Annotated in this window: 56 protein-coding genes and 1 pseudogene (2 of these 57 running past the window's edge); 36 read left to right on the top strand and 21 right to left on the bottom strand. The window is 68.5% G+C overall.

The annotated features are described in order from the left end of the window. The 5 genes in view from LV780_RS08855 to LV780_RS08835 are tightly spaced (at most 10 nt apart) and all read left to right on the top strand, a layout consistent with a single transcriptional unit that may run on beyond the window. Positions 1–96, top strand: the 3' end of a protein-coding gene (locus LV780_RS08855; RefSeq protein WP_108220498.1) for an NADH-quinone oxidoreductase subunit M. 1,446 nt of this gene lie to the left of the window's left edge; 96 of the gene's 1,542 nt are visible here — the last part of the coding sequence; its start codon lies off the left edge, out of view; it ends in the stop codon at positions 94–96. A gap of 10 nt (positions 97–106) precedes the next feature. After that, positions 107–1,543 carry an NADH-quinone oxidoreductase subunit NuoN gene (gene nuoN / locus LV780_RS08850; protein ID WP_011909003.1) on the top strand — a complete coding sequence of 479 codons (1,437 nt, stop codon included), beginning with the start codon at positions 107–109 and terminating at the stop codon, positions 1,541–1,543. Continuing rightward, on the top strand, positions 1,533–2,288 hold the full coding sequence (locus tag LV780_RS08845) for a biotin--[acetyl-CoA-carboxylase] ligase (RefSeq protein ID WP_108220499.1): 756 nt from the start codon (positions 1,533–1,535) through the stop codon (positions 2,286–2,288). Before nuoN ends, LV780_RS08845 begins: the two co-directional genes overlap by 11 nt. 10 nt (positions 2,289–2,298) lie before the next feature. After that, on the top strand, positions 2,299–3,072 hold the full coding sequence (locus LV780_RS08840) for a type III pantothenate kinase (RefSeq protein ID WP_108220500.1): 774 nt from the start codon (positions 2,299–2,301) through the stop codon (positions 3,070–3,072). After that, positions 3,069–4,742: a ribonuclease J gene (locus LV780_RS08835; protein WP_011909000.1), complete on the top strand. Its 1,674-nt coding sequence runs from the start codon at positions 3,069–3,071 to the stop codon at positions 4,740–4,742. Before LV780_RS08840 ends, LV780_RS08835 begins: the two co-directional genes overlap by 4 nt. 91 nt (positions 4,743–4,833) lie before the next feature. Here the strand turns inward: LV780_RS08835 and LV780_RS08830 are convergent, their stop codons facing one another. From LV780_RS08830 to LV780_RS08820, 3 genes are all read right to left on the bottom strand, one after another. Beyond that, entirely contained in the window at positions 4,834–4,998 is a 165-nt protein-coding gene (locus tag LV780_RS08830) for a hypothetical protein (RefSeq protein WP_085996573.1), read from the bottom strand. 106 nt (positions 4,999–5,104) lie between these two features. Next, positions 5,105–6,628: a DEAD/DEAH box helicase gene (locus tag LV780_RS08825; protein WP_181318464.1), complete on the bottom strand. Its 1,524-nt coding sequence runs from the start codon at positions 6,626–6,628 to the stop codon at positions 5,105–5,107. A 252-nt stretch (positions 6,629–6,880) separates the two neighbouring features. Then, a complete protein-coding gene (locus tag LV780_RS08820; RefSeq protein WP_108220502.1) occupies positions 6,881–8,485 on the bottom strand; it encodes a peptide chain release factor 3 in 1,605 nt (534 codons plus the stop codon). 141 nt (positions 8,486–8,626) lie between these two features. Here LV780_RS08820 and LV780_RS08815 point away from each other — a divergent pair, with 141 nt between their 5' ends. From LV780_RS08815 to LV780_RS08790, 6 genes are all read left to right on the top strand, one after another. After that, entirely contained in the window at positions 8,627–9,406 is a 780-nt protein-coding gene (locus LV780_RS08815; protein WP_108220503.1) for an SDR family oxidoreductase, read from the top strand. Positions 9,407–9,493: 87 nt separating this feature from the next. Continuing rightward, positions 9,494–10,609, top strand: a complete 1,116-nt coding sequence (locus LV780_RS08810; protein WP_181318465.1) for an ABC transporter ATP-binding protein — start codon at positions 9,494–9,496, stop codon at positions 10,607–10,609. Positions 10,610–10,835: 226 nt separating this feature from the next. Then, on the top strand, positions 10,836–11,048 hold the full coding sequence (gene tatA / locus LV780_RS08805) for a twin-arginine translocase TatA/TatE family subunit (RefSeq protein WP_011908995.1): 213 nt from the start codon (positions 10,836–10,838) through the stop codon (positions 11,046–11,048). Positions 11,049–11,058: 10 nt separating this feature from the next. Continuing rightward, the gene (tatB, locus tag LV780_RS08800; protein WP_011908994.1) at positions 11,059–11,496 is read left to right on the top strand and encodes a Sec-independent protein translocase protein TatB; all 438 of its coding nucleotides are present in this window, start codon (positions 11,059–11,061) and stop codon (positions 11,494–11,496) included. After that, positions 11,493–12,356: a twin-arginine translocase subunit TatC gene (gene tatC / locus LV780_RS08795; protein WP_101340333.1), complete on the top strand. Its 864-nt coding sequence runs from the start codon at positions 11,493–11,495 to the stop codon at positions 12,354–12,356. The genes tatB and tatC overlap by 4 nt, the downstream gene beginning before the upstream one ends. Then, positions 12,353–13,189, top strand: a complete 837-nt coding sequence (locus LV780_RS08790; RefSeq protein ID WP_108220504.1) for an ATP-binding protein — start codon at positions 12,353–12,355, stop codon at positions 13,187–13,189. The genes tatC and LV780_RS08790 overlap by 4 nt, the downstream gene beginning before the upstream one ends. Positions 13,190–13,286: 97 nt before the next feature. On the opposite strand, the gene LV780_RS08785 is transcribed toward LV780_RS08790, so the two are convergent. From LV780_RS08785 to surE, 3 genes are all read right to left on the bottom strand, one after another. Next, entirely contained in the window at positions 13,287–14,516 is a 1,230-nt protein-coding gene (locus LV780_RS08785; RefSeq protein WP_011908991.1) for a M23 family metallopeptidase, read from the bottom strand. A 127-nt stretch (positions 14,517–14,643) separates the two neighbouring features. Further along, positions 14,644–15,303 (bottom strand): protein-L-isoaspartate(D-aspartate) O-methyltransferase, encoded by a 660-nt coding sequence (locus LV780_RS08780; RefSeq protein WP_011908990.1) that lies wholly within the window; start codon positions 15,301–15,303, stop codon positions 14,644–14,646. After that, positions 15,300–16,085 carry a 5'/3'-nucleotidase SurE gene (gene surE / locus LV780_RS08775; protein WP_011908989.1) on the bottom strand — a complete coding sequence of 262 codons (786 nt, stop codon included), beginning with the start codon at positions 16,083–16,085 and terminating at the stop codon, positions 15,300–15,302. Before surE ends, LV780_RS08780 begins: the two co-directional genes overlap by 4 nt. Positions 16,086–16,853: 768 nt before the next feature. Between surE and LV780_RS08770 the strand changes: the two genes are divergently transcribed. Together LV780_RS08770 and LV780_RS08765 are read left to right on the top strand one after the other, a co-directional pair. After that, on the top strand, positions 16,854–17,567 hold the full coding sequence (locus LV780_RS08770) for a sugar transferase (protein WP_011908987.1): 714 nt from the start codon (positions 16,854–16,856) through the stop codon (positions 17,565–17,567). Between the two features lie 78 nt (positions 17,568–17,645). Continuing rightward, entirely contained in the window at positions 17,646–18,881 is a 1,236-nt protein-coding gene (locus LV780_RS08765) for a polysaccharide biosynthesis/export family protein (protein ID WP_011908986.1), read from the top strand. 86 nt (positions 18,882–18,967) lie between these two features. Here the strand turns inward: LV780_RS08765 and LV780_RS08760 are convergent, their stop codons facing one another. Together LV780_RS08760 and LV780_RS08755 are read right to left on the bottom strand one after the other, a co-directional pair. Continuing rightward, complete coding sequence (locus LV780_RS08760; RefSeq protein ID WP_011908985.1) at positions 18,968–20,269, bottom strand: O-antigen ligase family protein; 1,302 nt, start codon at positions 20,267–20,269, stop codon at positions 18,968–18,970. A gap of 16 nt (positions 20,270–20,285) precedes the next feature. Continuing rightward, positions 20,286–21,068 (bottom strand): glycoside hydrolase family 16 protein, encoded by a 783-nt coding sequence (locus LV780_RS08755; protein ID WP_108220505.1) that lies wholly within the window; start codon positions 21,066–21,068, stop codon positions 20,286–20,288. Between the two features lie 202 nt (positions 21,069–21,270). On the opposite strand from LV780_RS08755, the gene LV780_RS08750 reads away from it, so the two are divergent. Next, positions 21,271–22,527 (top strand): glycosyltransferase family 2 protein, encoded by a 1,257-nt coding sequence (locus LV780_RS08750; protein ID WP_108220506.1) that lies wholly within the window; start codon positions 21,271–21,273, stop codon positions 22,525–22,527. Between the two features lie 9 nt (positions 22,528–22,536). Here LV780_RS08750 and LV780_RS08745 read toward each other — a convergent pair whose 3' ends face one another. Continuing rightward, positions 22,537–23,493: a glycosyltransferase family 2 protein gene (locus tag LV780_RS08745; RefSeq protein ID WP_108220507.1), complete on the bottom strand. Its 957-nt coding sequence runs from the start codon at positions 23,491–23,493 to the stop codon at positions 22,537–22,539. Beyond that, complete coding sequence (locus LV780_RS08740; RefSeq protein WP_108220508.1) at positions 23,490–24,626, bottom strand: nucleotidyltransferase family protein; 1,137 nt, start codon at positions 24,624–24,626, stop codon at positions 23,490–23,492. Before LV780_RS08740 ends, LV780_RS08745 begins: the two co-directional genes overlap by 4 nt. 344 nt (positions 24,627–24,970) lie before the next feature. Between LV780_RS08740 and LV780_RS08735 the strand changes: the two genes are divergently transcribed. The 6 genes from LV780_RS08735 (at position 24,971) to LV780_RS08710 (ending at position 30,590) form a co-directional block, all read left to right on the top strand. Continuing rightward, positions 24,971–25,123 (top strand): hypothetical protein, encoded by a 153-nt coding sequence (locus LV780_RS08735; RefSeq protein ID WP_085996571.1) that lies wholly within the window; start codon positions 24,971–24,973, stop codon positions 25,121–25,123. A gap of 84 nt (positions 25,124–25,207) precedes the next feature. After that, on the top strand, positions 25,208–25,468 hold the full coding sequence (locus LV780_RS08730) for a PqqD family protein (protein WP_011908979.1): 261 nt from the start codon (positions 25,208–25,210) through the stop codon (positions 25,466–25,468). A 10-nt stretch (positions 25,469–25,478) separates the two neighbouring features. After that, on the top strand, positions 25,479–25,952 hold the full coding sequence (locus LV780_RS08725) for a lasso peptide biosynthesis B2 protein (protein ID WP_011908978.1): 474 nt from the start codon (positions 25,479–25,481) through the stop codon (positions 25,950–25,952). Further along, a complete protein-coding gene (locus LV780_RS08720) occupies positions 25,949–27,823 on the top strand; it encodes an asparagine synthase-related protein (protein ID WP_108220509.1) in 1,875 nt (624 codons plus the stop codon). The genes LV780_RS08725 and LV780_RS08720 overlap by 4 nt, the downstream gene beginning before the upstream one ends. Beyond that, positions 27,820–28,743, top strand: a complete 924-nt coding sequence (locus LV780_RS08715) for a phosphoenolpyruvate carboxykinase (ATP) (RefSeq protein ID WP_011908976.1) — start codon at positions 27,820–27,822, stop codon at positions 28,741–28,743. Before LV780_RS08720 ends, LV780_RS08715 begins: the two co-directional genes overlap by 4 nt. 65 nt (positions 28,744–28,808) lie before the next feature. Next, the gene (locus LV780_RS08710; RefSeq protein ID WP_407647914.1) at positions 28,809–30,590 is read left to right on the top strand and encodes an ABC transporter ATP-binding protein; all 1,782 of its coding nucleotides are present in this window, start codon (positions 28,809–28,811) and stop codon (positions 30,588–30,590) included. Positions 30,591–30,677: 87 nt separating this feature from the next. On the opposite strand, the gene LV780_RS08705 is transcribed toward LV780_RS08710, so the two are convergent. From LV780_RS08705 to LV780_RS08660, 10 genes and pseudogenes are all read right to left on the bottom strand, one after another. Then, the gene (locus LV780_RS08705; RefSeq protein ID WP_101341984.1) at positions 30,678–30,935 is read right to left on the bottom strand and encodes a hypothetical protein; all 258 of its coding nucleotides are present in this window, start codon (positions 30,933–30,935) and stop codon (positions 30,678–30,680) included. A 171-nt stretch (positions 30,936–31,106) separates the two neighbouring features. After that, a complete protein-coding gene (locus tag LV780_RS08700; RefSeq protein WP_108220510.1) occupies positions 31,107–33,476 on the bottom strand; it encodes a GNVR domain-containing protein in 2,370 nt (789 codons plus the stop codon). Beyond that, positions 33,473–34,453: a glycosyltransferase gene (locus tag LV780_RS08695; RefSeq protein WP_011908972.1), complete on the bottom strand. Its 981-nt coding sequence runs from the start codon at positions 34,451–34,453 to the stop codon at positions 33,473–33,475. Before LV780_RS08695 ends, LV780_RS08700 begins: the two co-directional genes overlap by 4 nt. Next, positions 34,450–35,439 (bottom strand): glycosyltransferase family 2 protein, encoded by a 990-nt coding sequence (locus LV780_RS08690; RefSeq protein WP_108220511.1) that lies wholly within the window; start codon positions 35,437–35,439, stop codon positions 34,450–34,452. The genes LV780_RS08695 and LV780_RS08690 overlap by 4 nt, the downstream gene beginning before the upstream one ends. Beyond that, entirely contained in the window at positions 35,436–36,605 is a 1,170-nt protein-coding gene (locus tag LV780_RS08685; RefSeq protein ID WP_108220512.1) for a glycosyltransferase, read from the bottom strand. Before LV780_RS08685 ends, LV780_RS08690 begins: the two co-directional genes overlap by 4 nt. Positions 36,606–36,628: 23 nt before the next feature. Next, positions 36,629–37,558, bottom strand: coding sequence for a UTP--glucose-1-phosphate uridylyltransferase (locus LV780_RS08680; RefSeq protein ID WP_108220513.1), 930 nt, complete (start codon positions 37,556–37,558; stop codon positions 36,629–36,631). A 323-nt stretch (positions 37,559–37,881) separates the two neighbouring features. After that, a complete protein-coding gene (locus LV780_RS08675; protein WP_117344993.1) occupies positions 37,882–38,697 on the bottom strand; it encodes an NAD-dependent epimerase/dehydratase family protein in 816 nt (271 codons plus the stop codon). Next, complete coding sequence (locus tag LV780_RS08670) at positions 38,682–39,518, bottom strand: glycosyltransferase (RefSeq protein ID WP_117344992.1); 837 nt, start codon at positions 39,516–39,518, stop codon at positions 38,682–38,684. Before LV780_RS08670 ends, LV780_RS08675 begins: the two co-directional genes overlap by 16 nt. Further along, the gene (locus LV780_RS08665) at positions 39,519–40,733 is read right to left on the bottom strand and encodes an NAD-dependent epimerase/dehydratase family protein (RefSeq protein ID WP_117344991.1); all 1,215 of its coding nucleotides are present in this window, start codon (positions 40,731–40,733) and stop codon (positions 39,519–39,521) included. 134 nt (positions 40,734–40,867) lie between these two features. Beyond that, positions 40,868–41,436, bottom strand: a pseudogene (locus tag LV780_RS08660) (type 1 glutamine amidotransferase domain-containing protein). A gap of 185 nt (positions 41,437–41,621) precedes the next feature. On the opposite strand from LV780_RS08660, the gene LV780_RS08655 reads away from it, so the two are divergent. From LV780_RS08655 to LV780_RS08645, 3 genes are all read left to right on the top strand, one after another. After that, positions 41,622–42,653 (top strand): LLM class flavin-dependent oxidoreductase, encoded by a 1,032-nt coding sequence (locus LV780_RS08655; protein ID WP_181318466.1) that lies wholly within the window; start codon positions 41,622–41,624, stop codon positions 42,651–42,653. 124 nt (positions 42,654–42,777) lie between these two features. Beyond that, the gene (locus LV780_RS08650; protein WP_011908963.1) at positions 42,778–43,569 is read left to right on the top strand and encodes a Crp/Fnr family transcriptional regulator; all 792 of its coding nucleotides are present in this window, start codon (positions 42,778–42,780) and stop codon (positions 43,567–43,569) included. A gap of 156 nt (positions 43,570–43,725) precedes the next feature. Then, positions 43,726–44,484: a Crp/Fnr family transcriptional regulator gene (locus LV780_RS08645; RefSeq protein ID WP_108220517.1), complete on the top strand. Its 759-nt coding sequence runs from the start codon at positions 43,726–43,728 to the stop codon at positions 44,482–44,484. A gap of 45 nt (positions 44,485–44,529) precedes the next feature. On the opposite strand, the gene LV780_RS08640 is transcribed toward LV780_RS08645, so the two are convergent. Beyond that, on the bottom strand, positions 44,530–45,024 hold the full coding sequence (locus LV780_RS08640) for a DUF3280 domain-containing protein (protein ID WP_108220518.1): 495 nt from the start codon (positions 45,022–45,024) through the stop codon (positions 44,530–44,532). A 224-nt stretch (positions 45,025–45,248) separates the two neighbouring features. Between LV780_RS08640 and gfa the strand changes: the two genes are divergently transcribed. The 13 genes from gfa to LV780_RS08575 all read left to right on the top strand — a co-directional run. Continuing rightward, complete coding sequence (gfa, locus tag LV780_RS08635) at positions 45,249–45,830, top strand: S-(hydroxymethyl)glutathione synthase (RefSeq protein ID WP_108220519.1); 582 nt, start codon at positions 45,249–45,251, stop codon at positions 45,828–45,830. A gap of 200 nt (positions 45,831–46,030) precedes the next feature. Further along, on the top strand, positions 46,031–47,161 hold the full coding sequence (locus LV780_RS08630; protein ID WP_011908959.1) for an S-(hydroxymethyl)glutathione dehydrogenase/class III alcohol dehydrogenase: 1,131 nt from the start codon (positions 46,031–46,033) through the stop codon (positions 47,159–47,161). Positions 47,162–47,287: 126 nt separating this feature from the next. Then, positions 47,288–47,719, top strand: coding sequence for a c-type cytochrome (locus LV780_RS08625; RefSeq protein ID WP_108220520.1), 432 nt, complete (start codon positions 47,288–47,290; stop codon positions 47,717–47,719). A gap of 211 nt (positions 47,720–47,930) precedes the next feature. Further along, on the top strand, positions 47,931–49,733 hold the full coding sequence (locus tag LV780_RS08620; RefSeq protein WP_011908957.1) for a methanol/ethanol family PQQ-dependent dehydrogenase: 1,803 nt from the start codon (positions 47,931–47,933) through the stop codon (positions 49,731–49,733). Positions 49,734–49,883: 150 nt separating this feature from the next. Continuing rightward, positions 49,884–50,414, top strand: a complete 531-nt coding sequence (locus tag LV780_RS08615; RefSeq protein ID WP_011908956.1) for a c-type cytochrome, methanol metabolism-related — start codon at positions 49,884–49,886, stop codon at positions 50,412–50,414. Further along, complete coding sequence (locus LV780_RS08610) at positions 50,411–51,223, top strand: substrate-binding domain-containing protein (protein ID WP_181318467.1); 813 nt, start codon at positions 50,411–50,413, stop codon at positions 51,221–51,223. The genes LV780_RS08615 and LV780_RS08610 overlap by 4 nt, the downstream gene beginning before the upstream one ends. Further along, the gene (locus LV780_RS08605) at positions 51,220–51,747 is read left to right on the top strand and encodes a PQQ-dependent catabolism-associated CXXCW motif protein (RefSeq protein ID WP_117344990.1); all 528 of its coding nucleotides are present in this window, start codon (positions 51,220–51,222) and stop codon (positions 51,745–51,747) included. Before LV780_RS08610 ends, LV780_RS08605 begins: the two co-directional genes overlap by 4 nt. Positions 51,748–51,775: 28 nt before the next feature. After that, the gene (locus tag LV780_RS08600; protein ID WP_108220523.1) at positions 51,776–52,957 is read left to right on the top strand and encodes an ABC transporter substrate-binding protein; all 1,182 of its coding nucleotides are present in this window, start codon (positions 51,776–51,778) and stop codon (positions 52,955–52,957) included. A gap of 24 nt (positions 52,958–52,981) precedes the next feature. Beyond that, positions 52,982–53,944: a YVTN family beta-propeller repeat protein gene (locus tag LV780_RS08595; RefSeq protein ID WP_101341969.1), complete on the top strand. Its 963-nt coding sequence runs from the start codon at positions 52,982–52,984 to the stop codon at positions 53,942–53,944. A gap of 24 nt (positions 53,945–53,968) precedes the next feature. Then, complete coding sequence (locus tag LV780_RS08590; RefSeq protein WP_011908951.1) at positions 53,969–54,412, top strand: cupredoxin domain-containing protein; 444 nt, start codon at positions 53,969–53,971, stop codon at positions 54,410–54,412. Between the two features lie 15 nt (positions 54,413–54,427). Continuing rightward, positions 54,428–54,670: a PepSY domain-containing protein gene (locus LV780_RS08585; RefSeq protein WP_011908950.1), complete on the top strand. Its 243-nt coding sequence runs from the start codon at positions 54,428–54,430 to the stop codon at positions 54,668–54,670. Beyond that, positions 54,667–55,395: an ATP-binding cassette domain-containing protein gene (locus tag LV780_RS08580; RefSeq protein WP_101341968.1), complete on the top strand. Its 729-nt coding sequence runs from the start codon at positions 54,667–54,669 to the stop codon at positions 55,393–55,395. The genes LV780_RS08585 and LV780_RS08580 overlap by 4 nt, the downstream gene beginning before the upstream one ends. Further along, on the top strand, positions 55,392–55,814 hold the 5' end (the start) of the coding sequence (locus tag LV780_RS08575) for an ABC transporter permease (protein ID WP_108220524.1). 438 nt of this gene lie beyond the right edge of the window; the window shows 423 of its 861 coding nt (coding positions 1–423); it begins with the start codon at positions 55,392–55,394; its stop codon lies off the right edge, out of view. The genes LV780_RS08580 and LV780_RS08575 overlap by 4 nt, the downstream gene beginning before the upstream one ends.

Below are 55,814 nucleotides of genomic sequence, written 5' to 3'. Positions count from 1 at the left end.
ACCGACATCATCGGGCCCTCGGTGGCCCGCCTGACGAGCGACTACCAGTCCGCGGCCGCCCTGTTCGAGGCGGGCTCGCGGCTGGCCATGGAATGAGGGACGTACGATGACCTCCGCTGACTTCTCGACCGTCCTTCCCGAAGTGGTGCTCGCCACCGCCGCCATGATCGGCCTGATGGCCGGGGTCTATGGCGGCAAGGACCGGACGACCCCCGTCATGACCTGGGCCATCTCGGGCCTGATGCTGCTCCTGGCGGTCTGGATCGGCTTTGGCGGTTCGGGCTCGCGCCTGGCCTTTGGCGGCATGTTCATCGAGGATCCGTTCTCGCGCTTTGCCAAGGTCACGATCCTCGTTTCGGCGGCGGCGGTGCTGCTGCTCGGGCAGGATTACATGCAGCGCCGCGACCTCGGCCGGTTCGAGTTTCCGATCCTCGTCGCGCTCTCGGTGACCGGCATGATGATGATGGTCTCGGCCGGCGACCTGATCGCGCTCTACATGGGGCTCGAGCTGCAGAGCCTCGCGCTCTATGTCGTGGCCTCGCTGCGGCGCGACTCGGTGAAATCCACCGAAGCGGGCATGAAATATTTCGTGCTGGGCGCCCTGTCGTCGGGCCTCCTGCTCTACGGCGCGTCGCTCGTCTATGGCTATGCCGGCACGACGCTCTTCTCGGGCATCATGCTGACGCTGAACGAGGGGGTTCCGCTAGGCCTGTTGTTCGGGCTGGTGTTCATGCTGTCGGGCCTCGCCTTCAAGGTCTCGGCCGCGCCGTTCCACATGTGGACGCCGGACGTCTATGAGGGATCGCCGACCCCGGTCACCGCCTTCTTCTCGACCGCGCCCAAGGTGGCGGCGATCGCCCTGATCGCGCGGACGGTGCATGACGCCTTCGGTGGCATCCCGATGGATTGGCGGCAGGTGCTGGCGGCGCTGGCGGTGGCCTCGATGTTCCTCGGCTCGATCGCGGCGATCGGACAGCGCGACATTAAGCGGCTGATGGCCTATTCCTCGATCGGCCACATGGGCTATGCGCTGGTCGGTCTGGCCGCAGGCACGGCCGAGGGCGTGCAGGCCATGCTGCTCTACATGGCGATCTACACGACCATGAACATCGGCACCTTCGCCTTCATCCTGTCGATGGAGAAGGACGGCCGGCCGGTCACCAGCATCGACAGCCTGAACATGTTCGCCAAGCGCGAGCCGCTGAAGGCGCTGGCGGTGCTGATCCTGATGTTCAGCCTGGCCGGGGTGCCTCCCTTCATCGGCTTCTTCGCCAAGTTCTACGTCCTGAAGGCCGCGGTGAGCGCGGGGATGGCCTGGCTTGCGATCCTCACGGTTCTGGCCGCGGTGATCGGCGCCTACTACTACATGCGCATCGTCTATTACATGTATTTCGGCAAGGAGACCGATCCGGTCGAAAGCCGGATGGACGGGGTGCAATGGTCCATGCTGATGGGCGCGGCCGCGATCAACGTGCTGGGCGTGATCAACATGTTCGGGCTCGAACCCCTCGCGGCGGTGGCGGCCGAGACGCTTGTCCGCTGATCCCTGGCCGGAGGGTGTGGCGCGCCACGCCCTCGAGACGGTTGACAGCACCAACGCGATGGCCGCCCGCCTCGCGCCCAGCCTGAGCGGGCCGGCCTGGATCCAGGCCGGCGAGCAGACGGCGGGGCGGGGGCGGCGCGGGCGCCATTGGACCTCGCCGCGCGGCAATTTCTACGCGACCTACCTCATGCATCCGACCGAGACGCCCGAGGTGGTGGCGCTGCGGTCCTTCGTGGCGGCGCTGGCGCTGCGCGATGCTTGCGTGGCGCTGACCGGCCTTCCGCAAGCCTTCGCGCTGAAATGGCCGAACGACGTGCTGCTGAACGGCGGCAAGCTCGCCGGCATCCTGCTGGAGAGCATCGGGCAGGGGGCGCGCGTGCAGCATCTGGCCATCGGCATCGGGGTGAACCTGATCGGCGCCCCCGCGGTGGCCGAGGTCGAGCCGGGCGCGGTGCCGCCCGTGAGCCTTCTGGCCGAAACCGGCCTGCGTGTCGATCCGGTGGCCTTCCTCGACCGCCTCGCCCCCGCCTATGCCCGGCGCGAGGAGAGCTTTGCCCGCTATGGTTTCGGCCCCACGCGCGAGGCGTGGCTGGCCCATGCCGCCCGTCTGGGTGAGCCCATCCGGGCACGCACCGGCCACGACCTGCGCGAGGGCATCTTCGAGACGGTGGACGCTTCCGGCGCTTTGGTGTTGAAGACACGCGACGGCCGCGTGGCGATCCCGGCGGCCGAGGTGTTTTTCTGAAGGTGACGGAATGCTTCTGGCGATCGACTGCGGCAACACGAACACGGTCTTCTCGATCTGGGACGGCACGCAGTTCCTGGCCACCTGGCGCATCGCCACCGATCACAAGCGCACGGCCGACGAATACCATGTCTGGCTCTCCACTCTCCTGAGCCTGACGAGGATCGAGGCGCGGATCACCGAAGCCGTGATCTCCTCGACCGTGCCGCGGGTGGTGTTCAACCTGCGCGTCCTCTGCAACCGCTATTACGACTGCCGCCCGCTGGTGGTGGGCAAGCCGGAATGCCGGCTGCCGGTCGCGCCCCGCGTCGATCAGGGCACCACGGTCGGGCCGGACCGGCTGGTGAACACGGTCGCGGGCTATCACCTGCACGGCGGCAACCTGATCGTGGTGGACTTCGGCACCGCCACCACCTTCGACGTGGTGGACGCCGACGGCGCCTACATCGGCGGCGTGATCGCGCCCGGCGTCAACCTCAGCCTCGAGGCGCTGCACATGGCGGCCGCAGCCCTGCCGCATGTCGACGTGACCAAGCCCCCGCACGCCATCGGAACGAATACGGTGGCCTGCATCCAGTCGGGGGTGTATTGGGGCTACATCGGCCTCGTCGAGGGCATCGTTCGCCAGATCCGGCTCGAGCGGTACGCCCCGATGAAGGTCATCGCCACAGGGGGCCTGGCACCCTTATTCGACCAGGGATTCGATCTGTTCGACAAGGTGGAGGACGATCTGACCATGCAGGGTCTCGTCCTGATCCACCAATACAACAAGGAACTGGAATGAGTGCGAACCGGCTGATCTACCTGCCGCTCGGCGGAGCGGGCGAGATCGGAATGAACTGCTATGTCTATGGCTATGGCCCCGAGGGGCGCGAGCGGCTGATCATCGTCGATCTGGGCGTGACCTTTCCCGACATGGAGACGACGCCGGGCGTCGATCTCATCATGCCGGACATCTCCTGGCTGGAAGAGCGTCAGGACCGGATCGAGGCCATCTTCATCACCCACGCGCACGAGGACCACATCGGCGCGCTCGGCCATCTCTGGCCGCGGCTCAAGGCGCCGGTCTATGCCCGCCGCTTCACCGGCACCATCGGGCGGTTGAAGTTCGAGGAACACGGGCTGCCCGTTGACCGCATCAACATCGTGGGCGCGCGCCCCGAGGTGGTCGAGGCGGGCCCCTTCGAGGTGCAGTTCGTGCCGGTCTCGCACTCGATCCCCGAAAGCTCGGCGCTGGTGATCGACACGCCCGCGGGCCGCATCGTCCATTCGGGGGATTTCAAGCTCGACCGTTCGCCCGTGGTGGGCGAGCCCTGGGCCGATGAGACCTTCCGGGCGATCGCGGCGGAACGTCCCGTCAAGGCGCTGATGTGCGACTCGACCAACGTCTTCTCGCTGCATCCCGGCCGGTCCGAGGCGACGCTCGCCGATCCGCTGCGGGCGCTGATCGCGGGCGCGCGTGGCATGGTGGTGGCGACCACCTTCGCCTCGAACGTGGCGCGGCTCAAGACGCTGGCCGAGGCCGCGGCGGCGTCCAATCGCTCGATCTGCCTTCTCGGGCGCGCCATGCGGCGCATGGTGCAGGCGGCGCAGGAAAGCGGCGTGCTGTCCGGCTTTCCCCAGGTGGTGAGCCCCGAGGAAGCGGCCGAGATCCCGCGGCAGAACCTGATGCTGATCGTGACCGGCAGCCAGGGCGAGCGGCGCGCGGCCTCGGCCCAGCTTGCGCGGGGGAAATATCTCGGGCTCGAGATGAAGGAGGGCGACCTCTTCCTCTTCTCCTCCAAGACCATCCCCGGCAACGAGCGCGGCGTGCTGCGCGTCGTCAACGCCTTCTCCGAGATGGGCGTCGATGTCATGGATGATGCGGGCGGGCTCTACCATGTCTCGGGCCACGCGAACCGGCCGGATCTCGAGCAGGTGCATACGCTGCTCTGGCCGGAGGTGCTGGTGCCGATGCATGGCGAGCACCGGCACCTGCGCGAGCATTCCCGCATCGCGGCGGCCAAGGGGATCACCTCGGACGTGATCACCAACGGGATGCTGATCGACCTGACGCGCGGGTTGCAGGTGGCGGAATATATCGACACCGGCCGGACCTACCTCGACGGCAACGTGCTGATCGGCGCACGCGACGGCGTGGTGCGCGACCGGATCCGCATGGCCCTGAACGGCCATGTGCTGACGACCGTGATCCTCGACGAGCAGGACGAGCCGCTGGGCGAGGCCTGGGTGGAACTCATGGGCCTGCCCGAGCGGGGTCGGACCGGAAAGGCGCTGTCCGAGACGATGGAGGAGGAACTCTCCGACTATCTCGGCCGGGCGGGTGCCAAGGTCATGCGCGACGACGACAAGCTCGACGAGGCGATCCGGCGGATCGTTCGGCAGGTGTCGATGGAAGAGATCGGCAAGAAGCCCGAGGTGACGGTGGTGGTCAGCCGCCTGATGGAGGGCTGAGGAGGCGAGGGGGGCTCAGGCTGTCCCCCTGTCGTCCGATGGTCCGGACGCAGGCTTGAGCTGCCCCCGGACCGCTCGACCGGCCTGAGGATCAATCCACAAGCGTTCCGGCCGCACCACCCACGAGGGCGCCGGGGGGGCCGGCGACGACGGCGCCTCCCAGTGCGCCCGTGGCGGCACGTTCGGTGTCGTTGCTGCCGCAGGCGGCAAGGGCGAGCAGGCCCGCCAGCGGCAGGGCGATGGAGAGGCGGTTCATGGCAGCACCTTTCGTTGCGTGAGGATGCCCCTCAACGCTCAGGTCGCCAATTCGTTTCCCATGAATGAGGGCATGGCAGCGCCGCGCGGGCGCTGCCGGAGCGGGCTCAGTCCTCGCCCTGACCGGCGAGAACCTCGTCCGCGCTGTCCGCGGCCGGCTCTTCCTCGTCCAGCGCCGTGAGGCTCGCGATGCGGAAGCTGCGCAGCAGGAAATCCGGCACATGGTCGCCCATGCCAACCACGCGCTCGTCGCGGCGGTCGCGGTCCCGACGGCCACGGTCCTCGCGGCGCTCGTCCCGCTTGGGAGCACGCTCCTCGCGCACCGGCACCTCGGGCACCTCTGCAACGGCGGGCTCGACGGCCTCCGCGCGCGGCTCCTCGCGGCGGTCCCGCTCGCGGTCACGGCCGCGGCGGCTGCGGCCGGGCCGCTCGCCACGCGCACTTTCCCGCTCGGGCCGGTCGGGACGGTCCTCGAGGCTGAAGCCCTCGGGCAACTCGCCGCGCGGGATCGCCTGCTTGACGAGGCTCTCGATGGCGGCAAGGTGCTTGTCGTCCGACGGCACCGCGATGCTGAAGGCCTTGCCCTTGCGGCCCGCGCGTCCCGTCCGCCCGATGCGGTGGACGTAATCCTCGGGGTGCGTCGGCACGTCGAAGTTGAAGACATGGCTCACGGCCGGGATGTCGAGACCCCGCGCCGCCACGTCGGAGGCGACCAGCAGGTGCAGCGTCCCGTCGCGGAAGCCGTCGAGCGTCTTCGTGCGCTGCGACTGGTCGAGGTCACCATGGATCGGAGACGCGTTGAAGCCGTGCTGCTTCAGCGACTTGGCCACCACATCCACGTCCATCTTGCGGTTGCAGAAGATGATCGCGTTGGTGCAGGCCTCGCCCTCGGCGCGGATCAACGCGCGCAGGACGGCCCGCTTGTCGGCAAAGCTGCGCTCTTTCCGGGTGGGGGTGATCTGGATGAGCTTCTGCTCGATCGTCTCGGAGGTGGTGGCCTGGCGCGCCACCTCGATCTTCACCGCGCCGGTGAGGAAGGTGTTGGTGATCCGCTCGATCTCGGGCGCCATGGTGGCCGAGTAGAAGAGCGTCTGGCGCGTGAAGGGGGTCAGCGAGAAGATGCGCTCGATGTCCGGGATGAAGCCCATGTCGAGCATCCGGTCGGCCTCGTCCACCACCATGATCTGCACGCCGGTCAGGAGAAGCTTGCCGCGCTCGAAATGGTCCAGCAGGCGGCCGGGGGTGGCGATCAGAACGTCCACGCCGCGATCGATCAGCTTGTCCTGCTCGGTGAAGGAGACGCCGCCGATCAGCAGCGCCTTCGAGAGCTTGGAATGCTTGGCGTAGATGTCGAAATTCTCGGCCACCTGGGCGGCCAGTTCGCGGGTCGGGCAGAGCACGAGGCTGCGCGGCATCCGCGCGCGGGCGCGACCCTTGCCGAGAATGGTGATCATCGGCAGCGTGAAGCTCGCGGTCTTGCCGGTGCCGGTCTGGGCGATGCCCAGCACATCCTTGCCTTCCAGCGCATGCGGGATGGCCTGCGCCTGAATCGGGGTGGGCGTTTCGTAGCCGGCTTCCTGCACGGCCTTCAGCACGCGGGGATCCAGCGCGAGGTCGGAGAACTTGGTCATTAGCATCCTGTCAATGCGGTATCGGACCGCATGGTACTCAAGGGGACGCTGATGGTCCGGGCGTCCCGGCGTCTTTCGGCCCTCATGGCCTGCGGGCGCCTTAGCCCAAATTGTCCCGAGGGTCAAGGTTCGGGCTGCATTTGCCGCCTCGCCGCCGTCTTTTGTCCCTTCCGGGCCGCGGTTCACGGGCCCGCGCGCCCTGGAGGCGCGCGAAGAGCAGGGGCCAGGGGCCGCACCCCGGCACGTCCTGCCTCAGACCATCATCTCCTTGGTCGCGGTCAGCCTGACCTCGGGGTGGTCGCGGCTGACGCGGTCGATGTCCCACTGCAGGCGGGTGAGATAGACAAGATCGCCGTCGCTGTCATGGGCGATATGGCCCTTGTTGACGTTGACGAAGGCCTCGACCGCGGCTTTCGGCCCCATGACCCAGCGCGCCGAAGTGAATTGCGAGCCCTCGAAGCGGACGGGAAGCGAATATTCCAGCTCGATCCGGCTGGCGAGAACGTCGAACTGCAGCGCGCCCACCACACCCACGATGAAGCCCGATCCGATCATCGGCTTGAAGACCTTGGCCGCGCCTTCCTCGGCAAACTGCATCAGCGCCTTTTCGAGGTGCTTGGCCTTCATCGGATCGCCGGCGCGCACGCCCTGCAGAAGCTCGGGCGCGAAGGAGGGGATGCCGGTGAAGCGCAGGCTTTCACCCTCGGTCAGCGCATCGCCGATCCGCAGCTGTCCGTGGTTCGGGATGCCGATGATGTCGCCGGCCCAGGCTTCCTCGGCCAGTTCGCGGTCGGCGGCCAGGAACAGTACCGGGTTCGTCACCGCCATCGGCTTCTTCGACCGCACATGCAGCAGCTTCATCCCGCGCTCGAAATGCCCCGAGGCGAGGCGCACGAAGGCCACGCGGTCGCGGTGCTTGGGGTCCATGTTGGCCTGCACCTTGAAGACGAAGCCGGTCACCGGGGTTTCCTCGGGGGCGATGCCGCGCTCGGCCGCCTTCTGCACCTGCGGCTCGGGGCCGAATTCGCCCATGCCGGTCATCAGCTCCTTCACGCCGAAGGAGTTGATGGCCGAACCGAACCAGATCGGAGTCAGGTGACCTTCGAGGAAGCTCTGCCGGTCGAAGCGGGGCATCAGCTCGGCCACCATCTCCAGATCCTCGCGCAGCTTGGCCAGCAGGTCCGCGGGGATATGCTCGGCGAGCTTCGGATCGTCCAGCCCCTCGATCTTGATCGATTCCGCCACGCGGTTGCGGTCGGCGCGGTCCATCAGCTCGAGCCGGTCGTGCAGGATGTCGTAGCAGCCGAGGAACTCGCGCCCCATCCCGATCGGCCAGGAGGCCGGCGCCACGTCGATGGCGAGGTTCTGCTGGATCTCGTCGATGATCTCGAACGTGTCGCGGCTTTCGCGGTCCATCTTGTTGCAGAAGGTCAGGATCGGCAGGTCGCGCAGGCGGCACACCTCGAAGAGCTTGCGGGTCTGGCTTTCCACGCCCTTCGCGCCGTCGATCACCATGATCGCGGCATCGACGGCGGTCAGGGTGCGATAGGTGTCCTCGGAGAAGTCCGAGTGGCCGGGGGTGTCCACCAGATTGAAGCGCCACGGACCGAAGTCGAAGCTCATGGCCGAGGCAGAGACCGAGATCCCGCGCTCCTTCTCCAGCGCCATGAAGTCCGAGCGCGTGCGCCGTGCCTCGCCCTTGGCGCGCACCTGACCCGCCATCTGGATCGCGCCGCCGAACAGCAGGAACTTTTCGGTCAGCGTCGTCTTGCCGGCGTCGGGGTGCGAGATGATCGCAAAGGTCCGGCGGCGGGCAATTTCGGCAGGGAGGGCGGGGCGGTTCGACTGGTCCAGCATGGGGCGCGATATAGCCGCTGGCCTGCGGCTTGGGAAGCGCGTCCTGAGCCTCCGCTGTCGCATGCGGCCGCCCGTTCCGGGTTTCGCGGCCGGGGAAGGGCTGCTAAGCCGGGTGCGGAAAGATGAATGGGAGAGATGACAATGGATCTGGGCATTCGCGGCCGCCGCGCGCTGGTCTGCGCCTCGTCGAAGGGTCTGGGGCTGGGCTGCGCGCGGGCGCTGGCCGAGGCTGGGGTCGATCTGGTGATGAACGCCCGAGGCGCCGAGGCGCTCGAGGCGGCGGCCGAGGATCTGCGCGCCCGCCACGGCGTCTCCATCACCACCATCGCCGCCGACATCGTCTCCGACGAGGGCCGGGCGCGGGTGCTGGAGGCGGCCGGATCGGTGGACATCCTCGTGACCAACGCCGGGGGGCCGCCGCCCGGCAATTGGGCCGACTGGACGCGCGACGACTTCATCCGCGCGCTCGACGCCAACATGCTGACGCCCATCGCGCTGATGACGGCGCTTCTGCCCGGCATGATCCACAAGGGCTGGGGTCGGGTGGTCAACATCACCTCGCAGTCGGTGCGGGCGCCCATTCCGGCGCTCGGGCTGTCGAACTCGGCGCGGGCGGGGCTGACGGGCTATGTCGCGGGCACCTCGCGGCAGGTCGCGCAGCACGGCGTCTGCATCAACAACCTCCTGCCGGGGATCCACGACACGGACCGGGCCGAGGCGCTCGATCGCAATGTGATGAAGGCGCAGGGCATCAGCTTTGACGAGGCCCGGGCGCAGCGGGCGGCCGCGATCCCGACCCGGCGCTACGGGCAGGCCGAGGATTTCGGCGCGGCCTGCGCCTTCCTCTGCTCGGAGCAGGCGCGCTTCATCGTGGGGCAGAACCTGCTGGTGGACGGCGGCGGCACCAACCTGACCGTCTGAGGCGTGCCGGCGGAGCCGCCCCAGGGGCGGGCGGCCCCGCGTGGCTAAGGGTTGAAATGGTCGCTGAAAGCGGCCAGAACCGTCCCGATGGAAATGGTCGGACAGAGCGTGCGTCAACTCCCTCCCAGCCCCCCGCGCCTGAAGGTCGAGCATCTGACGCGCGCCTTCGGCGGCAGCCCCGTCGTCGAGGACGTGTCGCTCGAGGTGGCTGCGGGGCAGGTGGCCTGCCTCCTCGGCCCTTCGGGCTGCGGCAAGTCCACGACCCTGCGGATGATCGCGGGGGTCGAGCAGCCCGACAGCGGCCGCATCTGGTTCGACGGGCAGCCGGTGTCGGACGGCGGGCTCTTCCTGCCGCCCGAGGCGCGCTCGGTCGGCCTGATGTTTCAGGATTTCGCGCTCTTCCCGCACCTGACGGTCGCGCAGAACGTGGCCTTCGGCCTCCGCGGCGGTCGCGAGGAGAAGGACCGGCGGGTTGCCGAACTGCTCGAGAGGGTGAACCTCGCCGGATACGGGCGCAAGCACCCGCACCAGCTGTCGGGCGGTGAGCAGCAACGGGTGGCGCTGGCGCGGGCGCTGGCGCCAAGGCCCAAGGTCATGCTGATGGACGAGCCCTTTTCGGGTCTCGACAACCGGCTGCGCGACGGGATCCGCGACACGACGCTCGAGATCCTGAAGGAGGAGGGGGCGGCGGTCCTGCTCGTGACGCACGAGCCCGACGAGGCCCTGCGGATGGCCGACGAGATCCTGCTCATGCGGGCCGGGCGGATCGTGCAGCGCGGCTCGCCCTACAACGTCTACAACGCGCCGGTGGATCGGGCGGCGGCGGCCTTCTTCTCGGACATCAACGTGATCCACGGGATCTCGCGCGGGGCGCTGACCGAGACGCCCTTCGGCGAGTTCCTGACGCCGGGACATGCCGACGGGGCCGAGGTCGAGATCATCATCCGGCCCCAGCATCTCAGGATCGACTTCGACCGGAACGGGCGCGGGCCGAACCCGACGCCCGCCGAGGGCACGGCCGCACGGGGACGGGTGCTGCGGGCGCGTTTCCTCGGCCGCGAGAGCCTTGTCGAGTTCGAGATGGACAGCGACGGCTCGCGTCTGACGGCCTCGGTGCCGAACGTGTTCCTGCCCAGGCCCGGGACGCCGCTCTGGCTGATGATCCGGCGCGACCGCTGCTTCGTCTTCCCGGCGCGCCGCTGACTGATATGCTGCCCGATCATTGCGTTGCGCGGGGAACTTCATGCGATGAGCGAAGCCGCGGGCCGGTTCGGCGGCGCTTGCGGTCGCTCTGGGAACCTTGTGCGGGCGCAAGCACGGATACAAAAAAGACGGAGCCGCAGCGAAAGGGTCTTTGATCCGGGGGCGCGAACCAATAAATGGGGGCAGTGACGAAGCGAGGCCGCATGTCGGCCGCAGGAGACGCGAGATGCTCAACAATATCGGTTTGCCCGGCCTGCTCCTCATCGCGGTGGTGGTGCTCGTGCTGTTCGGACGCGGCAAGGTGAGCTCGCTCATGGGCGAGGTTGGCAAGGGGATCAATGCCTTCAAGAAAGGCGTCAAGGAAGAGACCGCCGAGATCGAGAACCGCCCCGAGACGACGCGTGACGTGACGCCCGCCTCCGAGCGCGACAAGGTCTGATCGGCGCCCGATGTTCGACATCGGCTGGAGCGAACTGCTCGTCATCGGCGTCGTGGCGCTGATCGTGGTGGGTCCCAAGGATCTTCCCGAAATGTTCCGCACGCTCGGCCGGATGACGGCCAAGGCCCGCAACATGGCGCGCGAGTTCCAGCGCGCGATGGAGGCGGCGGCGGACGAGACCGGCGTCAAGGACGTGGTGAAGGACGTCAAGAACGCGACCTCGCCGCGCAGCATGGGTCTCGACGCGATCAAGGACGCGGCCGAACGGTTCGAGAAGTGGGACCCGATGAAGCCGCAGCCGTCCACGCCGAAGCCTCCGGCGCAGGCGGGCACGATCCCGGCGGCGCAGGCTCAGCAGGGGCCCGGGGCTGCAGCCGTGACGGCTCCGGCGGCCGCCGCACCCGCCGCGCAGGCGTCCGCGCCGGCCGATCGCAAGAGTGACGAATGAGCCGCGACACAAAAGACGACATCGACAGTTCCAGTGCTCCGCTGATCGAGCATCTGGCCGAACTCAGAACCCGGATCCTGATCTCGCTGGGCGCCTTCGTGGTGGCGATGCTGGTCGCCTTCACGGTCTGGAATCCGATCTTCAACTTCCTGACCCACCCGATCTGCGATGCGCTGGCCGCGCGCGGGCAGGATTGCGGGCTTGTCCTGATCAAGCTGCAGGAAGGCTTCTTCGTCGCCATCCGCATCTCGGTGATGGGCGGCATCATGCTCTCCTTCCCGGTGATCGCCTGGCAGATGTGGCGGTTCGTGGCGCCGGGGCTCTACCGGAACGAGAAGGCCGCCTTCCTGCCGTTCCTGATCGCGTCGCCGATCATGTTCGTGCTGGGGGGGCTCTTTGCCTTCTATGTGGTGCTGCCGATCGCCTTCGACTTCTTCCTCGGCTTCCAGCAGTTCATGACCGAACAGCCGGGTGCCGAGGGCGAGGAGGGCCGCCTGCCGCTCGCCGGCGTGGTGTTCCAGGGCTCGATGGAGCAGTATCTGGCGCTGACCTCGAACTTCATCCTGGCCTTCGGCCTCTGCTTCCAGCTCCCTGTGTTGCTGACGCTGATGGGCAAGGCGGGGCTGGTCACCTCGCGCGGGCTGGGCTCGATGCGCAAATATGCGGTCGTGCTGATCCTTGCGGTGGCCGCCCTGGTCACGCCGCCGGACATGATGTCCCAGATGATCCTGTTCGGCGCGGTCTATCCGCTCTACGAGATCTCGATCTTCCTGATCAAGCGGATGGAGCGCAAGCGCGAGGCCGAGCTGCGGGCGCAGGGCCTCTGGTTCGACGATGAGGAAGGGGACGGCGCGGCATGACGGACCCGCTGGAGCGGATCGCGGCGGCGCTCGAACGGATGAGCCCGCCGCCGATGCCGGCCCCCGATTTCGCCTCGGCCGACGCCTTTGCGTGGCACACCGCGCCGGACCGGCTCGAGCCGGTCGAGCGGGTGGCGCGGGTGGACCTTTCGCTTCTGGTGGGGGTCAACCGGGCGCGCGACATCCTGTTTGCGAACACCGAGCATTTCGCCCGCGGCCTGCCGGCCAACAACGCGCTGCTCTGGGGCGCGCGTGGGATGGGAAAGTCCAGCCTTGTCAAGGCGATCCATGCCGCGGTTGTGGCGCGGGGCCTGCCGCTCAAGATCGTGGAGCTCAGCCGCGAGGATCTGCCCTCGGTCCAGCGGCTGCTCAAGCATCTGCGCTCGGCACCCTTCCGCTTCATCCTCTTCTGCGACGACCTGTCGTTCAGCCACGATGACCAGCATTACAAATCGCTCAAGGCGGTGCTGGACGGCGGGATCGAGGGGCGGCCCGAGAATGTGATCCTCTATGCGACCTCGAACCGCCGGCACCTCATGCCGCGCGACATGATCGAGAACGAGCGATCGACCGCGATCAGCCCCTCCGAAGCGGTGGAAGAGAAAGTGTCGCTCTCGGACCGCTTCGGGCTGTGGCTGGGCTTCCATCCGTGCTCGCAGGACGAATATCTCGAGATGATCCGCGGCTATTGCGCGGCGCACGGGCTGTGCGTCGCCGAGGAGGAACTGCGGGCCGAGGCGATCGAATGGCAGGCCACACGCGGCTCGCGTTCGGGGCGGGTGGCCTGGCAGTTCTTCACCGATCTCGCCGCGCGCCACGGCGTCGCGCTCTAGGGCAGCCGTGGGCTGAACCGACCGAGGAAAGACAAGGCGGCCGCGGAACATGACGTTCCGCGGCCGCCTTGTCTTTCAAGGGTCTGATCCGGCGCGACTATTGCAGGTAGGGCATCGGGTCCACGCTTTCAAAGCCCTTGCGGACCTCGAAATGGACGAAGGGCGGATCGGCCGCGCGGACCACGGCGATCTGCTGGCCCCGCTTGACCGTTGCGCCCTTGGCGACCTTGATGCCGTCGATGTTGGCATAGACCGTGAGCAGATTGTCCGGGTGCCGGATCACGAGGATCGGCACCTGATCGGTGTCCTGCGTGATGGCGGCGACCGTCCCGTCGGCCGCGGCGGCGACGGGGGTGCCGACGGCGGCCGAAATGTCGATGCCGTCGTTCTTCTTCTTCACATAGCCGCGGATGATCTTGCCTTGCACCGGGAAACCGAGCCTCGAGGCCGAGGCCGACGTCCGCTGCGCCCCGAGGTCGGGCGAGGCGGGCTGGTTGGCGGGCTTCGAGGCCGGGGTGGTCGACTCGGCCGGCAACGGCTTGGCGGCCGAGGGCGGTGTGGGCGTGGGCGAACCGACCCCCGGCACCGTGACAGGCGTCACGTTCGGCGCAGGCGCAGGCGCGGGCGGGGCCGCCGCGGCTGTCGGGATGATGAGATACTGGCCCTCCCGCACCCCCAGATCGGCGCCGAGACCGTTCCAGTCCGCCAGCGCCTTGGCCGAGACATTGTAGCTCCGCGCGATGGAATAGGCGGTCTCACCGCGCACGACCCGATGGCGCACGGGCTCGTCCGCCGTGCGCGGGGTCGCCGCAACAGGGGCGGGGGCGGCTGCGGAGGCCGGCGCTGCGGCCGGCACGGGCGCGCCGCTTCCGGCGCGGTCGAGGGCCGTGGTGGCGATGGCCGTCACATCGACGCTCGACGGGCTTGCCGTGGCCACGGGCGCGGCCATCACCGGGGCGGGCGCCATGGCCGGGGCGGCCGCAACCCGCTGCGGCAGGGCCACGACCTCGCCCGCCCGGAGCGGGTTCTGCGGGGCCAGCGCGTTGTAGCTGGCGACCTGCACCGGATCGAGCCCGAGGCGCCCGGACAGGGAAGCCACCGTATCGCCTTGCCGCGCCACGGCGACCTGATAGTTCGGATAGGAGATCACGCCCCGATCGTCGGGGCGTGGCCGCGGTGCGGTGGCCGCGCGGGCGGCCTCGGAGGTGTTGAGCGCGCCGGGGCGACTGCGGAGGTCCCAGTCAAGCTCGGAGGTGTTGCAGGCGGCAAGGATGGTCAGCGTCGCCGTCATGCAGAGGGCACGCGCGAGCGGGGGTCGGTGGAACATGCTCTGCCTCTCGTCTTGCAGTCCGGGTTGGTCCCGGAGCTTGTCATGCCTCCGGGTTGGTTCCCGAAGCCGTGTCGGACGCCGCCGGCGCCGGTGATGCGATCCGGGCAGCAGGCCGGAGCGCCCGTCAGTCGGTCCCGATCCCTTCGATCAGCGGCACGAAGCGCACCGGGCGAAGTTCCTCGTAGTCGTAGCCCTGCTCGAGCCGCGTCACCTTGATCAGGTTCTGCACGGCGTCGGTCTGCCCGACCGGGACCACCATGATACCGCCGATCTTGAGCTGTGCCAACAGGGGCCCCGGCGGATCCTCGGCGGCGGCGGTGACGAGGATGCGGTCGAAGGGCGCCTGTTCCGGCAGGCCGAAACTGCCGTCGGCGGCCAGGGCGGTGATGTTGGTCAGCCCCAGCCGATGGAACAGCTCGGTCGCTTCCCGCACCAGCCGCCGGTGGCGATCGACGGTGTAGACGCGGCGCGCAAGCTGGCTCAGGATCGCGGCCTGATAGCCCGATCCGGTTCCGATCTCGAGCACCTTGTCGCGCGGATTGATCGCCAGCGCCTGGCTCATCAGCCCCACGACCGAGGGCTGGCTGATGGTCTGGCCGCAGGCGATGGGAAGCGGCATGTCCTCGTAGGCGCGGTCGGCGAAGATGCCCCGGACGAAGGCGCCGCGGTCGATCCGCTCCATCGCGGCGAGCACGCGGGCATCGGTGACGCCGCGCGAGCGGACGGCGAACAGGAACCGCATCTTGCGCTCTGCCGGATCCTCCTCGTCCGGGCCTGCAGTCATCCGATCAGCGCCTCCAGCTCCGCAAGCCGGTCGTGCGCGGTCAGGTCCGCACGCATCGGGGTGATCGAGATGTAGCCGTCGAGGTTCACGGCGGCGTCGGTGCCGGGCAGGGTGGGGCTGTGCTGCGCGCCGCCCCGGATCCAGAGGAAGCGGCGTCCCGAGGGGGACATGTGCGGCTCCACCCCGAAGGAGGTGTCGCGCCGGAAACCCTGCGCCGCGACGCGCTGGCCACGCACGCCGGCCGCAGGCTTGGGCGGGAAATTCACGTTGTAGAAAAGGCGATAGTCGCCGTCGTCCCAGAGCCCCTTTTCCAGAAGCAGCCGCACGATCCGCGCGCCATGGGTGCGGGCGCCTTCGAACGGATCGGCCAGCCCCTCGGTCTCGGGCCCGAGGAACTGCGACAGGGCGATGGCGGGCAGACCCTGCAGCGCGGCCTCGAGCGCGCCGCCGACCGTGCCGGAATAGAGGACATTCTCGGCCGAGTTGTTGCCCCGGTTCACGCCGGACAGCACGAGGTCCGGGCGGGCGCCCTGCAGCACGTCATAGAGCGCGGCGAGCACGCAGTCGGCCGGGCTGCCCTCCGCCGCATAGCGGCGCGGTGCCAGCTTGGCGATCATCATCGGATGGGTGTAGCTGATCGCGTGAGAGACGCCCGACTGCTCGAAGGCGGGGGCAACCGTCCAGACCTCACCGTCAGGCCCGGCGAGGTCCCGCGCGATCCCCTCGAGCACCTCGAGCCCCGGAGCATTGATGCCGTCGTCGTTGGTGATCAGGATGCGCATTGGGTTCTCTCTTTGCCGATCATCTGCTTAGACGAGCGGTGCGCGAGCGTAAAGCCGTGCACGACGGCCAGGCCGGCGCTGTGTCTTCAGGGCCCGCAAGATTGTCGGGAACCGTTCGACATGTGCGGTGTTGATCGCACGCTGCCTCACCGGACCTTCGGGTCCGGCGGGTGGCCTCATGCCCAAACCTTGATCGTCAACCGGAGATGCCGACTTGCTGCAGTGCGGGAAGAAACTGAATGCGGCCGCAGAAGCGAGGATCCGCCTGTGTGGTCTGCCGGATCTTGATCTTTCCGCGGCTTTCGCGGCGGCTGCGCCGAGGCGGGCCGCGGCGATGCCGCTCACCATCGCGTGCGGCGCGGTTCCTCTACCGAGGGGTGTCCGCAATACTTCCTTGGGTTGCGGTGGGTTGCAGGATTTCGACGGTGATGATCCACCATTCTACAGCTTGAAAAATGCGCGGAATCATTGAGGATGGGAGGCACTTGGGGCGTGGCCGGGAATCGCATCCACCTAAAGGGGCAGCCCCGTAATCGTATTGCTTACAGGTCTCTCTTTTTCGCAGGTGCAGCAAGAATCCGCAGATGCACGATCGAGAAACCGCCCTCAAAATGGGCACGCCTTGACATATCGGCTGAAGCGAGGAAAATTGTTGTTCTAATTTGTACAATATTCGACCCGGAAGACTTGGCACGACATGACTCAGCATTTTCTGGATTAAAGTCGGTCCGTGCCTGAGTGGCGACGCTCGAAAGCAACAGGTGTTTCATGGAATTCAATCCGCAATCCTCTTTGGCGCCAGACAACGTCAGTTCCGACCACATCTACCTGTCGTCCCTGGCGCCCGTTGCCGGCGCGGAATCGGGACCGGTCGGGGGGCTGGCCAAACGCATTATCGACATCCTGATCGCGGTGACCGCGCTGATCGCGCTGGCGCCGCTGATGATCGGCGTGGCGCTGATCATCTGGCTCAGCAGCAACGGGCCGATCCTCTACGGGCATCAACGCGTGGGCTTCGGTGGCCGGACCTTCCGCTGCTGGAAGTTCCGCTCGATGGTGGTGGACGGCGACGTGGTGCTCGAGCGGCACCTGCGCGCCAATCCCGAGGCGCAACGCGAATGGGAGCGTGACCGCAAGCTCCGTCAGGATCCGCGGGTGACGCCGATCGGGGCCGTGATCCGCATGCTCTCGATCGACGAGCTGCCGCAGCTCTTCAACATCCTGTCCGGCGAGATGAGCGTCGTCGGGCCGCGCCCGGTGGTGGCGGCCGAGCTGCGCCGCTACCGCGGCTCTGCCGGCCATTACCTGCGGACCCGCCCCGGCCTGACCGGCATGTGGCAGGTCAGCGGCCGGAGCGATCTGAGCTATCGGCAGCGCGTGCTCCTCGACCGCTACTACGTGATGCGCTGGAACGTTCTTGCGGACGCGGCGATCATCCTGCGGACGGTGCCGGCGGTTCTGCGCTCGCGCGGCTCCTGCTGAGCCGTCAGTCAAGGTCTGGCCAGCGGCCGCGGCGGAGTGTCCGCCGCGCCTTCATGTCATAGAGAGAAAGGTACCCGAATGGCCGTGTTCCGTCGCCATCTCCTCCCGCTCGTCGCGTTGGCGATGCTGCCCGGAGGGGCCGTGCTGGCCGAAGGTTACAAGATCAGCGCCAGCGACCTCCTGCGTCTGCGGGTCCTCGAATGGCAGCCGGTGGACGGGACGATGCGCGTGTGGGACGCGATGACGGGCGAATACCGGGTCAATTCGGACGGCACGATTTCCGTTCCGTTCCTCGGGCCGGTCGAGGCGGCGGGGCACACGCCCTCCCAGCTCGGCACCCTGATCGCCGACGGCCTGATGGAGCGTCTGGCGCTGCCCGACATGCCCGACGCCACCGTCGAGATCGCCGAATATCGCCCGGTCATCGTGGCGGGTCATGTGCGCAATCCGGGCGAGGTGGTCTATCGTCCCGGCATCACCGCGCGGCAGGCCATCGCCATGGCGGGCGGGCCGAGCGACGAGATCCGCAGCACCCCGGCCATCGTGCGCGACCTGATCTCGCAGGAAGGCGCGCTGCGCATCCTGCTCGACAGCCGCGAGGGTATGCTCGCCCGCCGCGCGCGCCTGATGGCCGAGCGCGCCAACGAGAGCGAACTGGGCGCCGTCCCGGACCTCGACAGCGCGCGGGGCCGGGCGCTGCTGGCCGAAGAGAAGTCGTTCATGGATCTGCGCCGCGATCAGGTCGAGCGCAATCTGGCGGCCATCGACGCGCAGAGCGAACTGCTGACCGCAGAGATCGAGGCGCTGCAGGCCAAGACGGTCCAGCTCGAGACACAGCTCGAACTGGCCGAGAAAGAGGCTGCAAACGCCCGGAACCTGTCGGAACGCGGGCTCGTGGCCAGCGGGCGGCTGTTCGAGACGCAGCGGACGCTGTCGGCCATCGAGAGCCAGCGGCTCGACACCTCGACGGCGATCCTGCGGGCCCGTCAGGGCATCACGACGGCCGAGCGCGACCGGATCGCGCTGCTGGACGGACGCTCGTCGGAGATCGCGGCCCAGCTTCAGGAGGTCGAGGCCCAGATCCTCGAGATCGACCGCAAGATCGACACGCAGCGGGGGCTCTCGGTGTCGCTTCTGGGGCAGGCGGGCGGCAAGGATCTGGCGGCCGACCCGGACGCCATCGCCGCCATGAGCAGCGTCATCGTGATGCGCATCGACGACGACGAGCTGCGCCAGATCCCCGACGCGATGGACCTGCGGCTGGAGCCGGGCGACATGGTCCAGATGACGCTGAGGCCGCCCTCGACCAACTGAGAGGGTCCGCTTGGAACGACAGGAAGGGAAGCCGACGCGGGTCGGCTTCCCTTTTTCCTTGGCCGCGTGGCGGTGGGCACGGCCGGCTAGACCGGATGCGGCGGGGACGGATCGGCCGCGTCGTTCACTGGCCGAACGGCGCCGCGTTGGCGCAGGGGCATCCGCTGCTGCCGACGCTCGCGCTGGTTGCGAAGCACATAGACGAGGGCCGCGACCAGCATCAGGGTCGCGAGGTCGAACTGCAGGTAGCCCACGACCTCGGACATGCTGAGCACGGTGCTCCGCATCATCAGGGCGGTCAGGAAGATGGACTCCGCCCGCGGCTCCTTGAAGGCCCAGATCGTGGCCAGCGCCAGCGCCCCGAAGATCGCGACCGCCTGCATGGCGACCCCGATGATCCCGATCTCGACCGCGTTCGAGATGAAGGTGTTGTGGAAGTGGAAGCCGCGCTTGCCGCTGATGCCGAACTCTTTCCACATGGCCTCGGCGCCCGGGTTCCCGGGCACCCAGTAGGCCTGATAGCCGACCCCGAGGAAGGGCTGCTGCGCGATTTCGCGGAAGGCCAGCGCCCACAGTTCGGTGCGGCCGGTGAGGGTCGCGTCCTTGCCGGTGGTCTCGAGGATCAGCGCCATGACCTCTTCCTGCATGGCGACGAGCAGGATGGCCACCACGATCCCCAGCCCGACGGTGAAGCCCGCGAGCAGGATGCGCTGGGCAAAGCTGAGCCAGCGCCCAAGGAAGAAGGGCAGCGCAAAGGCCAGAGCCGCGCCGGTGGCCAGCAGCTGACCGGCCGACTGGGCCTGGATCAGCAGGAAGGTCCCGATCAGGAAGCCGCCCGCGGCCAGCAGCCGCCACATCCGTGACTGGTTGCGATCGAGCATGATGGCGAAGGCGCAGAGCATCAGGGTGGACATCGGCAGCGAGAAGGCGTTCTTCGAGCCGAAGATGCCCAGCCAGCCGAGCCCGTCCGCCCGGACCTTTCCGAACACGAGGCTCAGCACGGCCGCGATGAGATGCGCGCTGAAGAGGATGCGCAGGAAGACGATCGGCGAGAGCCGGCTGGCGATCGCCACGGCGATGGCGAAGGTCACGCAGAGCTGGATGCCGTAGCGCAGGCTGAGCGAGGCATATTGCGACCAGAGCACCGTGAAGAGGCACCAGGCGGCGATGGCGAAGATCATCCAGTAGCGCCGCAGCTCCATCAGCGTGGTCTGCGGCCGTCGCACCACAAGCAGGCAGCCCGAGGCCAGGAAGCCCGCCGCCGCCATGGATCCGATCCACTGCACCAGCAGGAGGCACAGGATGGTCAGGAAGGCCAGCACCGTGGTCGGGCAGACGTCGATGATCATGCCGTCATGGCGGTGCGGGCGCAGGGGGGCGGCGGTCATCTCGTGCGGCGTCTCCTCAGTCTTCCAGCCGACATAGCACGGATTCCTCGAACTGGCACGCCTCTCCGGGTGCGGTCCACGAGACCCAGTCCACCTCGAGCGCGACCGGCTCCTCGGGTTGCTCGTAGGCTCCCATCCATTCCGTCAGCACGTCGGTGCTCCAGTGGCTGAAGAAGATCTTCTGCGGCGCCACCGGCAGGGTCTCGGTGGCTTCGTGGACCAGCTCGCCATCCACGAACCAGCGCAGCCGCTCGGGCTCCCAGATGAACGAGAAGGTGTGCCAACCCTCGTCCGAGGGCGGGTCGAGCGGCACGACATGGCGGTTCTTCGGCTCGCCGGACACATAGGTGTTCACGTCCACCGAGGCGGTGTTGCGGGTGAGGATCTCGAAGTCGATCTCGTCATGGGGCTGGTCATGCACCGGCCCGATGTAGGTGAAGAAGGCGGCGTTGAGGCCGGACTTGCGGTGATCGGTCCGCATCCGGGTCTCGAAGGTCCCGTGCAGGTAGCGTTGCTCGGTCTGCACCTCCCCGCAACGGTGCTGGCCCTCGCCGGACGTGTCGGGCAGATACAGGAGCCGGAGGATGCCGTCCTCGGCGCGGACGGCGTTGGAGGACCAGGTGCAGTTCTGGTGCTCGCCGTTGGTCCAGCCGTCCGAAATGTACCAGCGTTCTCCGTCGATCTCGTCGAAGGTCTCGCGGAACGAGGCCGGCGGCTCGTCCGCCGCGGCCGGAGCGGCCACGAGGAGGGGCAGAAGGGTCTGCGCGGCAAGGCGCGCAAGCGGCAGACGGGGTCTCATGAAGGGCTCCGTGGCTGTTTCAGGAAGAAGGTTAGGCCCGGGCTTCTCCGATGGCGACCGTTCTCCGATCACATTGGCAACAGCTTGCCGCAGTGCCGCGAAAACCGGCAGTTCCGGCGGTCGGACGGCGGCGGACATGGTGCCGGGTTACGCGGCGGGTCGAGGAAAGCTACACAGGGACGATTCGGAGGACGGAGGGACGATGCGGATTTCGGTGCTGATGGCGAACTATCGCGGCGCGGCCTTCCTGCCAGAGGCGATCGAGTCCGTTCTCCGCCAAAGTCACGCGGATCTCGAACTGATCGTGGTCGATGATGCCTCGGGCGACGAGAGCGCGGACCTCGTGCGTGAGATGGCCGAGGGGGACTCCCGCGTCACGCTGATCGAGATGGAGCGGAACGGCGGACCCTCGGCGGCGCGCAACCGCGCGCTGGAGGCGGCGACCGGGGACTGGCTTGCCGTGATGGACTCGGATGATGTGCTCCATCCCGACCGTCTTGCGCGCCTTCTCGCTGCCGCCGAGGCGCTCGGGGTCGATGCGGTCGCCGACGACATGCTCCATTTCGGCGAAGCGCCGGATGCCGGCGGGCGGACGCTGCTCCAGTCCCTGCATCTGGTCGCGCCGATGCCGGTGGATGCCACCCTGTTCGTCGCGGCCAACGGAGGTTCGGACGATCTGCCGCCGCTGGGCTATCTCAAGCCGCTCGTCCGCCGCTCGGCCTGGGGCGGACTGCGCTATGACGAGACGCTGAGGGTGGGCGAGGATTACGACCTGTATCTGCGTCTGCTTCTGGACGGCGCGCGGCTCGTGCTGCTGCCCGAGGCGCTCTATCTCTACCGGCGCCACTCGGGCTCGATCTCGCACAGGCTGTCGGTTGCGGCGCTCGAGCCGCTGATCGCGGCGCATGACCGGACGGCGCGGGATGTCACCGATCCCGCACTTGCGGGCATGATGCGCCGCCGCCGCGCGGGGCTCGAGCGGCTTCTGGCCTTTGAACATCTGGTGGCGGCGATCAAGCGGCGCAGGCCGCTGCCGGCGCTGGGTCAGCTTGTGCGGCGGCCGGATCTGGTGGCCGAACTCCTGCGCAGCGTGCGCGAGCGGCTTCAGCGCCGGGCCGCGGAAGAGGTCGAGATCCGCCCGCTCTCGCTGGTGCTGTCGGCCGATCCGCGGCCCGTGGGTGACGGCCAGCGCCTCGTGGCGGTGCCGCCGCTGCTTGCCCCGGACCTGCCGCATCCCTGGCCGCCCGCACAGCAGGCCGCGCTTCTGTCGGATCTTGCGGCGCGCCATGATCTCGACATCTGTGCCGACGGCGAGGAGGGGCTGTTCTGGCTCTGGCTCGTGCCGCGCTGGAGCCGCGCCGAGGTGGTGCTGCCTGAAGGCATGGAGGCGCGGCTTCCTCCGGGCGCCGAGCGCCGCGGCGCGGCGCCCGAGGACGAGGACGAGGATCCGGGCGACTGAGGCCCGGCCTCAGACGGGCAGCAGCAGCCGCTCCGGTCGGGGCGGGGCGGGCGGGCGCAGGGCGGCCAGCTTGTCACGGGCGACCCCGCGCGCGATCGGCAGGAAGCGCGCCGGCGGGCTCAGCGCGAAGCCGAGCGCGGCGGCAATCCCGGCCTCTGCCTTCCGGTCGAGAAACTGCCGGAGGAGGAGCTTGGCCCGCACCTGCTGCAGGTGCCGGCGCATGGCCGCCCTCGCGGAGGGGGACGCCGGCAGGTCCAGATGCGCGCGGCACGCGCTCTCCAGCGCCGCGAGATCCGCCGTCCGGTGCCGCCCCGAGAGCGAGGCGCCCCGTTCCACCGCCACATAGCCGACGGACCGGATGAGGCCGAAGCGCGCGCCCAGAAGCAGCATCCGCATGTAGAGGTCGAAATCCTCGCCCAGCCACATGCGTTCGTCGTAGCGCAGCCCGTGCCGCGCCAGAAAGGCCCGCGACATGACCGGCTTGAGAAAGCCGAGTTCGCCCCGCCGGACACCCTGCGCCAGATTGCCGAGCGCGAAGGCTTCGGCATCCAGCATCTCCACCCCGGTCGGGGCGTCAGGCAGGCTCGAGGGCACGAAATCGGCGGCATGGTCAGGTGTGACGAAGACGATGTTGTCGGCGGCCAGATCGAGCGTCGGGTCGAGCCTCGCAAAGCGGCCCGGCAGCAGGAAATCATCGGCGTCGAGGATGGCGATCCGTGCCGCGCGTGACAGGGCGATGGCGCGGTTGCGCGCGGCCGAGGGACCGCCGTTCTGCGCCTGCCGCTCGACGATCAGCCGGCCGCTGCCGTCGTCGGCGCCCCGCGCGGCCTCGGTGGTTGCGTCGGTCGAGGCATCGTCCACCACCACAACCTCGGCCACCTCCGCCTCGGCCAGAGCCGAGCGCACGGCCTTGGCGATGGTCGCCTGGGCATTGTGTGCGGCGATGATCACGCAGATGTCCGTCATGCGGCGGTTCCTTCGCGGCGGGAGAGCAGGCCGGAGCGGACGAGCCCCTTGAGCCAGATCCTGTGGATCTCGGAGGATTTGGCGGCAAGTTCCTCGCGCAGATAGCGCGCGGGCTGCCGGCCCGAGAGCGCCCAGAGGATGCGGCTCCGGCGCGGCCAGTCAAGGGCAGGATCCCACGGGGCGATCAGCATCCGGCGCAGGATGGCGGGCGACAGGTCTGCCAGCGGGTGCGCCCCGGTCGCATGGCGGCGCGGAGCGAGCCCGTCAAACAGCGCGTCCACGCCCCGGCTCGCCAGCGCCAGCGTCTCGGACAGGCCCTGCTCGGCAGCAAGGCCGGGCAACATGGCCGCTTCGGCGGCCGACAGGTGGTCGAGGCTTGCGCGCAGGTCGCACAGGTGGCCCGCGCAGGGCTCGTGCGCAACGAAGGCCTTGACCACGCCGATGGCCGCCACGAGGCATCGGTCGGGGCCCGAGATCATCGGCACCGTGCCGCCCTCGTGCGGCATGAGCGTCGCCCGGGCCAGGAAGTCGGCCGTCCGGCGCGGCCGCGGCGCGCCCGGCTGCTGAAGGCGATGGTGCAGGTCCACCACCGGGCCACCCGTTGGACGGCGGTAATGCTGCTCGCCCAGGTGCTTCGTCCACCAGTCGGCAAGCTCGGCCTCCTGCGGGACGAAGCCCGCCTCCCGCAGCACCGCGCCCGCTCGGGGCAGGTCCGCCTCGGCCACCAGAAGGTCCACGTCTCCGGTCGGCTTCCAGCAGGGCCCGCCATAGAGGGCGATCTGCTGCAGCGGACCCTTGAACTGCACATGCGCGATGCCCGCCGCCTGCATGAGCCGGGCGACCTCTCCGCTGACGCGAAGGCTGTGGCCATTGCGCGCGGCGGTGTAAAGTCGCATTGACTCGATCTGCGGGGCGATGGCGGCCCAGGCCGGGGGAAGGTCGGCCGGGCGCGGGGCGAGGAACAGCCCGACCTTGTTCAGCCGCGCCATGTCGAAAAGCACCTGCGGCAGAACCTGCCCGGGCAGCGGTGCCGCGTCGCCGAAGGCGCGGGCGAGGGCCGCACGCAGCGCTTCGGCCTCCGAAAGGCAGTCGTGGCCGCGCACGGCGGCGAAATGTGCGGCGGTGAAGGTCATGCCCCTTGTCCTGTCCGCAGGAGGCCGCTCCTGTCGAATCGAAGTGTGTCCGACGCGAGGAGAGTGAACCTTCGGCCAAGGCGTTGTCGCCCCGAGGTAGCGCATTTTCCCCTTTTGGTTGTGAATTGCGATGAAAATTTGAGCAGCAACTTTGTCCCGTAAGGGTTGTGGCAAATGGCGGGCTCAACCTTCAATTGCATTTACAATTCCTTTTGATAAATATATTCCGTGCGGGCGGCATCCGATCGGAGAGCGGCGGCGTCCGCATTGACACCTCGGGCATCTTTCAACAGGCTTGGATCCGGTCCTTTGGGCCATCTTACCTTATGCTGAGGATATTTGACGTGGCAAACAACATCCAAACTCTTGCTTATCAGGCCCCGGTGCTGCGCGCTCACGGCACGCTGGAAGCCATGACCCACGGTGCAAGCACGGGGCATGTGACCGATGCGGCCTTCCCGTCGGGCACTGCGATCGCCGACATGACCTTCTCCTGATCTTCGGGACGAAGCACAGCCCCGGTCCGAGGCGGTCAATGACTGCCTCGGTCACAAAACGTGTTTGATCAAGGAATTTTCGACGTGACCATCAGGGCGGCACCCGGCTGCATTCCCTGCCCATTCGGGGACGGGATTGCGATCTTCGACACGAACAGCAACTCCTACTTCAGCATGAATGCGGTGGGCGAATTCGTCTGGTCGCAGCTCGATCAGCCCGTCGAGATCGAGGTTCTCGTGGGGCGCGTCGCGGACCGCTACCGGATCGAGCCCTCGGTCTGCGAGGGCGACATCCGCAAGCTGGTGGATGACCTCGCGGCGAACCGGCTCGTCACCCTGGCCTGAGGGAGGTTCCATGCGGCGCGTGCGGCGTCTCCTGACCCTGAGGCCTGCCGAGGCGCTGGCGCTGTGGCGGGCGCTGGCGGAGGTGGCACGGATCCGCCTCGCGATCGCGCGCCGGCGGACAGATGCGGTGCGGGCCGCCACCGCGGCCTTCGCCGCCGCGGGCGCGGCCCCGGCCTCGGAGCAGCGCGTCGTTGCCTGGTCGGTGACCGCGGCCGCGCGGCTCGTCCCGGGCGCCACCTGCCTCACGCAGGCGCTGGCCGGCCAGCGCCTTCTTGCGCGGAAAGGCTACGCCTCCACCGTTCGCATCTCGTTGCCGAACGGGCGCGACAGCGCCTTCCGCCCGCATGCCTGGCTTCTGTCCGGCAATGTCATCGTGCTCGGGGGATCTTCCATGGACTACAGCCAGCATCGCGCGCTCGTGGATTACGAAAGCTCGGGCCGCACCGATCCGGTGGCCGAACAGGCGGCAGGAGCGGCCCTGTGAGCGCGCTCGCCGCCTTCGTCACGCTGGGCGGAGATCCGTCGGAAGCCGAGGGCCGGGTAAAGGCCATGCTCGCGGCCATGCCGAGCCGCGGGCCTGAGGCGCGGTCGGTGCTGCTGCCCGGCGGGGTCGCGCTGGGCCATCGGGCGCGGCACGCGGCCATGGGCCCGTGGCGGCTGCGGCCGGGCGGTCCGGTGCTGACCGGCAGCCTGAGGCTCGACAACGCCGCCGAGTTGCAGTCCGCGCTTGGACTGGCCGAGGCAGCCGATGCCGCCCTTGTGCTGGCGGCCTATGACCGCTGGGGGCTGGATCTGCCGCTTCACCTCGAGGGCGATTTCGCCCTCGTGCTGTGGGATCCGGCCGCGGGACGGCTGGTCGGGCTGCGCGACCGGTTCGGCGTCTGCCCCTTCCTTTATCGCGCCACGCCTCAGGCGGTCGCCGTCGCGTCGGATGTCGAGGCGGTGCTGGGCGCCTTTCCCGCCTGTCCCCCCGCGCTCGACGAGATCTGGATCGCCGAGTTCCTTTCGGGCCAGCCCACGTCGGCGCAGCGCACCATCCACCGGGGGATCAACCGTCTGGAACCGGCGCACATGCTGCTGGTCGAGAAGGGCCGGACCGAGATCCGCCGCTACTGGCGGCTGGAGGTCGAGCCCCGCCACCGGCCCGACCCGCCCGAGGCGCTGCTCGAGCTGCTCGAGCGGTCGGTGGCGGCGCGGATGCGGGGCGGCACAGTGGGCGCGATGCTGAGCGGCGGGCTCGATTCCAGCACGCTCGCCGTTCTGGCCTCGCGGATGTCCGAGGCGCCGCTTCCTGTGGTGTCGATGAAGTTCGACGCCTGCCCCGAGATCGACGAGCGCGCATGGATCGGCAAGGTTCACGAGGCCGGCCGCTTCCGGCAGCTCTGGCTTGATGGCAGCGAAGCTCTCGGGGGCACCGTCGAAGAGCTTCTGGCCGAGCAGGGCGCACCGTACCTTGCGCCGAACCTGCCCACCTCGCGCTGGCTCTACCGTCGGGCGGCCGAGGCGGGGATCGAGATCCTGCTCGACGGGCACGGCGGCGACGAGGTGATCTCGTTCGGGACCTCGCGCCTGACCGAACTGGCCGCCGAGGCGCAGTGGCGGAGCCTCTGGCGGTCCACCGCCGCCGTCTCGGCGCTGTTCGGCAGCCCCCGGCGCGAGCTTTTTCTGGCATCGGCCTCGGTGGGTGCCTCGTCGCGTTGGGTCCGGGCGCTGGCCCGCCGGCTGGGGCCCAGAGCCACCCGCGATGCGACGGCCTGGAGGCGGGCGGTTCATCCCGATCTGGTGGCGCGGACCGGCCTCGTCCAGCGCGTGCGCGAGGCGAACGGCGTGACGGTGAAGGGTGCGACGGACGACATCCGGCGCCACATCGCGCAACTGACGACACCGGGCTATCCCACCGCGCTCGAGGTGCTCGACCGTTCCGCAGCCCCGTGCGGGATTTCGCCGCGCTATCCGTTCCTCGAGCGGCGGGTGGTCGAGCATTGCGTGGCGCAGCCCGCCTCGGCCAAGTTCCGCGACGGCATGACCCGAGCCCTGCTGCGCGACGCGATGCGCGGCCTGCTGCCCGACGAGATCCGCCTGCGGAGCAGCAAGACCGACTTCAGCCCCAACGTGCGCGAGCGTGTGCTGAGGGACTGGACCGAGAGCCTTGACCGGCTGTCCCGGCGCGATCCCGGCCAGATCGCCGATTTCGTGGATCTTGGCGTCATCCGCGGCGTCATCGACGGGCTTCGCGCGGGCGAGGCCGATACCCCCGCGCTCTTCCAGACCCTGCGCGCGATTGTGCTGGACGAATGGCTTCGGGCCCGGGAGTTCCCCGCCGCCGCCCGACTCGACAGAAGGACACCTGCATGATCGTCGAGACGTCCTCTCTCCGGCCTGCGCTGCGGACCGCCTACGGGCTCGCGTGGCGCTCGGACGTGGATCTGCCCGAGCTGGAGCCGCTGGAAGGCGACAGGGCGGCCGACCTCACGGTGCACCGTGCACCGCTCGATGATCTGCCGGGCGAGGGGGGCTTCCGCACCCGCTTTGCGCCCGATCGGGCCGAGCTCTGGTGGCAGACGGTGGGCGGCTTCCGGGTCGAGCCGGGCCGGATCACGGCCAGCCCGCACCCCGGCGTATCGGAGGATCTCGTGGCCTATCCGCTGCTGGGCTCGGTGCTGGCGCTGGCTCTGGAGCAGTTGGGTCTCTTCACGCTCCATGCGAGCGCGGTGTCGGTGGGCGGCCGCGGCGTGGTGATGATGGGCGACAAGGGGGCGGGCAAATCCACGACCGCGACGGCGATGATCCGCGCGGGCCATCCGCTCATCGCGGACGACATCGTGGCGGTGGACGAGACCCTGTCGCTCCGCCCCGGCTTTCCCCAGGTCAAGCTGTCACCAGCGGCGGCCGCGGCCTTCGATGCGCCGGATGCGGTCCATCGCCCGGTGGTGCCCGAGGTGCCCGAGAAGAGCCGCGTGCTGTTGCCCGGCCGGTTCGCCCGCGGTGTCACGCCGCTCCGGCGGATCTACCGGCTTGAACGCGGTCCGGCCGAGGCCGAGCCTGCCGTGATCGCCGTGCCGCCGTTCGAGGCGCTGCCGCTGGCCCTGCGCTTTGCCTATGTCACCCGCTTCGGCGCCGAGGTGCTGAACGGCGCCGCCGGCGCCCGGCATCTGCGGCAGGCCGCGGCCATAGCCGCCAGCGGCGTCCTGCATCGCGTGATCGTGCCCCACGATCTTCGCCGGCTGCCCGAGGTGGTGGCCCTGATCGAGCGGGATGCGGAGGCTGCGGCGTGACCGACGATCATTCGCCCATCCCCGCGGTCGAGGGCTTTCGAGGCGCCGCGGCGCTGGTGCGGGCCATGGCGCGCTTCGGGCGCAAGCGGCTGGCGATAGCCCTGACCTTCCTTGTCCTCGGCAACGTGACCGAGGGCGTCTCGATCCTTCTTCTCCTGCCGATCCTGACACTGGCCGGGCAGGGCTCATCCGACTACGCGATCGACCTCGGCGGGCGCCATCTCTTCGGCCAGCCCCTGCCGGACGTGAGCATCGGGCTTGAGGTGCTGCTGGGGGCGATCGTCCTGCTCGTGGCGCTGCAGGCGGCCTTCAACCGGGTCAAGGCGGTCTATCTGTCGGATCTCTTGCAGGATTTCGCCAACTCAACGCGCGCGGGACTCTTTTCGGCGGTGGCCTCGGCCCGGTGGGAGACGGTGGTGCGGATGCGCCGGGCCGATCTCGAACATGCGCTGACGGGCGAGATCGACCGGATCACCTTCTCGGGCTTTGTGTCGCTGAGCCTGATCCAGATCCTCGTGGGTCTCGTGATCTACTTCGTGCTCTGCCTCGCCGTGTCGGTGCCGATGACGCTGTTCGCCTTCGGCTTCGGCCTTGTGGCGTTGCTGTTGCTGAAACCCTACCGCAAGCTCGCCGAAAGGTATGGCCACAAGATCCAGACCGCGCGGACGGTGCAGGCGCGGCTCGTGTCCGAATTCATCACCGGGCTCAAGACCGCCCGCTCGATGAACCAGGAGCCGCACCATGTCGCCCAGTTCGAGCGCACGCTTGACGGCACCAAGGCGGATGCCCACGACTATGCGCGCCGCAACGCGCTGGGCAACGGGCTGTTCCAGGTGGCGCTGGCGATCGGAGCCGCCGCCTTCGTGCTGCTCTCCCTCCGCTTCGTCGGGCTCGAGATGTCGCAGATGCTGGTGCTGCTCGTGATCCTGATGCGGGTCACGCCGCGGTTTCAGGGGCTGCAGGCGCAGGTGCAGGCGCTGCTGGTGGATCTCCCGGCCTGGTGGCGCGTGGTCGATCTGCAGAGCCGCCTCGAGGCCAACCGCGAGGGCGGGGCCGGCTTCGTCTCGGCGCCGGTCGCGCCGCCCCGGCACGAGATCCTGCTCGACCGCGTGACCTACCGCCACACGGAAGGATCGGAAGAAGCCGCCCTGAACGACTGCACCATCCGGCTTCCGGTCGGGCGGGCGACGGCCCTGATCGGGGCTTCGGGGGCGGGCAAGAGCACAGTGGCCGACATCGTGATGGGGCTGATCCGGCCCGAGGCCGGGCGCCTTCTGGTCGATGGGCACGAACTGACTGAGTCCGAGCGCCGCGGCTGGCGCGAGCATCTGGCCTATGTGCCGCAGGAGACCTTCCTGCTGCATGACACGATCCGGGCGAACCTTGCCATCGTGGCCCCCGACGCCACCGAGGAGGAGATGCACCAGGCCCTCGCCGATGCCGCCGCCGACCGTTTCGTGGCCGCCTTGCCCGAGGGGCTCGACACGCGGGTGGGGGACCGCGGCACGCTCCTGTCAGGGGGCGAACGGCAGAGGATCGCGCTGGCGCGGGCCTTCCTGAAGCGGCCGGCCGTGCTGATCCTCGACGAGGCCACCAGCGCGCTGGACTGGGAGAGCCAGAGCCGTGTGGCCCAGGCCCTCGCGCGGCGGGCGGGTGAGATGACGGTTCTGACCATCGCGCACCGGCCCTCGATGGTGGCCTTTGCCGATCACGTCTATTCGCTGGAAGCCGGACGCGTGGTCGAGGAAGGGCCGATGGCGGACCTCTTGCGGAAGACGGACGGGCACCTGTCCCGGATGTTCGCGCACGAGGCCTCGGAGCCTGCGCGCCTCAGACTCGCCCAGTAGGATGATCCTCACCGCCGCGGCATCCGCCATTGTGAGAATCACCTAACCTTCAGTTGGTGCTGCTCCCGGGCTCTGAGATGGGGGCAGTCAAAGGCCCGATTGCTGCGATTTGCCGATCGGCAGGAGCCCGTCGGAGGGGCTGGCCGGTTGATCCGGCGGCGCGCGCCTGGCCTTTTCTTCCCGCAGCATCAGAAGGATAAGGCCGAGGTAGAGCATCTGCGCGATCAGCAGCGTGGCGGCCACGATGCCCGCCACGGCCCATCCCGAGAAGCCCAGGTACATGGCGAGCGCGGCCGCCGCCGCCGCCGCCCCGCCCATTCCCATCAAGAAGGCTCCGATCCGCATCGCGCTCTCCTGCCTTCGCAACCCGAAGTTGCGCCTCTCTTTCATAGATAGGCAGGAACTTGCCGAAAGGAAAGAGACAGGTGCGCGCACATATCAGCTGTCAGCGACGTGACGCCGAACCGTCACCTTCGGCGCACATCATGGCAGGTTGCGAAGGCGGTGCCGTGGCCCTCAGCTGGTTCCGCTGCGGCCCGAGAAATAGTCGCCGTATTCCTCGTAATAATGCTCGCCGCCGGTCTCGGGGACGTAGTCGCGCAGGGACTCCATATCGACCTTGTTCAGCACGACGCCGAGGGTCTTCTCCATCAGGGCGGGCTCGTTCATCAGCGTCTCGCGCAGGAGCGTCTTGGGCGTCTTGCCCCACTCGGCCACCATCACGATCTGATCGACCATCGGCACCACCACCCGCGCATCGACCACCGGCCCCAGGGGCGCAAGGTCGAGGATGACGTGACTGTAGCGCGCGCGCGCGGCCGCCAGCAGCTGCCGCATCCCCTTGGAGCCCAGCATCTCGCTGGAATGGGTCATCATGCCGGGCGTCACGCAGGGCAGCAGATGCACGCCGCTGTCGCCGATCACGCGCAGCGCCTTGGTCCAGTCCGCCCGGCCCAGCGCCGCTTCGACAAGCCCTATGCCCCGCGTCAGCCCAAGCCTGCGGCTGAGGCCGGGGTTGCGCGGGTCGGTGTCGATCAGCAGCACCGAATTGCCGGACGCGGCCATCACCGCGGCCAGGTTCAGCGCGACCGAAGACTTGCCCTCGCCCGGACGGATCGAGGTGATGCCCAGGACGATCTGCGACTTGCCCGCGAGGCTCACCTCCGATGAGAAGCGGATGTTGCGGAGCGTCTCGGCATAATGCGAGCGGGGATGCTGCAGCGCGTGGATCGGCTTGCGCACGACCGGGATGCCCGGCACGGGCTCGCTCAGCTTCAGGGGCGCGCTCCGGGCCTGACGCGACAGCTGCGGCGCGCCGTTGGCGGCGTCGAAATGCGGCAGGTAGCCGAGGAACCGCTGGCCCACGTCATTCTGCACATCTTCGCCCGTCCGCAGGAAGCGGTCACGCCACTCGCGCAGGACGCCGATGCCAGCGCCGACCATCCCGCCCAGAACCAGCATCACGGCCAGCACGCGCATCGTGCTGGGGCCGATGGGGTCCATCGGGACATCCGCATGAGCAAGGATGCGGACGTTCGAGATCGGGAAGCTCTTCTGCTGGTCGATCTCCTGAAAGCGGGTCAGGAAGGTCTGATAGAGCGTCTGCAGCGTCTCGGCGCGCTGCTCGAGAGACTTGAGCTGAACCTGCTTGCGCCCGGCCTCCGAGTTCACATCGACGGCGAGCCCGAGGCTTTCGCGCAGCGCCTGCACCTGGGCACTGGCCACATTGAAGGAGCCGCGGGCCTCCTCGTGCAGGCGCCGCACCTCGCCGAAGAGAACGTTGGTCTGGGCGGCGACCTGCTCGCGCAGGCGGACGGCCTGCGGATGGTCGACGCCGAAGTCGCGCTCGATCCGGTCCAGCCGTGCCGAAAGGGCCGAGAGCTGGTCCTGCATCTCGATCAGCCGCTCGTTGCCCTGCAACGAGAAGCCGCTGCTGCGTTCCGACAGGAAAGCCTCGGGCCCGCTGTCAAGAATGGTCTGATAGGTGCTCATCAGCGCCTGCGCCCGCGCCGCCTCGGTCATGGACACCGCGAGATCGGAGTTGAGCTTCGAGACGTTCTCTTCGGTGATCAGCGCCCCGCGGGTCGAGACGAGGCCGTTCTCGGACCGGAAGATCTCGGCCTCGACCGCCGCTTCGCGGGCCTGGGCCTGCAACTCCTCGAGCCGTTCGCGCAGCCACTGGGTCGTGCGCTCGGTCGCGTCGTAGTTCGCGTTCAGCAGATCCGAGACATAGGCCTCGGCGTAGGCGTTCGAGATGGCGGCGGCGAGGGCGGGATCGTGCGAGGCGTAATAGATCTCGAAGACGCTCGACCGCCCGACGCGCGACACGCCGATCCTGCCGGAGAGGGCGGCCGCCACTAGCTGCCGCTTGCGCTCGGCGACCTGTTCGGGCGTGGGCGGCGGGCCGGCCGCGCCCGAGGGCGGGGCGGGGGTGATGAGGCGCATGGGCGCGCGCACGATCTCCTTGGCGTTCTCCACGACCACGGTAAGCAACGGCACCGGCGGACTGAGGAAGGAGTCGTTCTCGGTCAGATTGAGCATGTCCGTCACGGCCAGCGCCACCGGCTGCGAGCGGATGACTTCCTGCGCGCTTTCGAGAGCGTTTTCCGAGGCGCTGTTGTCGAGGGCCGACACTTCCTCGATCGTGCGGTTGACCTTTCCGGCCAGCAGCACGGTCGAGCCGGCGACGAAGGTCTTGGGCGTGGTGGCGAGGTAGGCGAGGCCGAGGCACAGGCTCATGGCGCAGGAGATCATCATCACCCGGCGCTGCCTGCGGGCGGCCCCCAGCAGGCGCGAGACGTCGATCGTGTCCGCAGCCGCCGAGGACGCAACGGGCGTGTCGATGCGTGGATCGCTGTCGGCGATACGGATTCCGAACTGCTTCAAGTTCTGCTCCTGGAAACGGGATAAGTATCGGTCTTGGAATCAAGGTTTGAAAGCGCCGGGGCCGATCCGCCGTAGATCGTGATCGGTCGTGCGCCGAAAAGCGCCGACAGTGTGCCCACATGCAGCGCGCCACGCAACAGCGCATTGTTCCGCCGGAGCGGATCATGCAGGGCCGCGGCCGCCATTCCGGCACAGGCCGCAACCTTGGCGAGAGCCGTCGCGCCCTGACGCGCCCGGGCAAGCCCGGTGGGCGCCGCGATCAGGCTCGCGTGGGTCTGTCCCATGCGGAATCGCCGGCGCAGCAGCCAGCCGAGGCGCGCGCGATCGGCCGGGACAGTCTCGCGGACCAGCGCCTCGGGGGCATGGCCGAGGCGACCCCCACGGCGGAGCATGGTCTCGAAGAAGGCCGTGTCCTCGCCGCCCGATCGCCCCCGCATCGGATCGAACCGCAGCCCCTCGAGCGCCGGGGCCGTGAGATCCATGAGGACATTGCAGGTGTAGCCCGACTTGATCGAGCCGTCGGGCAGGATGGTCGGGAGCGTGTCATGCACCGCCCCCTTGCGCATCCAGGCGGGGGCATCCGCGCCATGTTCGGCCCGCACCGGGCCGAGCACCGCCTCGGCGCCCGTCCGGTTCTGGGCGGCGACAAGCGCGGCGATCCAGCCGGGCTCGACCACCTCATCGTCGTCGATGAAGGCGAGGCGGTCGATGCCGCGGGCAAGAGCCGCCTCGAGAATGGCGTTCCGGGCCACCGAGATGTTGCGCGCGGGCGCGTGCAGGTAGCAGACCGGCAGGGGCAGGGCCCGTGCCGCAGCCTCCACGGTCGCGCGCGCCGAGGGGGTTTCGTCATTGTCGGCCACGATCACGATCCCGCCCGCCCCGTCCGGCCAGTTCAGGGCGCCGATCGAGGCCAGCGTCGCCGCGACGCCGGGCCGGCGATAGGTGCAGATCCCGATCGCGATGCGCGCGCCGCTCATGCCGGTGCCTCCGACCTTCCACGGCCACGGCCGAGATGGCGCAGCAGCTGGTTCCAGAAGCCCGCCGACCAGGCGACATGCATGGCTCCGGCGGCAAAGCCCGCGAGAAGCCCGCGGAGGCTGCGCGTCTCCCGCGCGATCAGCGCGCCCCCGGCAAGGCAGCCCACACCCCACAGGATCAGCGGAAGTGCGAAGACCGGATGCAGCGGGCTGAGCAACGCCAGCATCAGCCCCGGCGCAAGGCCCGCCAGAACGATCTGGCGCAGCCCCGGCACCGAGCGGTGCTTGAGGATGTTGCGGGCCCGGCCGCGACCGAAGGCGAAATACTGCTTCATCAGCGCGGGGATCGTGCGGCGCGGGAAATAGTCCACCCGCGTGCGGGCCGTCAGCCAGATGCGGAAGCCCGCCTGCCGAAGGCGCAGGTCCAGCTCGGCATCCTCGTTGTGGCTGAAGCTCTCGTCATAGCCACCGATCTGGCGGAAGGCGTCGATCCGCATCAGCGCATGGTGGCCATGATCGACGAACCGCCCGACGGGGGCCACGCGATGCGCCGCGCCGCCGTTGCCGATGCGCGAATTCTGCGCCGCCGCGATCAGGCCCTGCCAGAAGCCCGAGCCCACCGCCCTCATGCCGACCACCACCGAGGCGGCCCCGGTCTCCTGCGCTTCGGCCAGCAGCACGTCGCAATAGTCCTGCGGATAGGCGCTGTGGGCATCGATGCGGATCAGCATGTCGGCCTCGGCGCCGAACCGCGCGACCGCGAGGTTGACGGCCGCGCTCTGGAGGCGGCGGGGGTTGTGGATCAGCGTGATCCCGGCTTCGGGACGGGCGGCGACGCGATCGCGCGTGCCATCGGTCGAGCCGCCATCCGCCACCACGATCCGCGCCCCGTGGCTCTCGGCGAACGGCAGAAGACCGTTGAGCACGGCGTCGATGTGATCGACCTCGTTGAGGGTGGGAATGATGATGAGAACGCGCGGCGTCATGTGGTGAACCAGCCTTTCCGGCGCAGGGCGGCCTGACGGCGGCGGCCGCGTGCGGCCGCAATCTGGGCCATCAGGCCCGTGACATCCTGACATTCCTCGGGCCCCGTCGCCCAGACCGCTTCGGGGACGTCGCGGACCCTGCCGCGCAGGACCTCGACCCTCGGGGGATCGAGGTGGCCGAGAAGGTCTGAAACCTGATCCACGTCCGGCGCGGCGACGGTGAGCCCGATGTTGCAGTCGCCGAGGAAGCTCGCCACTTCCGTCCCCGCCAGCGCCACCGGAACCGCATGGTGGCGGCACCCTTCATAGAGCCGGTTCGGCAGCAGCCAGTCCGAGTTCTTGCCGGCGTCGTAGCGGTCGATCAGCCAGGACAGATGCACCTGCCCGTAGATCCCGGCGAGATCCTCGGGATTGCGGTAGGGCCCGCCAAACTCGAGATCGGGATTGGCCGCCACCGTCTCGTGAAACCGGGGCAGCTGGTCGAGCGCCGGCTTGCCGCGCAGCAGCACCCGGTACCGGCCGGGCGAGGCCCGTGTCACCCGGTCGAGGCAGTCGAGCGACCAGGCGCAGCGCAGGATGCCGAACCAGCCGATCGTGATCGGGGCCGTCACCGGCTGCGGCGCAGGCACCGGCGGGATGGCCGCGCCGGGGTAGAAGCACTTGTTCTCGATCAGCCGGATCGGGGCGCGGGTCTGGCCGAAGGGCTGGAAATACTCGTTGATGAAGCCCGGAGATGAGGTGAGCACCAGCCCCACGCGGCGCAGCAGCCGCCGCTCGAGCGCGCGCATCGCCTGCGCCCGGAGGCCTTCGCCCAGCATCATGCGGTGGATGTCGAGCACCTCATAGACCACCAGCGCCTCGGGCCAGAGCGCCTTGGCCCGTGCCGCCAGCGCCAGCATCTCGAGGTTGCGGGCGAGGATCACGTCGGGCGCCTCTTGGGTGGCGAGCCTGCGCCCCAACCCGGCGCCCGCCCGAAGGACGGAAAAAGCGCGTCGCGCAAGCCGCGCATCGGCCGTCCGGCCGAGGAGGGTGGCCGGTTCGGGCAAGGGCCCCTCTCGCCGGCGGAAACCGGCAAGATGAACGGTTGCGCCACCGGCGCGCAGCACGGCCACGCGCCGCCAGATGGCGCTGTCGTCCAGATCATGGGCGAGGTAGAGTATTCGCAATCTGCCGTCTTTCTCCGGTCGTCTCAGCTTGCCGCGGCCACCTTCAGCCGCGGTGCCCTGTGGATGCCGTGCTGATCGCCGATCGCCTCGAGGAAGGCCGCGAACTCGTCGCGAAGATCGGCGCGCTGCAGAGCCAGCGCGACCGTCGCCTGCAGAAATCCCGCCTTCGAGCCGCAGTCGAACCGCTCGCCGCTGAAGCGGAACCCGTGGACCGAACCCGGGTGCGTGGCCAGCTCGTGCGCGATGGCGTCGGTCAGCTGGATCTCGCCGCCCGCGCCCACGGTCCGACGGTCGAGGTGCCGCATGACGCGCGGCCCGAGGATGTAGCGCCCGATCACCGCCATGTTCGAGGGCGCGGTGCCGGCCTTCGGCTTCTCGACGATGCCGCGCGGGCGGACCAGCGCGCCCTGGCGGGACTCGATGTCGAGGATGCCGTAGGACGAGGCCTTCTCGGGGGCCACTTCCATGGTGGCGATGATGCTGCCGCCGACCTCGGCGTGAGCTTCCATCATCTGCGCAAGGCAGGGCCGGTCCGAGACCACCATGTCGTCGGGCAGGATCACGGCGAAGGGCCGGTCGCCCACCAGACGCCGCGCGCACCAGACCGCATGGCCAAGCCCGAGCGCCTCGTGCTGGCGGACATAGGCCACATGGCCGCTGTCGATGTTGGTCGCCTCGAGCGCGGCGAGAAGCTCGGTCTTGCCGGCGGCGCGCAGCGCCCGCTCGAGCGGCTGGTTGACGTCGAAGAAGTCCTCGAGCGCGCCCTTGCCGCGCGAGGTGACGAAGATGAAATCCTCGATCCCGGCCTCCCGCGCCTCCTCGACCGCATACTGGATCAGCGGCTTGTCAACGAGGGTCAGGATCTCCTTGGGAATCGACTTCGTGGCGGGAAGGAAGCGCGTTCCCATCCCGGCAATCGGGAAGATGGCGGTGTTGACCTTCTTCAATGACATTCGCGACCTCTTGATGATGATCTGCTGAAAAGGTGGGGTCAAAGTGACGGTATCAATCTTTCACACAATGCTGCACCTGCAAAGGGTGCGGACGGACTTGTGATGGACACGGGGCAGTTTCGAGCAATGGCGGCTTATCTATACGGCGGAGAATGCCCGTTGCCGCGCGATTGTCCAAGGCTGAATCGAGGCGATCTGTTCCTGCATTTCATCAATTCTCCTTGGGTCGGGCGATCTTTCCCGCCGCGCGCGTCCATGTGCAACTCTGGGGTGAAGCGCAAGGCGCAGCGTTTTCGCTGCAGGCGCAGCCGGCGGGGAGGCGCCTAGATCATGAGCGGCAAGGTGCGCAGCAGCAGCTCGCGCCCGCCGGGCCGCCAGCCCAGGGCCGACAGGCGCCGGCAGTCGAGCGGGCTGACCTGCGAGGCGTCCGCGCGCGGCGGCAGCGGGCGCGAGAGACCCGTCAGCCGTGCGACCTCGGCCAGAAGGTCGTGACGGTCGAGGAGCAGATCCGAGGCGTGGAAGGCGCCCGTCTCCTCGCGTTGCAGCAGCAGCAGGACAGCCGCGGCGAGATCCGAGCCATGGATCTCGGTCGCCGCGCGCGGAGGGATCGGCCGGCCCGCGCGGAAGTCGTCAAAGAGGGAGCGCCACTTGTGGTCCGGTGCGGGCCCATAGACGCCGGTTGCCCGCAGGCTCGCCCCGCCCGCCGCGACGAGGGCCGTCTCGGCCTCGGCCTTGACCTGCCCGTAGAGGCTGTCGGGGCAGGTCGGCATGCCTTCGGTCAAGAGCGTGCCGGGCGGGTAGCCGTCGAACACCGCGCGCGAGGAGAGAAAGACGATCCGTCGCCCGCGCATCGCCTCGAAGAGCCGCAGGCTGCCATCGAGATTGGCGCGGCGGAACCCGGCGGGGTCGGCGCCTTCGCCGCCACGGTAGCGGCCGGGGACATGCTGGAAGGCGCAGTGGACCAGCGCCTCGACATCCCCAAGCGGCGGCGGCGGCCCGAGAAGGTCGTAGGGGCGGTGCTCGTCCGGCAATCCGGTGGGGCGGCGCGACAGCAGGACGAGATCATGGCCCGCTGCCCGCGCCGCCTCGGCGATGAAGCGGCCGACGATCCCGCCGGCCCCGGTCAGCGCAAGGCGCATGGCCGTGGAAGGTCCGCAAGGTCGGGCACCGGCCCGTCGGCCGCATAGCTGCGCCACAGGTCGATCAGCGGACGCAGCCGCTCGGCCTTCTCATGCTCCTGCCACGGTTTTTCATACTGGAAGTGCAGGACCCGGATCTGCTCCCAGCTCCAGAGGTCGGGCAGGGCGAACCAGACATACTGGAGCATGTTGCAGAAGACCGGCAGGCCCTGCCAGTCGGGGAAGAACTCCTGCAGGAAGCTCTGGTCGGTCCGCCGCCAGAACACCCCCGGCCGGTCGAGGTGCGCCAGCATCCGGGCGAAGGTGTCCTCCGACGGGCGGGCGGTGAAGACGCCCGAGTTCATCCTGTGGAAGTCGGACAGGCTCTCATAGACGTTCGGAGCGGCGCAGAACTCGGGATATTCGAACAGGCGGTCGATGTTGCGCAGCACCAGCGCGTCGGCGTCGATGAAGACGACCGAGCGGTATTCGACCAGCTGCCAGAGCCGGAGCTTGGCGAAATTGTCGAGCGGCGTGTGGAAGGGCGGCTTGCCCCCCTTGGTGAAGGCCGCCCGCGCATGCAGCGCGTCGCGGGCGTGGGTGGCGTTGAACTCGGGCGAGGTGGGCAGAAGCGCGACCCGCACCAGCCGCGCCCCCTGCGCCCGCAACGGCGCCAGCGCCCCTTCCGGCACATCCGTATGCAGCACCACGCGGTCGGCCGCGGTGCCGCTGAGGGCGAGCGAGCGCAGCAGCGCCCGCGCACCCAGCGCGTAGTCGGCGTTGGTCACAAGCGTGACATAGGCCCGGTCAGAGCCCGCCTGCGTTTCGGCAACAAGATCCAATCAGGACACCGAGCGCAGCCGCCGCCCCTCGGGGTCGTGCTCGACCCGCTGCGCGATGTCCTTCGTCCAGGCCGAGACGCAGGGCACGCGGCTGCGGTCGATCCGGTGGGCGAACTTCTTGGCCACATCCACCACCTCGGCCAGAAGCCCCTCCTGCAACGTCACGGGCTTCAGCCCCAGGGCGAGGAACTGGTCGTTCCTGACCAGCAGCTCGTTCTCGTCCGCCTCCTTTCGCGGGTTGGGAAGGTAGGAGACCTTGGCCCCCGTCATCCTCGCCACCATCTCGGCCAGGTCGCGGACGCGGTGGGTCTCGGTCATCTGGTTGAAGATCTTGACCCGGTCGCCCGCCTTCGGCGCGTCCGACAGGGCCAGCTCGACGCAGCGGACCGAGTCCTGCAAATGGATGAAGGCGCGGGTCTGGCCGCCCGTGCCATGCACCGTCAGCGGATAGCCGATCGCGGCCTGGATCAGGAAGCGGTTCAGCACGGTGCCGTAGTCGCCGTCATAGTCGAAGCGGTTGATGAGTTGCGGGTGCCGCCGGGTCTGGCTGGTGTGCGTGCCCCAGACGATGCCCTGATGCAGATCGGTGATCCTGAGCCCGTCGTTCTGGGCGTAATACTGGAAGAGGATCTGATCGAGGCTCTTGGTCATGTGATAGACCGAGCCGGGCCGCGTCGGGTAAAGGATCTCGAGGTCCCTCGGGCCTGTGGGCGTGTCCACCGTCACGTCGAGGTAGCCCTCGGGGATCGGGGCGCCGACGGTCGAATAGCCATAGACGCCCATCGTGCCGAGATGGACGAGATGGGCGTCCACGCCCGTCTCGACCATCGCCGCCAGCAGGTTGTGCGTCGCATTGACGTTGTTGTTGACGGTATAGACCTTGTGGCGATCCGACTTCATCGAATAGGGCGCGGCGCGCTGTTCGGCGAAATGGATGATCGCGTCGGGGCGGTACTCGGCAAGCCAGGCCCGGATCCGGTCGTACTCCCGCAGGTCGAGCAGGTGGAAATGCAGCCGCTGGCCGGTCTCCTGGTGCCAGATCCGGCACCGCTCCTGGATCGAATCCATCGGTGTGAGGGACTGCACACCCAGCTCGGCGTCGATCCAGCGCCGCGAGAGGTTGTCCACGATATGGATCTCGTGGCCGAGGTCCGACAGGTGAAGCGCCGTCGGCCAGCCCACGAACCCGTCTCCACCCAGAACTGCAATGCGCATGAGGCCTCCTTGCTGAACCGCGCGTGCCCCTGACGGAGCACACGTCCTCGTGAACATCTTGGTCCGTATCCGCTGCAAGTCCACAGGTCGAATGAACTTTTCACGACGCTCGGCAAGTGGACGCCGACGCGGTGTCAGGCGCTGCGGCGCTGGCCTGCGTGCGGGCCCTCGGCAAATTCCTCGATCATCCGGGCGCAGAACGCTTCGAGATCGTCCGGCTTGCGGCTGGTGACGAGACCCTGATCCACCACCACCTCGGCGTCGGTCCAGTGCCCGCCCGCGTTGCGGATGTCGGTGGCGAGCGACGGAAAGGAGGTCAGCCGGCGCCCTCGAGCACGCCCGCCTCGACCAGTGCCCAGGGGCCGTGGCAGATCGCAGCGACGGGCTTGCCCGCCTCGAAGAAGCCGCGGACGAAGGCCACGGCCTCGGCGCTGCCGCGGATCTTGTCGGCTCCGACCGTTCCGCCGGGGATCACGAGACCGTCGAACCCGGACGCCGAGACGTCGGAGACAGTGGCATCGACCGGATGGCGCGAGCCGGGATCGAGATCCTGGTTCACCGTCTCGGCCGTGCCCGCCTCGAGGCTGACCGCGACGACCTTCGCCCCCGCTTCGGTGAGCGCCTGGGCCGGGCGTACGAACTCCACATCCTCGGTGCCGCGGGGCGCGATCAGGATGGCGATGGTCTTGCCGTCGAGTTGCATGGGACGTCCTTCCTCGATGGTGCGGTCCGGGGGGGCCGCGGTCGGGGCTGCAACGACGGGCGCCGGCGTCTGTTCCGAAGGCCGGGGGCGACTGTGCAGCAGGGCAGGGGCGCTGTGCTGCGCGGGGCGGGGGAAAGGTTGGCAGGCTGTGCTAGATGTCGCCTGACCGTCTGGAGGACATGCGCATGACAGTTGAATTCGGCCTCGACACATTCGGCGACGTGACCTGGGACAGCGGCAAGCGGCTGCTGCCCCAGCGCGAGGTGCTGCGCCATGTGGTCGAGGAGGCCGTTCTGGCCGACGAGGTGGGCGTGGACGTCATTGGCCTCGGCGAGCATCACCGGGACGATTTCGCCATTTCGGCGCCCGAGATCCTGCTGGCGGCGATCGGGGCGCGGACCAGCCGCATCCGGCTGGGAACGGCGGTCACGGTGCTGGGCTCGGACGATCCGGTGCGGCTGTTCCAGCGGTTCTCGACGCTCGACGCGATTTCGGGCGGGCGCGCCGAGGTGACGCTCGGGCGGGGGTCCTTCACCGAGAGCTTTCCGCTCTTCGGCTTCGACATGGCCGACTACCACGCGCTCTTCGAGGAAAAGCTCGATCTGTTCGCGCGCCTGATCCGTCAGGAGGAAGTCACCTGGTCCGGCACCACCCGCGCCCCGCTCGAGCGGCAGCGGGTCTGGCCGCCGCTGGGCGAGCAGGGCCTGCGCAGCTGGATCGGGGTGGGCGGCAGCCCTGAATCCGTCGTGCGGGCGGTGCGCTACCGGATGCCGATGATCCTGGCCATCATCGGCGGGTCGGCGCGGCGCTTCCTGCCCTTCGTCGATCTCTACCGCCGCGCCTCGGATCAGGCGGGCCTTGCGCCCATGCCGCTGGGCGTCCATTCGCCGGGCCATGTCGCGCCGACGGACGAACAGGCGCGAGACGAGGCGTTTCCGGCCTACAAGGCGCTCCATGACCGGATCGGGTCCGAGCGCGGCTGGCCGAGCCTCCGGCGCGAGGACTTCCTGCGCGAGGTCGAGCATGGCTCGATGTATGTGGGCGCGCCCGAGACGGTGGCGCGGCGGATCGCCGACACCGTGGGCGCGCTGGATCTTGCGCGCTTCCAGTTGAAGTATTCGATGGGCCCGCTGGACCACGGCGCGCTGATGCGGTCGATCGAGCTTTACGGGCGGCAGGTCCTGCCCATGGTCCGCGACATGCTGGCCCGCGGCTGAACGGCCCTTCGGCCCGGTGCCACGGGGCGGGCCCTGTTGGCGCAGCGTCGCTATCGCCGGTTGCAGCTTCGGACTCTGGCGTTAAAGATTGGTGCGTCCTGAATTTTGGTATCGGAGCGGTACGATGGAGCGTCCTCTGGTGAGCAACGAGGTCACGCGGCTTGGGCCGGATGCCAAGTTTCACCACGCCGGCCTGCGCCGCGGCCTGACCCCCTCCACCCTGCGCAAGCTGGACGCGATCGCGCGCCTGCGTGTCTTTCCCCGGGATTCGGTGGTCGTGCCGCAGGGCGGCGCGCTCGAATATGTGGGCAACGTCGTCCGGGGCGTGCTGAGGATGGAGCGGCTGCTCGCGGACGGGCGGTCGCAGATCGTGGGGCTTCTCGTGCCCTCCGACATGTTCGGGCGGGTCTTTTCCGACCGATCCGACTATTCCATCGAAGCGGCGACCGAGGTCACGCTCTGCTGTTTCGAGCGCCACGCCTTCGAGTCCCTCGTGCGGAGCTGCCCCGATCTCGAACATGCGGTGCTGCTGGCGGTGCTGGACGAACTCGACGCCGCGCGAGAATGGATCACGCTGCGGGCCGGGGCCACCGTGGCCGCGCGTCTGGCCACCTACCTTCTGATGCTCTGCCGCCGCTGGCCGCACCAGACCAGCGAGCTGACCGGAGACCAGCAGCGAATCATCGTGAACGTTCCGATCGCCCGCAACGATCTTGCGCTCTATCTGGGCACGACGGTGGAATCGATCTCGCGCGCGGTGCAGGGCTTCTCGCGCGACGGGCTGATCTCGATTCGCACGCCGCTCCGGTTCGAGATCACGGATCTTCCCGCCCTCATCGCCCTGTCGGAAAACGAGGAATTTGACGCAGCCGCGCTGCTGACCGATCTGCGCGCCGGCTGTGGTGGGTCATTCTGACCAGGCGCGCGAATTGACGCAGGTCAAAGAGTTCAAACGCTGCATCTCCTATTCAGGTTGGCGTGCTCCGCTGCGGAAGCGCGCGTTTCACCAGTATCTGCGGTTGACGACATGAAATGCTCGCGCAAATGCGGGCCTTCGGGGGGGACTGATGACATGGCGTGCCGAACCAGCCTGCATTGCGAAGACTGCCACCAGCGCCGGAACGCGCTCTGTGCCGCGATCCGGCTGCGGGCCGCGTCGGTCTGGCCGCTCGTGCCCGACTTCGCCGTCCTGGCGCCGGGCGAGGCCCCGACCGACGTCAGCCTGAAGGGCGGCCGGTTCGGCATCCTCCATTCGGGCCTTCTGCTGCGGTGCGGGGCCGAGACCGGCATGGATGTCGTGTCGGTCGGTGAACCGCTGGGCGAGGCCTTCCGGGGCAACCGCGAGATGCGGGTGACGGCCGTCGTTCCGTCGCAGGTCTGCTGGTATGACGTGCATGAGGTGGAGGCCGCGGCGCTGCGCGATCCCCGTCTCCATGCCGCGCTGATGCAGGCTGCGTCCCATGCCGCCGACCTTCGCCGGATCTTCACCCGCCTCCGCTCGACCTTCGCTCCGGTCGAGCGGCTGGCCGGATTCCTGTCGATCTGCGCCCACCGGCTGGCCGAGCGGGACCGGATGGGCGCGCTGCGGCTGTCGCTGCAATGCCGGCACGAGGATATCGCGACGCTGCTCGCGCTGGGCGGGGCGCAGCTTGACGAGGCGCGCGACGAACTGGTGCGGCGCGGGCTGCTGATCGTGCATGAGGGTGGGGGGCTCGAACTGCCCCGGCTGGCGCAGCTCGAGGATCTGGCGGGGATCGACCTGCCCGTGCCCGCCATGGTGGACGGTCTGGCCCCGGTTCAACCGCATGTGGCTCATCTGCAGCGCGCCTGACGCGAACGAGGCCGGTGCCCCGCGGTGCCGGCCGCAGCGCATGTGTCAGCGGAAAATGCTCCGCTCAAGGATGTAGCGCATTCCGCGTTGCCAGCTTTCGTCCGTATTCCCCCGGATATCGACCGCCTGCCCACGGATCTGCCGCCCCGTTTCGACATCCTTCACATAGAGGTTGAGTGCGAGGATCAGGTTCGAGATCTTCTGAACCTCTCCCACCACCGCATAGTCGGCCCCGAGCGTTTCCGCCATGCGCAGGTCGCAGCCGTTGCACTTGGCCGGGTTGCGGATGCGATCCAGATCCTCCTCGACCGGCGCCAGATCGAGCAGCGTCATCCCATGCGCGCGCATCGCCTCGGCGGCCTGACGCTCCACCATCTCGAGCCGCGCCACCTCATCGGCGCGGACGCCGTTCATCTCGCCCTCGGTTGAAGTGTCGAGGAAGGTGATGCCGAAGAAGGCCGCGCTGCGTCCTTGCCAGAGTTCTTCGGCCGAGGCCGGGCCGGCCGCAAGCAGGAGAAGGGGGAGGAGAAGGCGTTTCATTCCCTTACCCTTGCCCGCCCGACCGGGTGCCGCAAGCCGGACAAAGGGCTGAGAGGAGGGGCGGGAACAACGGACGCCGTGGGCGAGAGGCGGGCAAGACCTCTTCGGCGAAGGGTCGGAGCGCCTGTTCATCCCCCCAATGGTTGACTCGCTGGACTCAGTCCGCCGCGCGACAATTGCCGCGCATGTCAGCGGGACTGCATGTCAGGGAGGATGCAACGGACATGACTCAGGGAGACGTCAAGATCCATCCGTCGGTGGACAACGGCATCGCGCCGGCGCGGGATGATTTCCCCGGCGGCACGTTACGGTGCAAATGCACCGACCGGCCGGTCGAGGTGCGCATCAACGCCCAGGCGGCGCACAACCACGTCTGCGGCTGCACGAAATGCTGGAAGCCCGAGGGGGCGATCTTCAGCATGGTGGCGGTCGTGCCGCGCGAGGCGGTCGAGGTGGTGGCCAACGGCGACAAGCTGAAGGTCGTCGACAGCAGCATGGCGATCCAGCGCCATGCCTGCACGGGCTGCGGCACGCACATGTTCGGCCGGATCGAGAACAAGGACCACCCGTTCTACGGGCTCGACTTCATCCATACCGAACTCTCCTCGGAAGAGGGCTGGTCGCCTCCGGGCTTCGCGGCCTTCGTTTCCTCGGTGATCGAGAGCGGGGTGGCCCCGGATCGAATGGACGGCATCCGCGCCCGTCTGCGCGACCTCGGGCTCGAGCCCTATGATGCGCTCTCGCCGCCGCTGATGGATGCGATCGCCACGCATCTGGCCAAGCGTTCGGGCAAGCTCGCCGCCTGAGGCCGTCGGGGCGGGCCTCAGCCGGGATGAACCCGGTCCTCCCGCAGGCGGCCAGACCGTCTGCGGGTTGGCGTTCCCGGCGGATGCAAGGGCTGCTTCCTCATCCTTTTTGCCGAATGCCGCCGGCGGAATTTCCTCTTAAGGTCAGAGAAATATCAGGACCGCCGCCCCAGCGGCGGGTTCAGGAGAGGGAGAGTAACATGCGCACCCGTGCCGCCGTCGCCGTCGAGGCCGGCAAGCCGCTCGAGATCATGGAGGTCAATCTCGAAGGACCGAAGGCCGGCGAGGTCATGGTCGAGATCAAGGCCACCGGCATCTGCCACACAGACGAGTTCACCCTGTCCGGCGCCGACCCGGAAGGCATGTTCCCGGCGATCCTCGGCCACGAGGGCGCGGGCGTGGTGGTCGAAGTGGGGCCCGGCGTGACGAGCGTGAAGCCGGGGGATCACGTCATCCCGCTCTACACGCCCGAGTGCCGGCAATGCCCGAGCTGCCTGAGCCAGAAGACCAACCTCTGCACCGCGATCCGCGGGACGCAGGGGCAGGGGCTGATGCCCGACGGCACGAGCCGCTTCTCGATGCTCGATGGCACGCCGATCCTGCATTACATGGGCTGCTCGACCTTCTCGAACTACACGGTCCTGCCCGAGATCGCGGTGGCCAAGGTCCGCGAGGACGCGCCCTTCGACAAGATCTGCTACATCGGCTGCGGCGTCACCACCGGCATCGGCGCGGTGATCAACACGGCCAAGGTCGAGATCGGCGCCAAGGCGGTGGTCTTCGGGCTGGGCGGCATCGGGCTGAACGTGATCCAGGGGCTGAGGCTTGCCGGCGCCGACATGATCATCGGGGTCGATCTGAACAACGCCAAGAAGGAATGGGGCGAGCGGTTCGGCATGACCCATTTCGTGAACCCGTCCGAGATCGACGGGGACATCGTGGCCCATCTGGTGAATATGACCAAGACGCCCTTCGACCAGATCGGCGGGGCCGACTACACGTTCGACTGCACGGGAAATGTGAAGGTGATGCGGCAGGCACTGGAAGCGTGCCATCGTGGCTGGGGCCAGTCGATCGTGATCGGCGTGGCGCCGGCGGGGGCCGAGATCCAGACGCGGCCGTTCCAGCTGGTGACGGGGCGGGTCTGGAAGGGCTCGGCCTTCGGCGGCGCGCGCGGGCGGACCGACGTGCCGAAGATCGTGGAATGGTACATGGAGGGCAAGATCCAGATCGATCCGATGATCACCCACATCCTGAGCCTCGAAGAGATCAACAAGGGCTTCGATCTCATGCATGCGGGCGAGTCGATCCGCTCGGTCGTGGTGTTCTGAGCCGCGGTTCCTCCGCGACGCGTGACGATTTCCCAGTGTCGGTGCCAGTGACCCGGCCGGTCGTTCGACCGGCCCGGGCGGCCTCATGCGCAGGTCGCCCCGAGCCATCCGCCAAGGGAGCAAAACATGAGACTGACCCCGTTACTCGCAGGCGCGCTCGCGCTTGGAACGGCGCATGCCGCCGCAGCCCAGGGCGATCCGGCCGCCGGCGAGAAGGCCTTTCGCAAGTGCCTCGCCTGCCATCAGATCGGCGAAGGCGCCACGAGCAAGACCGGCCCGGTGCTGACCGGCGTCGTCGGACGTCCGGCCGCAACCGTCGAGGGCTTCGCCTACTCCAAGGCGATGGCCGAGGCGGCGGAGGGCGGACTCGTCTGGGACCATGCGGCGCTCGAGGACTTCCTGTCCAACCCGCGCAAGGCCATGCCGGGCACCAAGATGGCCTTCCCCGGCATCAGGAAGCCGGAAGAGCTGGCCGACATCATCGCCTATCTCGACACCTTCTCGGATGGTGCGGTGCAGGAGGCCGGCGAGGCGTCCGACGCGCCGGTCGAGGGATGAAAAAGCCCGGTGCGTCAAGGATTTCGCAAGAGCCCGCCTGCGGCGCACCGGCCGATCATACTTTGGGCTTAAAACCGGCCGGCGTCGTTGACGCTACAAATCGACGCGCCGTAGCATGAGGCTCGGGAAGAGGCCGGCGGTTCCGGGGAGGGAACCCAAGGCCGGTGGAACGACCAAGCCATTCTCAATAAATCAACATCGGGAGGAGCCAATGAAGATGCTTAAGAGGGGTCTCGCCGCGACCCTGCTGCTCTCGTCTGCGCCGGTCTATGCGAACGACTCGGTCATGCAGGCGATTGGGGATTCGACCCAATGGGCGATCCAGACCGGCGACTACGCCAACACCCGCTACTCCGAGCTGGACCAGATCAACCGCGAGAACGTGGGCAAGCTTCAGGTCGCCTGGACCTTCTCGACGGGCGTGCTGCGCGGCCACGAGGGCTCGCCGCTCGTGATCGACGGGATCATGTATGTCCACACCCCGTTCCCGAACAATGTCTATGCGCTCGACCTGAACAACGAGGGCAGGATCCTGTGGCGCTACGAGCCGCAGCAGAACCCCGACGTCGTGGGCGTGATGTGCTGCGACACGGTCAACCGCGGCGTGGCCTATGCCGATGGAATGATCTTCCTGCACCAGGCCGACACCACCATCGTCGCGCTGGACGCCAAGTCCGGCGAGGTGAAATGGAGCGTCGTCAACGGTGATCCCACCAAGGGCGAGACCAACACGGCAACCGTCCTGCCGGTCAAGGACAAGATCCTCGTCGGCATCTCGGGCGGCGAGTTCGGTGTCCGCGGCCACCTGACCGCCTACGACATGCAGACCGGCGAGCAGGTCTGGCGCGCCTTCTCGACCGGCCCGGACGAGGAGATGCTCGTCGATCCCGAGCAGACCACGCATCTCGGAAAGCCGATCGGCCCGAACTCGTCGCTGGAAAGCTGGGAAGGCGATCAGTGGCAGATCGGCGGCGGCACCACCTGGGGCTGGTATTCCTATGACCCGGACCTGAACCTTGTCTATTACGGCACGGGCAACCCCTCGACCTGGAACCCGTCGCAACGGCCGGGCGACAACAAGTGGTCGATGACCATCATGGCGCGCGATGTCGATACCGGCATGGCGAAGTGGTTCTACCAGAAGACCCCGCACGACGAGTGGGACTATGACGGGGTGAACGAGAACATCCTCGTCGATCAGGAGATCGACGGGCAGATGCGCAAGCTGCTGGTCAACCTCGACCGCAACGGCTTTGGCTATACGCTCGACCGCGAGACGGGCGAGCTGCTGGTGGCCGAGAAGTATGATCCGGCGGTGAACTGGGCCACCGAAGTGGTGATGGACCCCGAGTCCGACCAGTATGGCCGTCCGCAGGTCGTGGCGGAATATTCGACCGCGCAGAACGGCGAGGACACCAACACCACCGGCGTCTGCCCGGCGGCGCTGGGGTCCAAGGACCAGCAGCCGGCGGCCTTCTCGCCCAAGACGGGCCTCTTCTACGTGCCGACCAACCACGTCTGCATGGATTACGAGCCCTACCGGGTCAGCTACACGGCCGGCCAGCCCTATGTGGGCGCGACGCTCTCGATGTATCCCGCGCCGGACAGCCATGGCGGCATGGGCAATTTCATTGCCTGGGACGCCACCAAGGGCGAGATCAAGTGGTCGCTGCCCGAGCAGTTCTCGGTCTGGTCGGGGGCGCTGGCCACCGCGGGCGACGTCGTGTTCTACGGCACGCTCGAAGGCCACCTCAAGGCGATCGACGCCGAGACGGGCGAGCTTCTCTACCGCTTCAAGACCCCCTCGGGCGTCATCGGCAACGTGATGACCTACGAGCTGAACGGCAAGCAGTACATCGGCATCCTGTCGGGCGTCGGCGGCTGGGCCGGGATCGGTCTCGCGGCCGGCCTGACCAACCCGAACGAGGGTCTGGGCGCCGTGGGCGGCTATGCGGCGCTCTCGGACTACACCGAGCTTGGCGGCCAGCTGACCGTGTTCGCCGTGCCGGACTGAGGATCTCGGCCATCAGCCGGAGCCGGTCCCGGCTCCGGTCCCCTGCGCCGCTGAAGGAGGTGCGGCGGAGGGGATCATGGCCCTGCAAGAACCGGAGCCGCCCCCTTGCGGGCACCGCGGGGGCGGCTTTCTTCTGGGAGGAGATAACGAATGAAGACCACTCTGTCCGTGGGCGCCATGGTGATGTGCGCGCTGATGGCGGGCGCCACGTCGCTGGCCTCGGCCGAGGCCGCAGCACAGGGCACGGATGTTGCGGTCGCGTCGTCGGACGGCATCCGCTCGTTCAATGCCGAGGATGTGCCCACCTTCGACATCGCCGAGGACGGCACGGTGGACTGGCCCACCTTCTCGGGCTACCGCCGCTACCAGTCGGAGTGCCACGTCTGCCATGGCCCGGACGGCATGGGCTCGACCTATGCGCCTGCGCTGAAGGACAGCGTGATGCGCATGGATTACTACACGTTCCTCGAGATCATCGCCAACGGCAAGCAGGATGTGGGCGCCGCGCAGACGCTGGTCATGCCGGCCTTCGGGACGAACCCGAACGTCATGTGCTACGTCGATGACATCTGGACCTATCTGCGGGCCCGCGGCTCGGGGAACCTTGATCGCGGCCGCCCGGCCAAGCGCGCCGACAAGACCGAGGAATATGCCGAGGTGGAAGCGTCGTGCATGGAATGATCCGCAGCGCCCTCGTGGCGACGGTCCTTGCGGCCGGACCGGCCCAGGCGCAGGTCGCCGACCTCGTCTCGGACGATGTGCTGCGCATCTGCGCCGATCCCGCCAATTCCCCCATGTCCCACCGCGACGGCAGCGGCTTCGAGAACCGCATCGCCGAGCATCTCGGCCAGGTCATGGGCAAGCCGGTGGAGTACACCTGGTTCCCGATGGTGGTGGGGTTCGCGCGCAACACCCTCTTTGCGGGCAAGTGCGACCTTGTCATCGGCTATGCCCAGGGCGACGAGCTGGTGCTGAACACCAACCATTACTACACCTCGACCCATGTGCTCGTGGTGAAGGCCGACGGGCCGCTGGCCGGGGTGGAGAGCCTCTCGGACCCGGCGCTCAAGAGGCTGCGCCTGGGCGTGGTGGCCGGTTCGCCTCCGGCCTCGCACATCGCGCGGCATGGGCTGATGGCGAAGGCCAAGCCCTACGACCTGATGGTGGACCGCCGGGTCGAGGATCCGTCCGGCGACATGCTCTCCGACATCGAGGCGGGGGGCATAGATGCCGCCGTGATGTGGGGTCCGGTGGCCGGGCCCCTTGTGCGCGAGCGTGCCGGGCTCAAGGCCATCCCGCTCCTCAAGGAAGAGGGCGCGCCGCGGCTGTTCTACCGCATCACGATGGGCGTGCGGCAGGGCGAGGATGTCTGGAAGCGCGAGGTCAACTCGCTGCTCCGGCGCGAACAGGAGGCGCTCGACGCGATCCTGCGCGAGGCGGGCGTGCCTTTGGTGGATGATTACGGGAAGGCGTTGAAGGAGGGCGGGTGAAGAGGTTTGCGGCGGCCCTGTGTCTTCTGGCGCTTCCGGCGCTGGCCGGTGTGCCGGAGCCCGACGGCTTTCGCGGCGCGCCCTATCGGGCCGAGGTTCCTGCCACGGTGATGGGACAACCCGGCCTCTCGTCCGACGAGGCGCGCGCGTTGCATTCCGCTGGTGTGTCCTTCATCGACGTGCTTCCCCGCGAGGCGCGCCCCGAAGGTCTGCCCGACGACCGGATGTGGCGGGAAAAGCCGCATCTCAGCATTCCGGGCTCGGTCTGGCTGCCGAACACCGGATACGAGGCGCTGCCGGAGGCCGATGCCGCCTATCTGCGCGACGGGCTGGAGCGCGTGACGGGAGGCGATGCCGGCGCCGGGGTGGTGATCTTCTGCAAGAAGGACTGCTGGATGTCCTGGAACGCGGCCAAGCGCGCGATCGGCTGGGGCTTTTCCGGCGTGAAATGGTTCCCCGGAGGGACGGACGCGTGGCAGGATCTGGGTGGGCATCTGGAGGAGGTGCCGCCTGCGCCGCGGTAAGGTCACGATGGGGTTGGGAGGACTGAGAATGCGATTTCTGCACGCCGCGCTTGTTGCGGCCCTGGTCATGCCCTGCGCCGCGCTGGCGCAGGTCGAGATACGGATGGCCGTGTTGCGCGTGGATGAGCCGGGCCGCCCTCCCGCCTCGCGCCTCGACCTGCCGCCCGAGGATCTCGGCTTTGCCGGAGCGCGCCTCGGCACGAGTGACAACGCCACCACCGGGCAGTTCATGGGCCAGAGCTTCGTGACCGACGAGGTCACCGCCACGCACGAGACAGCCGCCGGCAAGATGCAGGAGATCGTGGCCTCGGGCGTCCGGCTCGTGGTGACGCTGGCCGATGAGGAGACCACGCTGGCCCTCGCAGACGCGGCGGGCGACGAGGTGCTGGTCTTCAACGCGCGCGCGCGGGGCGACGCGCTTCGGGGAGAGGACTGCCGGGCCAATCTTCTCCACACCGCGCCCAGCCGGGCGATGGTCACCGATGCTCTGGCGCAGTTCCTCATGTGGAAACGCTGGGACGACTGGTTCCTGATCGAGGGAAGCCACCCGGCCGACCGGGCGCTGGCCGATGCCTATCGGCGCGCGGCCACCAAGTTCGGCGCCCGCATCGTCGAGGAGCGCACTTTCGAGGATACGGGCGGCGCGCGGGCGACCGACAGCGGCCTCGTCCAGATCCAGGCCCGGATGCCCACCTTCACCCAGCGCGCGGCGCAGCATGATGTGGTGGTGGCCGCCGACGAGACCGGCATCTTTGCCGCCTACCTGCCTTACCACACCTGGGAGGCGCGGCCTGTCGCGGGCTCGGCGGGTCTGTCGCCGCTCTCGTGGCATCCCGCGATGGAAATGTGGGGCGGCATGCAGTTCCAGAGCCGCTTCGAAAAGCTCGCCCAGCGTCCCAGCCGCGAGGAGGATTATCAGGTCTGGCTGGCGATGCGCGCCGTGGGCGAGGCGGCCACCCGTACCCAGTCGGCCGAGATGGCGGTCCTGCGGGACTACATGCTGGGCGACGAGTTCCAGCTTGGCGGCTTCAAGGGCCAGCCGCTGACATGGCGCGACTGGGACGGCCAGCTGCGCCAGCCGATCCTGCTCGCATCGGGCGACATCGTGACCTCGGTCTCGCCCCAGTCCGAATATCTGCATCAGGTCTCCCAGCTCGATACGCTCGGCATCGATCGCCCGGAAACGGCCTGCCAGATCGAGCGCCAGTGATTCATTGAGAGGGGAGGACAAGAGATGATCATGAGAGCCACGGGCCTGCTGGCCTGCCTCTGCACCGGGAGCCCGGCGCTTGCGGGCAAGATCTTCGTCTCGAACGAGAAGGGCAACGACATCACCGTGCTCGACAGCGAGAGCTTCGAGGTGATCGCGACCTTTCCCGGCGGCCAGCGCCCGCGCGGCATCACGGCCTCGCCGGACGGCAAGTGGCTTTATGTCTGCGCCTCGGACGACAATCTCGTGCGGGTCTTCAGCACCGACACCTACGAAGAGCAGCCGACGCTGCCCTCGGGGCCCGACCCCGAACTGTTCGTGCTGCATCCGTCGGGCAACCCGCTCTACATTGCCAACGAGGACGACAACATCGTGACCGTTGTCGATGTCGAGACGCGCACGGTTCTGGCCGAGGTGCCGGTGGGGGTGGAGCCCGAGGGCATGGGCGTCTCGCCCGACGGCCGGATCGTCGTCAACACTTCCGAGACGACGAACATGGCCCATTTCATCGACACCGAGACCTTCGAGATCGTCCAGAACGTGCTGGTGGACCAGCGCCCGCGCTTTGCGCAATTCACCGACGACGGCGCGACGCTGCTCGTCTCGTCCGAAATCGGGGGCACGGTCTCGGTCATCGACCCGGCCTCGGGACAGATCGAGAAGAAGATCACCTTCGAGGTGCCGGGCGTCCTGCCCGAGGCCCTGCAGCCGGTGGGGGTGCGGGTGACGGCGGACGGCTCCAAGGCCTATGTCGCGCTCGGGCCCGCCAACCGGGTGGCCGTGGTGGACGGCGCCACCTGGGAGGTGACGGACTATCTGCTCGTGGGGCAGAGGGTCTGGCAACTGGCCTTCTCGCCGGATCAGAAATACCTTTTCACCACCAACGGGAACTCGAACGACATCTCCATCATCGATGTGGCCAGCGACGAGGTGATCCGCTCGGTGCAGGTGGGCGAGCAGCCCTGGGGCGTGGTGGCGGTGGAATGACGGACATTGTTCAGGGAGGAAGACATGTTTGAACGCATCCTGGCCGTGGCGCTCGCCGCCCTTGTCGCAGCGCCGGTGGCCGTGCCGGCGGCCGCCCACGAGTTCGGCTTTGCGGGCCTCATGTCGGCCTCGAACCGCGAGGATCTGGCCGATCTGACGCTGGCCTCGGGCAAGCCCGTGGCGGGCGAACCCTACGAGCTGAAGTCGGGCACCTTCTACCGGATCAAGATCGTGGCCGACGGCTCGGCCGAGCTTGCGCTTTCGGGGGGCGACTTCTTCCGCGCGATCTGGATCAACGAGATCGTCATCAACGGGATCGAGATCCGGCCGATGGGCGTACATTCCATCGAGTTCGACGAGGCGGGCGAGGCGCGGATCTCGTTCGTGGCGATCGTGCCGGGCAGCTTCACGCTCAGCATTCCCGGCTCGTCCGGCGAGACGCAGCGTGCCACCTTCAACATCCGCTGACAGGGAGGAAAGAGGATGAAGAAACTTGCCGCGCTGGCACTCGTGCTGGCCGCCACCACCGCCTCGGCTCAGGAGGCCGACGAGGCGACGGTCGAGCGCATCAACGCGCTTCTGGCCGAGATGCAGTGCGAGGTCGATCCCGTCAACATCGAGGCCGATGACGGCGGATGGGAACTGGATGACGTGTTCTGCGCCGACGGGCAGTATGACATCAAGCTCGACGCCAACTTCGAGGTGACGGAGAAGCGCAAGGAATGACGCCGGCCGGCCCGCCCGCGCTCGAGATCACCGGCCTCAGCCACAATTTCGGCGCGGTCCGGGCCCTGCGGGAGGTGAGCTTCACCGTCCCGCGGGGGGCCTTCGTGGCGCTTCTCGGCGTGAACGGGGCGGGCAAGACCACGCTCTTCTCGCTCGTGACTCGTCTTTACGATTCCACGAGCGGGACGATCCGCGTGGCGGGCTTCGACGCCCGCCGCCAGCCGGGCGAGGCTCTTGCCCGGCTGGGCGTCGTGTTCCAGAGCCGGGCGCTCGACGCCGACCTGACCCTGACCCAGAACCTGCGCTACCACGCGGCGCTGCACGGGATCGGCCGACGCGAGGCCGCGCCGCGCATCGACGAGGTGCTGGCGCTGGTCAGCCTGTCGGACAAGGCGGGGGCGCGGGTGGCGACCCTGTCGGGCGGCCAGCAGCGCCGGGCCGAGATCGCCCGCGCGCTCCTGCACCGGCCGGAACTGCTGCTGCTGGACGAGGCGACGGCCGGGCTCGACCTGCGCTCTCGGGCCGAGGTTCAGACGGTGGTGCGCGACCTGATCGCGGCCGAGGGGGTCTCGGCGCTCTGGGCCACGCACATGATGGAGGAGATCGCGCCCGAGGACCGCGTGGTGGTGCTGCACCGGGGCGAGGTCCGGCTGACGGGGCGGGCCGCGGATCTGGGCGGAAGCCTGACGCAGGGCTTCCTTGCGCTGACCGGAGAGGGCGCATGACCGCGCCGCACCGCATGGCGCCCGTCGCGCCGCCGCGTCCGCGCCCCGGCCACGGCCGCTCGCTGCGCGGCCATCTCATCGCCTTTTCCGGCATCGCCGGGCGCGAGATCCTGCGCTTCACCCGCCAGCGCGAACGGTTCCTGTCGGCGCTGGTCCGGCCGCTGGTGTGGCTCTTCATCTTCGCGGCCGGCTTCCGGGCCGTGCTGGGCCTGTCGATCACGCCGCCCTACCAGACCTATGTGCTCTACGAGGTCTATGTCACGCCCGGCCTCTGCGCGATGATCCAGCTGTTCAACGGGATGCAAAGCTCGCTCTCGATGGTCTATGACCGCGAGACGGGGGCGATGCGGACGCTGCTGGTCAGCCCCTATCCGCGCTGGTTCCTGCTGGGCTCCAAGCTGGTGGCGGGGGTGCTGGTG

It is taken from the genome of Cereibacter azotoformans (assembly GCF_021391315.1).
Classification (GTDB): Bacteria; Pseudomonadota; Alphaproteobacteria; order Rhodobacterales; family Rhodobacteraceae; genus Cereibacter_A; species Cereibacter_A azotoformans.
Note: the sequence above shows the minus strand (reverse complement) of the source record. Positions and strands in the feature narration are given on the sequence as shown.

Coding starts and splice junctions, on each gene's coding strand:
- nuoN (WP_011909003.1), top strand. CDS start 107: ATGACCTCCGCTGACTTCTCGACCGTCCTTCCCGAAGTGGTGCTCGCC.
- LV780_RS08840 (WP_108220500.1), top strand. CDS start 2,299: ATGCTTCTGGCGATCGACTGCGGCAACACGAACACGGTCTTCTCGATC.
- LV780_RS08835 (WP_011909000.1), top strand. CDS start 3,069: ATGAGTGCGAACCGGCTGATCTACCTGCCGCTCGGCGGAGCGGGCGAG.
- LV780_RS08830 (WP_085996573.1), bottom strand. CDS start 4,998: ATGAACCGCCTCTCCATCGCCCTGCCGCTGGCGGGCCTGCTCGCCCTT.
- LV780_RS08825 (WP_181318464.1), bottom strand. CDS start 6,628: ATGACCAAGTTCTCCGACCTCGCGCTGGATCCCCGCGTGCTGAAGGCC.
- LV780_RS08820 (WP_108220502.1), bottom strand. CDS start 8,485: ATGCTGGACCAGTCGAACCGCCCCGCCCTCCCTGCCGAAATTGCCCGC.
- LV780_RS08815 (WP_108220503.1), top strand. CDS start 8,627: ATGGATCTGGGCATTCGCGGCCGCCGCGCGCTGGTCTGCGCCTCGTCG.
- LV780_RS08810 (WP_181318465.1), top strand. CDS start 9,494: ATGGAAATGGTCGGACAGAGCGTGCGTCAACTCCCTCCCAGCCCCCCG.
- tatA (WP_011908995.1), top strand. CDS start 10,836: ATGCTCAACAATATCGGTTTGCCCGGCCTGCTCCTCATCGCGGTGGTG.
- tatB (WP_011908994.1), top strand. CDS start 11,059: ATGTTCGACATCGGCTGGAGCGAACTGCTCGTCATCGGCGTCGTGGCG.
- tatC (WP_101340333.1), top strand. CDS start 11,493: ATGAGCCGCGACACAAAAGACGACATCGACAGTTCCAGTGCTCCGCTG.
- LV780_RS08790 (WP_108220504.1), top strand. CDS start 12,353: ATGACGGACCCGCTGGAGCGGATCGCGGCGGCGCTCGAACGGATGAGC.
- LV780_RS08785 (WP_011908991.1), bottom strand. CDS start 14,516: ATGTTCCACCGACCCCCGCTCGCGCGTGCCCTCTGCATGACGGCGACG.
- LV780_RS08780 (WP_011908990.1), bottom strand. CDS start 15,303: ATGACTGCAGGCCCGGACGAGGAGGATCCGGCAGAGCGCAAGATGCGG.
- surE (WP_011908989.1), bottom strand. CDS start 16,085: ATGCGCATCCTGATCACCAACGACGACGGCATCAATGCTCCGGGGCTC.
- LV780_RS08770 (WP_011908987.1), top strand. CDS start 16,854: ATGGAATTCAATCCGCAATCCTCTTTGGCGCCAGACAACGTCAGTTCC.
- LV780_RS08765 (WP_011908986.1), top strand. CDS start 17,646: ATGGCCGTGTTCCGTCGCCATCTCCTCCCGCTCGTCGCGTTGGCGATG.
- LV780_RS08760 (WP_011908985.1), bottom strand. CDS start 20,269: ATGACCGCCGCCCCCCTGCGCCCGCACCGCCATGACGGCATGATCATC.
- LV780_RS08755 (WP_108220505.1), bottom strand. CDS start 21,068: ATGAGACCCCGTCTGCCGCTTGCGCGCCTTGCCGCGCAGACCCTTCTG.
- LV780_RS08750 (WP_108220506.1), top strand. CDS start 21,271: ATGCGGATTTCGGTGCTGATGGCGAACTATCGCGGCGCGGCCTTCCTG.
- LV780_RS08745 (WP_108220507.1), bottom strand. CDS start 23,493: ATGACGGACATCTGCGTGATCATCGCCGCACACAATGCCCAGGCGACC.
- LV780_RS08740 (WP_108220508.1), bottom strand. CDS start 24,626: ATGACCTTCACCGCCGCACATTTCGCCGCCGTGCGCGGCCACGACTGC.
- LV780_RS08725 (WP_011908978.1), top strand. CDS start 25,479: ATGCGGCGCGTGCGGCGTCTCCTGACCCTGAGGCCTGCCGAGGCGCTG.
- LV780_RS08715 (WP_011908976.1), top strand. CDS start 27,820: ATGATCGTCGAGACGTCCTCTCTCCGGCCTGCGCTGCGGACCGCCTAC.
- LV780_RS08710 (WP_407647914.1), top strand. CDS start 28,809: ATGGCGCGCTTCGGGCGCAAGCGGCTGGCGATAGCCCTGACCTTCCTT.
- LV780_RS08705 (WP_101341984.1), bottom strand. CDS start 30,935: ATGCGGATCGGAGCCTTCTTGATGGGAATGGGCGGGGCGGCGGCGGCG.
- LV780_RS08695 (WP_011908972.1), bottom strand. CDS start 34,453: ATGAGCGGCGCGCGCATCGCGATCGGGATCTGCACCTATCGCCGGCCC.
- LV780_RS08690 (WP_108220511.1), bottom strand. CDS start 35,439: ATGACGCCGCGCGTTCTCATCATCATTCCCACCCTCAACGAGGTCGAT.
- LV780_RS08680 (WP_108220513.1), bottom strand. CDS start 37,558: ATGTCATTGAAGAAGGTCAACACCGCCATCTTCCCGATTGCCGGGATG.
- LV780_RS08675 (WP_117344993.1), bottom strand. CDS start 38,697: ATGCGCCTTGCGCTGACCGGGGCCGGCGGGATCGTCGGCCGCTTCATC.
- LV780_RS08665 (WP_117344991.1), bottom strand. CDS start 40,733: ATGCGCATTGCAGTTCTGGGTGGAGACGGGTTCGTGGGCTGGCCGACG.
- LV780_RS08655 (WP_181318466.1), top strand. CDS start 41,622: ATGACAGTTGAATTCGGCCTCGACACATTCGGCGACGTGACCTGGGAC.
- LV780_RS08650 (WP_011908963.1), top strand. CDS start 42,778: ATGGAGCGTCCTCTGGTGAGCAACGAGGTCACGCGGCTTGGGCCGGAT.
- LV780_RS08645 (WP_108220517.1), top strand. CDS start 43,726: ATGGCGTGCCGAACCAGCCTGCATTGCGAAGACTGCCACCAGCGCCGG.
- LV780_RS08640 (WP_108220518.1), bottom strand. CDS start 45,024: ATGAAACGCCTTCTCCTCCCCCTTCTCCTGCTTGCGGCCGGCCCGGCC.
- gfa (WP_108220519.1), top strand. CDS start 45,249: ATGACTCAGGGAGACGTCAAGATCCATCCGTCGGTGGACAACGGCATC.
- LV780_RS08630 (WP_011908959.1), top strand. CDS start 46,031: ATGCGCACCCGTGCCGCCGTCGCCGTCGAGGCCGGCAAGCCGCTCGAG.
- LV780_RS08625 (WP_108220520.1), top strand. CDS start 47,288: ATGAGACTGACCCCGTTACTCGCAGGCGCGCTCGCGCTTGGAACGGCG.
- LV780_RS08620 (WP_011908957.1), top strand. CDS start 47,931: ATGAAGATGCTTAAGAGGGGTCTCGCCGCGACCCTGCTGCTCTCGTCT.
- LV780_RS08615 (WP_011908956.1), top strand. CDS start 49,884: ATGAAGACCACTCTGTCCGTGGGCGCCATGGTGATGTGCGCGCTGATG.
- LV780_RS08610 (WP_181318467.1), top strand. CDS start 50,411: ATGATCCGCAGCGCCCTCGTGGCGACGGTCCTTGCGGCCGGACCGGCC.
- LV780_RS08600 (WP_108220523.1), top strand. CDS start 51,776: ATGCGATTTCTGCACGCCGCGCTTGTTGCGGCCCTGGTCATGCCCTGC.
- LV780_RS08595 (WP_101341969.1), top strand. CDS start 52,982: ATGATCATGAGAGCCACGGGCCTGCTGGCCTGCCTCTGCACCGGGAGC.
- LV780_RS08590 (WP_011908951.1), top strand. CDS start 53,969: ATGTTTGAACGCATCCTGGCCGTGGCGCTCGCCGCCCTTGTCGCAGCG.
- LV780_RS08585 (WP_011908950.1), top strand. CDS start 54,428: ATGAAGAAACTTGCCGCGCTGGCACTCGTGCTGGCCGCCACCACCGCC.
- LV780_RS08580 (WP_101341968.1), top strand. CDS start 54,667: ATGACGCCGGCCGGCCCGCCCGCGCTCGAGATCACCGGCCTCAGCCAC.